Consider the following 55,421-nt stretch of genomic DNA (forward strand, 5'->3'; position numbering starts at 1 on the left):
GTGGTGGCGGCCTTCATTGCCTTCTTCGTGATCCGTTATGCGCAGAAGCCGGCCGATCACGACCATCCTTTCGGCCATCACAAGGCGGAATATCTCTCGGCCGTGACCGAGGGCGTGATGATCGTCGTCGCCGCGCTGCTGATCGTTCAGGAGGCGGTCGGCCATCTCGCCGACCCGCGCATGCTCGCCGCACCGGTGCTCGGCCTTGCGATCAACTTTGCCGCCGGCGTCGTCAATGCCGTCTGGGCGCAGCTGTTGATCCGTACCGGGCGGAAGCATCGCTCTGCGGCTTTGACGGCGGATGGGCAGCACATCATGTCGGACGTGCTGACTTCCGTCGGCGTTCTTGTTGGCCTGCTTCTGGCGCTCGCCACCGGATATGCGATCTTCGACCCCGTCCTCGCCATTCTCGTGGCGCTCAACATCCTCTATCAGGGCTGGAAGGTGATCTCGCAATCGATCGGCGGCCTGATGGACCAGGCGGTCGATCAGCAGGAGGAGGAGGCGATCAAGCAGGCGATCGCCACCCATGCGGCCGGCTCGATCGGCGTGCATGACCTGAAGACCAGACGCGCCGGTTCGGTGACTTTCGTCGATTTTCATCTTGTCGTGCCGGCCAGGATGACGGTTCGCGAAGCGCATGATATTTGCGACCGCCTTGAAGATGCCATCCGCGCGGCGCATGCGGGCGCGACCATTGCCATTCATGTGGAGCCGGAAGGCGAAAAGGCCCATGGCATCCGCGTCAAAGTGATCAAGGAGGCATAATGCCCACGACAGACGTTTCCAGCCTTTCGATGCTGGGCCAGCAGACGGAAACCGCAAAGAGCCCCGAAGAGGCGGTTCTGGAAAAAGTGCCGGCCAGCCATGCCGGCACCGACTATGTCGTGCGTTTCACCGCACCGGAATTCACCTCGCTCTGCCCGATGACCGGACAGCCCGATTTCGCCCATATCGTCATCGATTACATCCCGAACGAATTTCTGGTGGAATCGAAGTCGCTGAAGCTGTTCCTGCATTCCTTCCGCAACCACGGTGCCTTCCACGAGGATTGCTCGATCTATATCGCCAAGCGCATCGTCGAGCTTCTGGACCCGAAATGGCTGCGCATCGGCGCCTACTGGTATCCGCGCGGCGGCATTCCGATCGACGTCTTCTGGCAGACCGGCAAGCCGCCGGAAGGCGTATGGCTGCCGGATCAGGGCGTTGCGACCTATCGCGGACGTGGGTGAGCCGCGGCCGGGTGCCGCCCGAGCGATCGATGGCTCCTCCTAGAACGCACTTGCGGAGGAACCGCAGGGCACTTTTCCTGGAATTGCTGTTAATCGATTGCGGCGGCGAACGCCCTGAAAGGGAGCGGCCGGGCAACGGTGCGGCGGTTCAATACCTCCCGTCACCCAGGCCCAGCCATCAGCCTCAAACGTCCATCGTGTCGTCGCCGGAATCATCCATGGAATCGTCGTTGTCGTCGTAATCGGCCTGCTGGATATTGTCGTTATCGTCGGCCTGGCTGTTGTCGCCGTAATAATTGTTGATGACGGTTTCCTCGACCGGGCCGCCGGCATTGCCGAACGGGTTGGCGCCGGCGAACGGCGAGCCCCAGCCGAGCGAGGACATGTGGTTGCCGAAGATGCCGGAGAGCGAGTTGGCAAGCAGCATGCCGCCGGCGACGCCGGCCGCCGTGCCGAGTGCGCCACGCAGGAAACTGCCGCCGGCGGAGGGCGCATAGGCCTGCTGGCTCCAGGGGCCGGAGGGCTGCTGCGCCATCTGGCGGCTATTGTCGTAGCCGCGAGGCTGCTCGTAGCCCTCTCTTGGAGCGCCACCCCACGGACCGGGGGCGGGTGCCGGCTGCTGGGCCTGGGTGTTGCCGAAAATGGAGCTCAGGAAGCCGCCCTGTTCGGCCTGGCGGCGATCGCCTTCGCCCGCTTCGAGCTGGCGGACGCGCTCTTCAAGCTCCTTGATGTGGTTGGCGGCGGCCTCCAGGCCCTTTTCCTGCACGATGACGGCCTGTGCCAGATAGTAGGCGGCGGAGGGCTGCGCGCGGGTCGCTTCCGATATCAGCGCTTCGGCTTCCGGATCGCGCGGCGTAGCGCCTGCGGTGCGGACGCGATCGAAGAGGGCGGTCAGCAATTGGCGTTCTTCCGGTGACATGTCCTGTCTCCTCTAAAGTTCCGCGGCTTCGAGCTTCGGCGGGAGGGCCGCATAAGGCTGAGTTAGGAAGCGATTGGGGCATTTCAAAGCCTGGGCAACTTACATTTTCGTAAGTTCAGGCCTCCCTCAGCCAGACGCGCAGCGTGCCCAGAAGCTCGAAGCCGGTGCGCAGTGCCTCGTCCAGATCGTCGCCATGTTCGTAACCGACAAGCGGCTCTCGCGGATAGAGCGCGGCGGCCTGCGCAATCAGCCCGCGGCGAATGTCTTCGCCGCGCCCGCCTTCCGCAAACAGGTTGGAAAGCCCCACAGCGCCGGCGTGATGGTTGAGGATGCCGCCGCCGAGCGGCCTGCCGTTTTCGAAGGCGAGCAGGAAGGCGATTTCGGGGTCGGCGAGCAGGGGGTCGGCGAAGATCTTCTGCGTCACAGGCCCGTTCGCCTTTTCCCATTCCTGCTCCCAGCGTGAAAAATCGGCGGCGTTCCTCATGCGCTGCCAGGTGATCGGCGAGGGGGCGGAGACCGGATTGCGGATGCCGATCCATTCCGCTTCGAAAAGCATCCTGAAGCCGAGCGGCGCAAGATCAAGAGCGGCGTAGCTGTCCTTGACCGCCCAATCGCGCGTGTCGTCGTTGACAAGCGTCGCAATCGCTTCGGTCGTTTCGCCATCCGCCTCGGTCAGGGTCACGACATCGGGATAGAAGGGCGGCGTGCCGCGGCGGTGGAACCAGACCGTCGCCGTGAATTCACCGGGCAAACCCAGCGCCTTGCAGACGGCGTCGCACCAGAAAGCATTGTTGCGCACCGCCGCACGCAGGAGAGAGGAGGTCATTTTGCGTTCTCCCGGTCTTTTCTCAGGATGCGATCATATCGTCCGTTTGTCATAAGAATATCTTCACCGCTTCCTGCTTCCTCTTTTTCCCGCATTGTTTTACGCATTGAGTCGCACTATCTGCGAGGAACCGCATTGGACGTGAGAGAGGTTCGAATGAACGACGAAGAAGAACAGGACGACAAGACGAAGGAACTGCCGCTCGGCAAGGAAACGGAGGCGAACCTTTTCAAGTCGCGTTCGATCTTCATCTATGGGCCGATCACGCAGGAACTGGCGCAGAAGGTCTGCACCCAGCTCGTCGCGCTTGCCGCCGCCAATGACGACGATATCCGCATCTACGTCAATTCGCCCGGCGGCCACGTCGAGTCTGGCGATTCCATCCACGACATGATCAAGTTCATCAAGCCGAAGGTCTGGATGATCGGCACGGGCTGGGTCGCCTCGGCCGGCGCGCTCATCTATGCCGCCGCTCCGAAGGAACGCCGCATCTGCCTGCCGAACACCCGCTTCCTGCTGCACCAGCCCTCCGGCGGCACGCGCGGCATGGCTTCGGATATCGAGATCCAGGCACGCGAAATCATCAAGATGAACGAGCGCCTGATCAAGATCTTCTCGAAGGCCACCGGCCAGTCGGAAGAAAAGATCGCCAAGGACATCGATCGCGACTACTGGCTGTCGGCAGATGACGCCGTTACCTACGGCCTCGTCTCGCGCATCGTCACGTCGCAGAGCGAAATCTGATCTTTCGCCGATAAGGACCAGGTCCACGCCCCGTCTGTCAGCTGCAGGCGGGGCGTTTCCATATCTGCCGACGTAGCGCCCGTGCAATCCTTGGGGGATTGCCGGCTCAGCGAACATTTCCGGCGGCAATCCGGCTTGCGCGCTTCCGGCTTATGCTGCTCCATGCGCACTCTTCGCAGCCGGAGTCGCATCATGCTCAAGGACTTTTCCGTTCAAAGCCTCTTTATGGGCCTATTGACGGCTTTTGTCGGGTTCACCAGTTCTTTTGCCGTCGTGCTGCACGGGCTGCAGGCAGTCGGCGCCACCGATGCGCAGGCCGCTTCGGGGCTGATGGCGCTGTCGGTCTCCATGGGGCTTTGTGCCATCGTGCTCAGCGCCGTTACGCGCCTGCCGGTCAGCATCGCCTGGTCGACGCCGGGGGCGGCGCTGCTGGCGAGCATCGGCACGATCGATGGCGGTTTCAACGCGGCTGTCGGGGCCTTCATCCTCTGCGGCCTGCTGATCGTCATTGCCGGGCTGTTCAAGCCGCTCGGGCGGGCGGTGGCCGCCATCCCGGCGCCGCTTGCCAATGCCATGCTCTCAGGCGTTCTGCTCGGCCTCTGCTTTGCCCCGGTCAAGGCGATTGCCTTCAATCCGCTGCTTGGTCTGCCGATTATTCTGACCTGGATCGTGGTTGGCGCCTTCAAGCGGCTCTGGGCAGTGCCGGCGGCCCTGGTTGCCTTCGCGCTGGTGCTCGCCTTCGGCGTCGATATTCCGGAAGGTGCGCTTGCCTCGCTCAAGCAGTCGCTGGTGCCGGTTATCGGCATTGTCCACCCGGTCTTCAATCTTGCCGGTTTTGTATCGATCGCCCTGCCGCTCTTCATCGTGACGATGGCCTCGCAGAATATTCCCGGCATCGCGGTGCTGAAGGTCAATCACTATGATCCGAAGCCTGGGCCGCTCTTTGCCGTGACCGGCGTCTTCTCGCTGCTGGCGGCCCCTTTCGGCGGACATGCGGTCAATCTCGCGGCGATCACGGCGGCGATGTGCGCCGGGCAGGACGCACATGCCGATCCCTCGCGGCGCTATTGGGCAGCGCTGATTTCGGGCGTGGGTTATGTCGTCCTCGGTTTGCTTGCGGGGGCGGTGACTGCCTTTGTCGCATTGGCGCCGCCCATCCTGATCGAAGCCGTGGCCGGTCTTGCACTTGTCGGCGCATTCTCGGGTTCGGCGATGGCGGCGTTCCAGGCGCCGGAATCGCGCGAGGCGGCGGCGATCACTTTCCTCGTGACGGCATCGGGCGTTTCCTTCGGCGGCATTTCCGGCGCTTTCTGGGGGCTGGTCGCGGGTGGGCTGATGCTCGCTCTGTCCCGGATCGTGCAGGCGAGGAAAATATAGGCGAGGGGTTGCCGGAATTTCCGGCGGAGGCTATAAGCGCGGTCATGAAGAACACAGGCGCACGGATTTCCGAGACGATTGCACGCGGCCGCACGGCCCTGCGTGACAATACGCGCGCCCTTACCTCGCTTCTTCTCCTCGGCCTTACGCGCGGTTGCCGGGTCCTTTGAGGAGCGCCCGGCGGCCGAAAGCCCGCCCGGCCATCGCTCCTCGCGACTCACTTTCAAAATTGACCAAACGACCGATCAAAGGTCCGCATTTGCTGTCGCCAAGCCAGATATGATCGGCTAAGAGGCGGGGCAAATGCCGGGACGAGGAGACAAGACTATGGACACGAACACCAGCCGATCCTCCGCAGGCGCCAAGGGCATGCCCGACGCCGCCGTCAAATACCGGCCCTATCCGCAGGTGAATATTCCTGACCGCACCTGGCCGACCAAGACCATCACCAAGGCGCCGATCTGGTGCTCCGTCGACCTGCGCGACGGCAACCAGGCGCTCGTCGATCCGATGGGCCATGACCGCAAGGCGCGCATGTTCCACCTGCTCTTGGAAATGGGCTTCAAGGAAATCGAGATCGGTTTCCCGTCGGCCTCGCAGACCGATTTCGATTTTGCCCGCTGGTGCGTGGAAGAGGGCAACGTGCCCGACGACGTATCGTTGCAGGTGCTGGTGCAGTGCCGCCCCGAGCTGATCACGCGCACCTTCGAGGCATTGCAGGGCGCCAACCGGCCGATCGTGCATTTCTACAATTCCACCAGCGAACTGCAGCGCCGCGTGGTCTTCGGCAAGGATGTGCAGGGCATCAAGCAGATCGCTGTCGATGCCGCCAAGATGATTACCGACATGGCGGCCAAGGCCGGCGGCGGCTACCGTTTCGAATATTCGCCGGAAAGCTTTACCGGCACCGAGCTGGATGTGGCGCTGGAAATCTGCAATGCCGTCATCGAGGTCGTAAAGCCGACGCCCGACAACAAGCTCATCATCAACCTGCCCTCGACCGTCGAAATGGCGACGCCGAACGTCTATGCCGACCAGATCGAATGGATGTGCCGCAACCTCGACAACAGGGAAAACCTGATCATCTCGCTGCATCCGCATAATGACCGCGGCACCGGTATTGCCGCGGCCGAGCTGGCGCTGCTGGCAGGCGCCGACCGTGTCGAAGGCACGCTCTTCGGCAATGGCGAGCGCACCGGCAATGTCGATGTCGTCACCATGGCGCTCAACATGTTCACGCAGGGCGTCGATCCGGAAATCGACTGCTCCAACATCGAGCGCATCAAGGAAGTGTTCGAATATTCCAACCAGATGGCGATCGCCGAGCGTCACCCCTATGTGGGCGAACTGGTCTATACGGCTTTCTCCGGCTCGCATCAGGACGCGATCAACAAGGGCATGAAGGCGGCGCAGGTCGCCAACCATCCGGTCTGGGAAGTGCCCTACCTGCCGATCGACCCGCGCGATGTCGGCCGTTCCTACGAGGCGATCATCCGCATCAATTCGCAGTCGGGCAAGGGCGGCATCGCCTATATCCTGCAGCAGGATTACGGGCTCAACCTGCCGCGCAACCTGCAGGTCGAATTCCGCGAGGACATCCAGCGCATCACCGACGAAGAGGGCAAGGAGCTTCCCTCCAAGCGTATCCACGACCGTTTCATCGAGCGTTACGTGACCCAGCCGGGCGCCCGCCTCAAGTTCGTCGACCACCACACCTATCCCGATACGGAGCACAAGGGGCAGCGGATCGTGGCGGCCGAGATTACCGACAGGGGCGAGATCAAGCGTATCGAAGGCCGCGGCAACGGCCCGATCGACGGCTTCATCAATGCGCTGTCGCACTATCTCGGCATCGAGATGTCGGTCGAGGATTATTCGGAGCACTCGCTGCAGCACGGCTCGAATGCCGCCGCCATCTCCTATGTCGAGACATCCTATCCGGGCGGAAAGCTTTTCGGTGCGGGCATCAACACCAACATCGTCGCCGCATCGCTCGAAGCGATCGTGTCGGCTGCCAACCGCGTGCTCGAGGTGAAGGCCGGCAAGGCCTGAACATTCTGATCAGGCCGCGATCGCCTCGGGGTGGCGCGGCCTGACAATGCAATCGGCGAGTTCATCGAGCTCGCCCTGTGCTTGCGCGTGGTTTTGTCCCCACCGGCAGAGAGCAAGGAGGATCGGTTCCAGCCCGAGCCCGAGTTCGGTTGCCGTATACTCCACCCGTGCCGGCACTTCCGCAAAGATTTCCCGGCGTATGAGCCCGTGCTCTTCCATCTCCCGCAATTGCTGGATCAGCACCTTCTGGGTGATCTCGGGCATCATGCGCTTGAGCTGCGAAAGCCGCTTCGGTCCTGAGAAGACATGATAGAGGATCACGGGCTTCCATCGCCCGGAAATGACCTTCAAGGCCCGTTCCACAGGCAGTCTTGGCAATCTTTTCATGGGCTCGGGCATGGTCACCTCCTGGTGGGTATGGCACTGATATGTGTGTATTTTGATCCGTAAATCGAGTGCTACAGCCTGCTTCACGCCATCAAACGTGAGGTCTGTCATGAAACTCGTCCAGTTCCGCCGCTTCGGTCCGCCTGACGTTCTCGAAACCGTAGAAGTGCCGATCCCGAAGCCCGGGCGCGGAGAGGTGCTTGTGCGTGTCCATGCCGCCGGCGTCAATTTCTTCGAGGTTCTGATGCGGGCGGATCGTTATGCCGTCTCTCCGCCGTTGCCTGCCTTTCCCGGTGTGGAAGTGGCTGGAATCGTGGAGGAACTGGGGACGGATACCGATCCGTCGCTGATTGGCGCACGCGTCGCCGTGCCGCTCTTTGCAATCGGGCGTGGCTTCGGCGGATATGCGGAATATGTGGCTGCGGAAGCCGCAGCGGCAATGCGTCTGCCGGATGGCCTTTCCTTTGCGGATGCGACGGCGCTAATGGTGCAGGGCCTGACGGCGCTGCACATGGTGCGTCGCAGCCCGCCGAAGGAAAAAGTGGTGCTTGTCAATGCTGCCGCCGGTGGGGTTGGGTCTCTGTTGCTGCAGCTCGCCAGGTTCGAGGGGGCAGGCATGGTCATTGCCGCAGCCGGCAGTGAAGCGAAGCGGCAGTCCGCGCTCTCACTCGGCGCCGACCTCGCCGTCGATTACACCGCCGCAGAGTGGGCGGGCGCTGTCAGGGCGAGGACTGGAGGGCAGGGAGCCGATGTCATCTACGAGACGGTCGGCGGTGAGATCGCGCGGGCGTCTGCGGCTGCACTTGCTCCCGCCGGCGAAATGCTGTTTGCGGCTATGGGCCGGTTCTCGCTGGAGCTTTCCGCGATTCGCTCGATGCTGGATATCAACCAGTCGCTGAAGGGCTTTTCACTCCTGCCGCTGATTGCGGCGGACAGATGGAGAGCTGATCTCGGCATCCTCTTCGATCTTGCCGCATCGGGCGCGCTGAAAATCGTGCATGGCGGCCGGTTTTCGCTTGATGAGGCCGCAAGGGCACATCGTGCGCTCGAGGAGCGGCGGGTCAGCGGAAAAGTCGTTCTGGTGCCCTGACCGTCAGATGGCGGCGGCGATTTCCATGGCGAGCTGGCCGAGCGTGGCTTCGGCGGAGGGGCCGGCCAGTACATAGGACGTGCCCGCATTGTGCCAGGTCACGAGGCCGATCTCGTCACGGATCGTCTCCTTGAAGTCCTCCGTTTCCGGGGGCTGCGCATCCTTGCGGAAACAGATCGAGATAATGTCACCATCGGTATTGGAATAAACGAGCTGGCCGACGGGGCGGTTGTCGCCAAGGATCACGCGGGCGCCCTGGAAGGTCCAGGATTCGGCGGAAAGATCCGGCACGCGGAACGGAACGCCGATTGCGGTCGTCAGCCAGGAGGAAATTTCTTCGGCCTGCGAGGCCGGCACCTCGACAAGATGACGCGGCTGGCGCACGAGCAGCCGCTGGAAGGCCGTGACGTCCCCCAGCCAGTCATTGGTGTTGACCTGCGGGCTCGCTGCGACCGGCGCGGCCTCGTCCGCATCAGGTGCATTGCCGATGAAATAGCCGATGCCACCGCCGACGACGAAGAGAATGAGGGCGGCCGCAAGCGCCTGGCGGCCGTTCGGCGCGAGCTTGAGCTGCGGGCGCGCGTTGCGCTGGGCGATCGGCGTCTTCGGCGGTTGCGTGCTCTTGATGGAACGGACAAGTGCCAGCGGAACGGGCTCTTTCAGCATGTCGTCCAGCTTGCGCCGGCCGAAATCGACGCCGTGGCGCAGTTTGTCGTAGATCTTGCGGGCGTTTTCGTCCGTTGCCAGCCGGCTTTCCAGTTCCAGCTTCTGTTCCGGCGTGGTTTCGCCGTCGAGGAGGGCGGCGAGCTGGGCTTCGAGCGGCTGTTTTTTGAAATCGAGCAAATCAGTCAGTACCTGTGGACGGGCGGATTGTGGCCGGACAATGCGGCGAAATGGAGTCGCGCCGTCGCAAGCTGACCGGCAATGTTGCCGATGGCGATGCCCATGATTTCGGAGGCCTGCTGGTAGCTGTGGCCTTCCACGTCGATCAGCAGGAAGATGCTGGCGACGCCCTCGGGCATTTCAGCGAGCATGCGGTGCAGGGCGTCGGTATCGACGGCAGCCGTGCGGTCGCGAATGGCGTCGCGGATATCGGTCACGTTGCCTCGGGCCACCGGACGCGGCTTGCGCTTGCGGCTGTCTTCCGCCCATTGCTGGCGGGCCAGCGTATAGATCCAGCTTTCCAGCCGGCCTTCGCCGTTCCACTGATTGCCCCTGGAAATGGCGCGCAGACAGACCGCCTGAACCAGTTCGTCGGCCGCAGCCGTCTCTCCCGCGAGCGTGATGGCAAAGCGGCGGAGGCGGGGCAGGAGACCGACGAGATCACGCCGGATATCGGTGGTGGCTGCGGGTTGGCGCATGGTCTTTCCAAGAAGCATTCACATTGGCCGAAATTCATAGCTGCTTCGTATGCACCCCGGCCATGCAGGCGGCTTTTATGGAGCAAGTCGCCTGTATTTCGCAAGCGCGGGGTTCAATTCATCCATCCCTTCCCAGGGGATTTCCGCACCATATCCCGCGGAGCTTGTCTCAATATGTCCTGTAGCCGTTCAGGCTCTGCAGCAGAGCGCGATAGGCCCAGGTATTTTCGCCGCCGCGATCGCGGATCTCGACGAGCTGGACGCGGGCGCCCTGAATGTCGCCCTGCTCGGCAAGCGCCATGCCCATGTAGGAGCGGGCGAGGATGTAATTCTCGTCCTGCTGCAGGGCCTTCCTGTAGTAGGACATGCCGAGTTCCATGCGGCCGGCCTTGCGATTGGCGTAACCGAGATAGTTCAGGATGCGCGGATCGTTCTGGTTCCTGGCGAGATTGAGCACCGTGATGGCGTTCTCGTACTGACCGGCATAGGCGAATTCGCGGGCGAAATTGAAGAGATCGTCATCGTTGAAGCTCTGCTTCTTCGGGTCGACGCATTCCTTCTTCTTTGCATCCCACACCTTGCCCTTGGTGCAGGTCTTGGTCGTCTGGGTTTTCTGCGGCGGGGAGGTGTCGTCATTCCCGCCTCCGACCGCGAAGGCGGACGTAGCCAGACCGAGAGCAAAGACGGAAACAAGCGAAAGTCTGCACAGTCGATGAAGAGAAGAAGTCATCGGGCGTACTCCGTTTTGAAGCGCTGCGGTTGCTGAATTGTACGCCGACGCCTAAAAATACCAAGAGCCCCGCGGGCCTTTATTGCTGATGCCGGCGAGGCTGGCGAACGCTCTTCACATAGTGATTCAACGACTGCCGGAATTGATTCCGAAACCGCCGCTAAAGTGCGAAAATATCTGCGCTTTCCCGTTTCATGCCATCGCCTGTGTCATTGATGCTGAAACGTTCGCCCTTCACTTCCCAGGCACCGGGAGAACCGGAAATGGAGAAGAGATTGTAAGCGGCGGGAGGCTTGATGCCGCCCGGTCCCTGCGAGGCCGAGGCGATGCCGACGACCGGCACCGGGCCAGTCTGTCCGCGCAGCCAGTGGAGGGTGTTGAGATGAGTATGGCCGTGCAGCACGAGTTCGGCTCCGCCGGTCGAAACGACGGCGGCGAAACGGCGGATGCCGATCATGCGCTTGTAGAAAGAGGTCGCGCCGCGGATCGGCGGATGGTGGATCATGACGACGCGGAAAAGGCCGGCTTCGCCGGCCGCGCGCAGCATGTTGACCGTCTCGCGGGCCTGGCGCGCGCCGAAAAAGCCGGAGGCCGCAAAAGGCGGCGTGGCGACGGCGGTCGAGCAGCCGACGATTGCGACCTTGTCGCGGATGCGAAGGTAGGGGAAAATGTGCCGGTCTTCCTCCCATTCCGGCGGAGCAAGGTCGCCGCGCACGTAATCGTACCAGGCGCGCATCGACTTCTCGTAGGCGCCCGGCACATAGGCGTCATGGTTGCCGGGTACGACCGAGGTGGCGGCGGGATCGCCGAGTTCGTGCAGCCAGGCTGCGGCCGTGCGGATCTCGATGCCGCTTGCGAGGTTGACGAGGTCGCCGGTCACGGCCAGATGATCGGCCTTATGGGAGCGGATATCGTCCAGCAGCAGATCGAGCGTGCTGCCGAAAAGATGCTTGCGCCGGTTGCGGTGCCAGTTCACAAAGCCCGTAATGCGTTTTGAGAAAAGTTCGTGAATGGAAAGGCGGGGCAGGGGTCCGAGATGGACGTCTGAGATATGCGCGAGCTTGAACATGCAACGACACATAGACCAGCTTATTTACAATTCAAACACATCCGCGCGATGAGAACCTGAAAGAACCCATGGCAGACAAACAAAGATGGCCCCTTCACACGAAAGTGTTGTTGCGGTTGCTGCATGTGTATTTTTCCCTCGTGCGCGGTATGACGATCGGGGTCCGGGCAGCCTGTTTCGACGGGCAGGGACGCCTCTTTCTCGTTCGGCACGGCTATACCGGCGGCTGGCACATGCCGGGCGGCGGGCTGGAGCGCAACGAGACGGCAGAGGAAGCGCTGATCAAGGAATTGCGGGAGGAGGGCAATCTCAGGATCGTCGGCAAGCCGCAGCTCTTTCACGTCTATTTCAACACCAATATCACCCGGCGCGACCATGTGGTCTTCTACCGCGCTATCGTGGAACAGACAGCGCCGCGGCCACCCGACTGGGAAATCGCCGAGAGCGGCTTCTTCGAGATCGACAATCTGCCGGCGGAGACGACCGAAGCGACGCTGCGAAGGCTGGCCGAACTCCGCGGCGAGGCGGAGCCGGCACATTACTGGTGAGGCTCAGGCGGCAGCTGCGAGCTTATCGCGGCCGTGCGGCCGGTCGAGATCGAGCGCCGGACCGACGGGTACGATGCCCGTCGGGTTGATGGTCTTGTGGCTGCGGTAATAGTGCTCCTTCATGTGGCGCAGGTTTACCGTCTCGGCGACGCCCGGCGTCTGGTAGAGGTCACGCAGGTAGCCCGGCAGATTGCGGTAGTCCTCGATGCGGCGGATGTTGCATTTGAAGTGACCGACATAGACCGGGTCGAAACGCACCAGCGTGGTGAAGAGCCGCCAGTCGGCCTCGGTCTGGCGATCGCCGAAAAGGTAACGGCCCTTGGCCAGACGCTCATCGAGCATGTCCAGCGTTTCGAAGAGCTTGACGACATTTTCCTCGTAGGCCGATTGCGTGGTGGCAAAGCCTGCCTTGTAGACACCGTTGTTGACGGTGTCATAGACGACGTCGTTCAGCGCATCGATGCCGGCCCGCAGCTCTTCCGGGTAGTAATCCGCCGTCGAGCCCGTCAGGTGGTTGAAGGCGCTGTTGAACATGCGGATGATTTCAGCCGACTCGTTGTTGACGATCGTGTTCGTCTTCTTGTCCCACAGCACGGGAACGGTCACGCGGCCGGAATAGTGCGGATCGGCCTTCACATAGATTTCCCAGAGAAACCCGGAGCCGAAGAGCTGGTCGCCGGTGGCGCCGTCGCCGACTTTGAACTCCCAGCCGTTTTCCACCATCAGCGGATCGACGACCGAAACCGAGATCAGCTCTTCGAGCTTCTTCAGCTTGCGGAAGATCAGCGTGCGATGCGCCCAGGGGCAGGCGAGAGAGACATAGAGGTGATAGCGGCCGGCTTCTGCCTTGAAGCCGCCTTTGCCGCTCGGGCCGGCCTCGCCGTCGGCCGTGATCCAGTTGCGGAACTGCGAGGGCTGGCGCTTGAAATGGCCCTTCGTTTCCTTCGTGTCGTACCAGACGTCATGCCAGACGCCATCCACCAGCATGCCCATGCTTTTTACCTCTGAAATTGATCGTTGCCGCATAGATATCGCAGGACGAGACTTTTTGCAGGCGGGCAAAGATTGAACACTGCGTCTCGGTCGGGTCATTCCCGGCCGAATTTTTGCGATGGACGGCGGAAATTTTTCCTGCTATCCGCCTTCCTCACAAAATTCTGGAATCCTGCTTGATGTCTATTCTCAGAGGCCTGCGACGACGCTGATGCTCCCGAACGCCTGACGGCGTGTTCGCGAACCCATATATCTGCGTCTATCCGGTCTCTGTTCCCATGCTCATGTACAAGCACGATCTCGTCTACCTCACCGAGGATGCGTCTCACGACGCCGCTATCGAACTCATCAACGAAGAAGCATTCGGCCCCGGCCGGCACACGCGTGCCGCGGCACGTATCCGCGAGCAGGGTCCGCACGACCTTTCGCTCTCCTTCATCTGTGCCGATGACGGCGAGACGATCGCTTCGGTCAGGATGACGCCGGTTCTGGCGGGAACGGTGAAGGGCCATCTGCTCGGACCGCTCGCCGTGCGGCCATCGCACAAGAGCAGGGGCATCGGCCGGGAACTGGTGCGCATCGCGGTCGAGGCCGCCAGACGCAAGGGTTCGGAAGCCGTCATCCTCGTCGGCGATCCACCCTATTACTGCCCGCTCGGCTTCGAAAAGGTCGCCTATGGCGCCCTGACGTTTCCCGGCCCCGTCGATCCGGGCCGCGTGCTTGTCGTGCCGATCGCGGAAGATGCCCATGCGCGGCTGAAGGGCAAGATCGCCTGGCGGAAATGATCACAATATCTTCCTGAGAAAAGTCCGCGTCCGCCCTTCCGGGAAATCCGGCAATTCGCCGAAGACCTCATAACCCTGGCGCTGGTAGGCGCTGAGCGCGTGCGGATTGAACGTATCGATCCAGGCGCCGCGGCAGCCGCGGGCGGCGGCTTCCTCCTCCGCCTTCGCAAGGATCTTGCCGGCCATGCCGCTGCCGCGCAGCATGTCGGGAATGTAGAGCATCTGGACGAAGAGCCAGCCCCATGCGGTAAAGCCGGACAGGCCGCCGGAGACCTTTCCGTCGGTATCGCGGATCAGCACGGCAAGCGGCTGGCGTTCGGACGGACCGACATCGGCCGTGTTGAAAGCCGTCAGGCCATCGGTGATGACGGCGAGCTCTTCCGGCGAGGGGGAGGCGGTGAGCTCGAACTCAGGCATCGTCAGCGTCCTTCACGCCACCACATGGCGCCGAAGGCAAGCAGCAGGATGCCGACACCGGCGAAGCCCGCAAAGAGGGGCAAGGTGTTGATGCCCTTCAATACAGTCTCATTGGTCATGCGGATCGCCATGCGGTCGGTGTCGGCCACGCGCACCTGGCCGCGCACCGGCAGGATCGGCGGAACCGAGATGGCGCCCGCGCTGTTGACGACACGGGTGACAAGCCCGCGGGTCTTGTCGGTGATGGGCTTCAGTGCCGATGTCGTCGAAATCATCGCCTTGAACTCCGGAGCATCGACGGCGCCGACATGGGCAAGCGTCGTCAGGTCGCCGTTGCGGATTTCGAAGAGGCCGATTTCGTCCATGCGCTTTTCGGCCTTGTAGAGGCCGGGCTCGGTCTGCGTCAGCGGCAGGTTCTCGATCTTGCCCGAGGGATAGCGCACGACTGCGTCGCCCGGTGCGTCGCCGATGGTCTGGCGGGTGATTTCCAGCGTGCGGCCGGAGGTGCGCGCCGTCAGGGCCTCTTCCTCCAGCGCCGGCTCCTTCATCAGCCAGTGGGCGATGCGGCGATAGAGCGATACATGCGGGCCGCCACCTTCAAAGCCGCGCGCCCAGAGCCAGCCCTGATCGGAGAGCAGCATGGCGACACGGCCCTGGCCGGCACGGTTCAATACCAGCAGCGGATGGTTATCGGCGCCGACCATGACCGTCTGGCCCTGCGGCCGGTCGACATCGACGCTGCGGAACCAGCGGCCCCAATGCGGCGGTTCGTCGCCGGAGCCGTCCAGCCCGCGGGTGACGGGGTGTTTGCGGCCCTGTTCGGAAAGACGGGGATAAAAGGCCTGCTCGATCATCCGGCCGGTCGGCTCCGCCGGCAGCACGGAGGCGAGCGGCGTCATGGCGATCGATTCCGGGCTTGCATGTTCGGGACCGGCGGCGATCAGCAGCGCGCCGCCATTTTCCACATATTGCGCGATGTTGTCGTAGTAGAGCATCGGCAGCACGTTGGCGCGGTCCTGATAGCGGTCGAAGATGATCAGGTCGAAATCCTTGATCTTGTCGACGAAGAGCTCTCGGGTGGGGAAGGCGATCAGCGACAGCTCGTTGATCGGCGTGCCGTCCTGTTTTTCCGGTGGCCGCAGGATGGTGAAATGCACGAGATCGACGGAGGCGTCGGACTTCAGGAGATTGCGCCAGGCGCGCTCGCCGGCATGCGGCTCGCCAGAGACCAGAAGGACGCGCAGGTTCTGGCGGATGCCGTCGATGATGTGCACGGCGCGGTTATTGGCATCTGTCACTTCGCCGGAAATGCCGGCGACGGAAAATTCCAGCACGTTCGGGCCGCCGCGCGTCACCTTGAAGGAGAAGGGCGTATCCTGGCCGGGTGTCGCCTGCAGGGAGGCGATCTCGTCGCCGTTCAGGCGCACCGTAACATTTGCCAGGCCGCCGGGGCTCGGGCCGTCGTCGAAGACGCGCAGGACGAGCTGCTGCTCTTCGTTGACGATGCCGAAGCGGGGCGCCTTGATAACCTCGATGCGGCGGTCGAACTCGTTCGGCTTGCCGGTGATAAGGCCATGGATCGGCGCGTCGAAGCCGAGCGCCTGATTGACGCCGGGCACATCATGCACCTCGCCGTCCGTCAGCATGATCGCGCCGCCGACGCGCGAGGGCGGTACATCGGCGATCGAAGCGGACAGGGCCTCGAAGAGGCGGGTCGAGGGCATGTCGGAATTGCGATCTTCGTTCACGTCGACGAAACGCGGCTCGATCTGCGGGAAACGCGAAAGCTGCGTTTTCAGCGAGGCAAGCGCCTCGTCCGTCATCGTCATGCGGTCGGCCGTCTGCTGGCTCTGGCTGCGGTCGACGATGACGGGGACGATGGTCGAAAGCTGGTCGCGGTCTTCCTGCAGCAGGACCGGGTTGGCGAGTGCCGCGAGCAGGGCGAGCGCTGCGAGCGTGCGCACCCACGCGCCGCGGATGCCGCGCCAGATCGCGAAGGCGGCAATCAGAAGCACGATGCCGGTCAGTACCGTGAGATAGGGCCAGGGCAGGAAGGGCGAATAATCGAGGGTCATGTCACTGCCCCAGCCGTTCGAGCAGGTCGGGCACGTGGACCTGGTCCGTCTTGTAGTTGCCGGTCAGCATGTACATCATGATGTTGACACCGGCGCGGAAGGCATATTCGCGCTGCGTTTCGTCCGGCGGCACGGTCGGCAGCAGCGGCGTGTCATTGTCGTCAACGGCCCAGGCGCCGGCAAAATCGTTTGCGGTGATCAGGATCGGCGAGACGCCGTCTGCGGCGGCGGCCGGCCTGTTGGCGTTGTTCTGGTTCTGGCTGCCTTGACGCGCCTCGATCCAGAGCGGGCTGCCGGCGTAGCGGCCGGGGAAGCTGGACAGCAGATAGAAGGACTTGGTCAGCACATGGTCGTGCGGGACGGGTTCCAGCGGCGGAATATCCAGATTGGCGAGGATCTGCTGCAGGCGCTGGCCGTTGGCGGTCGTGTCGCTGCCGCCTTCGAGCGAGTCGATCTGGTCGCGCGTATCGAAAAGCACCGTTCCGCCATTGCGCATATAGGCGTCGATACGGCTGATGGCGGCGTTGGACGGCATCGGGGCGGCTGCCGAAATCGGCCAGTAGATGATCGGGTAGAAAGAGAGCTCGTCCTTGTTGAGGTCGAGGCCGACGGGCGGGGCCGGCTCCAGCGTCGTGCGGTAGGTCAGGAACCTCGTGAGGCCGTTGAGCCCCTCTTCGGAAATATCGTCCACATCCTGCTCGCCGGTCACGACATAGGCGAGATGGGTATTGTCCAGCCGCTGCATGATGATGTCGTCACCGGGCTGGGTATCGTCGGCATGCAGGAGGTCCGGCCGCAGCATGAGGCCCGCCGAAAGCGCAATGGCGATCGTTGCCAGGGTGCGGGCGCGCGGCCGCATCCGGGAGAAGGCGCCGTTCATGAAGAGCACGATCAGGCTGTCGGCCAGCAACAGCAGGAAGGCGACGAAGAAGAGCAGCGGCTTGGCCGACCAGCTTTCGCCGCCGACGAGGCCGGCGCGCACGACATTGACGCCAGTCATGTCGAGCCGCTTCAATTCGGCATTGTCGGGCAGGACGTTCAGCGCCGCAAAGCCGTCTTCGGAGCCGTAAAGGCCCGGCGGATTGTCGAAATTGGCAACGGGTGCGGCCTTGGCGTTCGGGATCAGCGGACGGGCATTGCCGGTCTCGGTGATGAGAGTGCCCTTGGCCGTCAGCATGCGGAAGGGCGGCAGGGTTTCGGCAACGCGCACACTGCCCGACGATTCCGATGTCACACCGCCGGAACGCGAGATCTGGACGAGGTGGCGCAGCATTTCGACGAAGGTACCCGAGATCGGCAGGTTCGACCAGGTTGCTTCGGCGCTCACATGGAAGAGCACGATCTGGCCGGCATTCATCCTGTTCATGGTCACGAGCGGCGTGCCGTCGGCAAGGCTGGCCCAGGTGCGCTCGGCAAGATCGGGCGTCGGTTCCGCCAGGACCTGACGGTTGATCGTCACGTCGGTCGGGCGCGGAATGCCGGCAAAGGGGCCGAAGGCCGGGAAATCGGCGAGCGCCTGCGGCTCGCTCCACGACAGGCTGCCGCCAAGCGCACGTTCGCCCTGGCGCAGGATGACCGGGATCAGCGGATCGTCGGCCGGTGCGGCGGCAAGGCGCGGGCCGGCAAAGCGCAACAACATGCCGCCATTCGATATCCAGCGCTGCAAGGGCGCGTAGGTATCCTCCGGCAGGCGGCCGATATCGGCCATGATGATGACCGAGGGGTTGTTGGCGAGCAGCTTCGGGATGGCGACAGAAAGATTGGCATCGGTCGGCCGCACGAGATCCGCATAGGGCTCGAGCGCCCGCTGGATGTAGTAGAGCGGGGACAGAAGCGGCTGGAACTCGTCGCCGCTTTCGCCCGACAGAAGCACGACCCTGCGGCGCTTGAAAGCGTCGTCGAGCAGATGCACCGCGCCTGCCGTGGCGCCGGTATTGATGCTGACGCGGGCAAAATCGTTGCGCATCTCGAAGGGGGCGGAAATGCCGGCATTGACGGCTGTCTGGCCCGGCGCGAAATCGGCCCTGCCGGTGGCGATCACGCGGCCCTGGGCGTCCTGCGCGTTGAGCGGGACGGAGGCTGCACCGCTGGAGCCGAGGCGGGTCACTTTGACCGTCATCGCATCCGCCGTATTGGCGGCGCCCGAGATTGCGATCGTCTGGGCCGCATCGCCTTCGATCACGCGCAGTTCGGCGGGCTGGAGGTCGGAGAGCTGGCGGACGATGCCGTCGGTATCGCTGCTGGCCGCGCCGTCGGTCAGGAAGGCAAGCGTGCCGGGGCGGGTGCCGTCGAGTGCTGCACGCAGGGCCTCGAAGGCCCGCTGGCGATCCGGCACGAGCGGCTTGGGTTCGGCGGCGCGCAGCTTTTCGCGGGCGGCCGAGGCTGTGCCGGGTGTGGCGTCGTTGCTCGGATCGGCGCTAAAGGCGATCGAGACGATGGCGCCTGCGGATTCGGCATCGTCGATCAGCGCGTCCGCCGTCTGAACGCGGCGCTCCCAATCGGGGGCCGAAGCCCAGCTATTGTCGATGAAGAGAACGAGCGGGCCGCCGGACGCGAGCGAACTCGTGCGCGGATTGAAGACAGGATCGGCGATCGCCAGGATGACGGCGGCCGCAAGCAGCATGCGCAGCAGCGTCAGCCACCAGGGGCTTTGCGCCGGCGTTTCCTCGCGTTTCAGCACGGTCGCGAGGATTTTCAGCGGCGGGAAGACCTCCGCCTGCGGGCGCGGCGGGGTGAGCCGCAGCAGCCACCAGATGACGGGAAGGGCAATCAGCGCGCCGAGGATGGCGGGATAGGCGAAAGCGAAGGGAAGCGCGCTCAAAACTGTCCTCCATGCGTTGCCTTTGCCGGCATGCCGGAAAGATACATATGGACGGCGACCAGCGCTTCGGAGGCGAGATGATCGGTGCGGTGGCTGACGAAGGTCCAGCCGAGATGGCGCAGCGACTGGCCGAGACTTTCGCGCCGGGCAAGATAGGCGTTGCGATAGTCTTCGCGCAGTGCCTCGGCCCGGCCGGAGGTCAGCCTTTCGCCGGTTTCCGGGTCGGTGAATTCGGTGCGGCCGTTATAGGGGAAGATTTCCTCGGCCGGATCGGCGATCTCGACCACATGGCCGCGCAGCCCGCGACGGGCAAGCGGGCCGAGGCGGGCCATGATGGCAGAGGCGTCATCGAGAAAATCACCGATGAGGATGAGATCGCTCCAGCCGCGCACCATTACGGTTTCGGGCAGGCCACCGGTGAGCGGCGTATGCATCAGGGCGGCTGCGAGCCTTTCGGCCGCGTTGCGGGCGGAGATCGGCTCCATCACGCCGGGGCAGCCGATGCGCTCGCCGGAGCGGGCGAGGATTTCGGCAAGCGCCAGCATGACGACCAGCGCCCGGCTTTCCTTCGACACGCTGCCATAGCTCGACTTGTACATCATCGAGGGCGACATGTCGGCCCAGAGCCAGATCGTGTGGGCGGCTTCCCATTCGCGGTCGCGCACATAGGTATGGTCGTCGCGGGCGGAGCGGCGCCAGTCGATGCGCGAGAGGCTCTCGCCCTCGCTATAGGGACGGAACTGCCAGAAATTCTCGCCGATGCCGCGCTTGCGGCGGCCGTGCCAGCCGGCAATGACGGTGTTGGCGATGCGCCTGGCTTCGACCAGGCAATCCGGCACGAGGGCAGCCCGCTGCCTTGCGCGGGAAAGGGCATCATTGCCTGACGTCGGGTTGACGATCTGTCCGATGGATGCCACGCGCTGCGCTTCCTTATCCCTTTGCCTGCCTGACCAGTCCGGCGATCACGTCGCGTACCGACATGCCCTCGGCGCGGGCGGCGAAGGTCAATGCCATGCGGTGCTCCAGAACCGGTTCGGCCAGCGCGTAGATATCGTCGAGCGAGGGCGCCAGACGGCCTTCGTAGAGGGCGCGGGCGCGGGCGCAGAGCATCATCGCCTGGCCGGCGCGCGGGCCGGGACCCCAGGCGACATGCTTGTCCGTGGAGGCGTTGCCCTGGCCGGGACGGGCGGAGCGCACCAGCGAAAGAATGGCATCGACGACAGTATCGCTGACCGGCATCTGGCGCACGAGCGTCTGGATTTCCGACAGGCGCGCGGCATCGATGACCGGCTGGGGCCTGGCTTCGGTCAGGCCCGTGGTTTCCAGCAGGATCTGGCGCTCGGCGGCAAGCTCGGGATAGTGGACGTCGACCTGCAGCAGGAAGCGGTCGAGCTGGGCTTCGGGAAGCGGATAGGTGCCTTCCTGCTCCAGCGGGTTCTGTGTCGCCAGAACGTGGAAGGGCGAGGGCAGGTCAAAATGCTGGCCGGCAATGGTGATATGATATTCCTGCATCGCCTGCAGAAGCGCCGACTGGGTGCGCGGGGAGGCGCGGTTGATTTCGTCGGCCATCAGAAGCTGGGCAAAGACCGGACCCTTGACGAAGCGGAAAGAGCGGCGGCCGCTTTCGTCCTGGTCCATGACTTCGGAGCCGAGAATATCCGATGGCATCAGGTCGGGGGTGAACTGGATGCGGTTGGCGGCAAGGCCGAGAACTTCGCCGAGCGTCGTCACCAGCCTTGTCTTGGCGAGGCCGGGAACACCGACGAGCAGGGCATGACCACCGGAGAGAACGGCGAGAAGCGTGTTTTCAACCACGCTTTCCTGACCGAAGATAACCTTGGAGACTTCCGCACGGATGGCGGCGATATCGGATAGCGCTCTTTCTGCGGCGGCGACAATCGCCTGTTCATCGAGGCTGGCTTCGGTCTTGATCATACCCATGGGCATCTCCAACGGCTGAAATCATTCGGCTGCGAATCGTCTGACTTTAATAGGCGTGCCTCATACCCGATACAGTTATGAAGATGTTGCGGGCTGACAAGTTTGTTTCAAATGACTATCTCGTGACTTGATTTTGTTAAGAGCAAACCGGGACGGAAGAATGGCAGCCGAGGAAATGAAGCAGATGGCGGATGCAGCGGGGCTTGCCGCGCTGATTTCGCGCGCTTCCGAGGCGAAATCCGGCAAAAAACGCGGATTGCCGCCTGTCGAAAAGTGGAATCCGCCCTTTTGCGGCGATATCGACATGGAAATCCGGGCGGACGGCACATGGTTCTACATGGGCACGCCGATCGGCCGGATGCCTTTGGTCCAGCTCTTTTCCACCGTTTTGCGCAGGGACGACGACGGCAGGACCTATCTCGTAACTCCTGTGGAAAAGGTCGGCATCCGGGTCGTCGACGCGCCCTTTGTGGCCGTCGAGATGAATGCCAGCACGCGGGACGGGCACCAGGTTCTGACCTTCCGCACCAATGTCGGCGATGTCATAGAGGCCGGCAGAGATCATCCGCTGCGCTTTCCCGATCACGGGAAGGACAGCGAACTGAAGCCCTACCTGCATGTGCGGGGCCGGCTTGAAGCCCTGGTGTCACGCGCCGTGATGTACGAACTGGTCGAACTCGGCGAGGTGGCCGCGATCGCCGGCCGCGACATGTTCGTCATCCGTTCGGGCGGCGAGACGTTTCCGATCATGCCGGCCGACGAATTGGAAGCAGCTTCCCGATGAGTGACGCGATCAGCACGTCCTATCCGCCGTTTTCGGCAGCCGAGTTCCGCCGCCGCGCGCTCCACCAGGTCGGTGCGCCCGTCGATCACGCCTGGCGCGACCATGGCGATCATGTGCTCAATCCCGATATCGTGGCTTTCGTCGAGACGCTGAAATTGCGGGACGCGGCGGTGCTGGTGCCGGTGGTCGACGACGGCGACGAGGCCAAGGTGATCTTCACCCAGCGGACATCGACGCTGCGCAAGCATTCCGGCCAGATCGCCTTTCCGGGCGGCTCGATCGATCCCGACGACCTGTCTGCGGAAATGGCGGCGATCCGCGAAACCGAAGAGGAAATCGGACTTGCCGGCCAGTTCGTGGAAACGGTCGGGCGGCTGCCGAATTACCTCTCGTCCACGGGCTTTCGCATTACGCCGGTTCTCGGTGTCGTGCGGCGCGGGTTTTCGCTGCAGCTCAATCCGGTCGAAGTGGACGACGTGTTCGAAGTGCCGCTTTCCTTCCTGATGAACCCCGCCAACCATACGCGCGACAAGCGCATGGTCGATGGCATCGACCGGCATTTCTACCGCATGCCCTATGAAACGCGGATGATCTGGGGCATCACCGCCGGCATCGTCCGCACGCTCTACGAAAGGCTCTATGCATGACCTCAGTCGCCGACCAGGCATGGTTTCAGGACCCGGCGCTCGGCCGGGTTTTTGCGCTGCTCAACGCCGATGGCGGGGAGGGGCGCGTGGTGGGCGGCGCCGTGCGCAACAGCCTGATGGGGCTTGCGGTCGCCGATATCGATATCGCCACGACGCTTCTGCCCGACGCGGTGACAGAACGGGCGGCGGCGGCCGGCATCAAGGCGGTCCCGACAGGCATCGACCATGGCACCGTGACCCTCGTCATCGACGGCAGGCCCTTCGAGGTGACGACGCTGCGCACCGACGTGGAGACGGACGGGCGCCGCGCCAAGGTTGCCTTCAGCACGGACTGGCAGACCGATGCGGAACGGCGCGATCTCACCATCAATGCGCTCTATGCCGATGCCAGCGGCGAGGTGATCGATCTGGTCGGCGGGCTTGGCGATATCGAGAAGCGCAACATCCGCTTTATCGGCGATGCGGCGACGCGGATCGCTGAAGATTATCTGCGCATCCTGCGCTTCTTCCGTTTCTTTGCCTGGTACGGTTCCGGCCGGCCCGATGCGGAAGGGCTGAAAGCGTCGTCGGCAGCAAGGTCGAAGCTGAAGACATTGTCGGCCGAACGGGTCTGGTCCGAACTGCGCAAGCTGCTTGCCGCCGATGATCCCGGCCGGGCGCTGCTATGGATGCGGCAAGTCGCGGTGCTCACGGAAATCCTGCCGGAAACGGAAAAATGGGGCATCGACGCAATTCCGGCGCTCGTCGCCACCGAGAAGGCGCTCGGCTGGGCGCCCGATCCCCTGCTGCGGCTCGCGGCCATCGTCCCGCCGGATGCGGCGCGGCTCGAGGCGCTTGCGGCGCGCCTGAAGCTTTCGAATGCGGAAGCGGCCTATTTCAAGGCCTGGGCCAAGGCAGCACCGGTCAATGACGAGATTTCGACGGCCGGGTTCGAGCGGCTGCTTTATCGAAACGGCACCGAGGGCATCGTCGTGCGGCTGAAGCTGGCGCTCGGTGTCGCGCGGGGCAAGGCAGAGGGCGGCAGCTTCGACGAGATGAGCCGTTCGGCGCGGCTTTCGAAGCTTCTGGACCATGCGCGCCTCTGGAAGAAGCCGCAGTTTCCGCTGAACGGCGCCGATGTGATGGCCGCAGGCATACCGGCCGGCCCGAAGGTCGGCGAAATCCTGTCGACCCTGGAAAACCAGTGGGTGGAAGAGAATTTCGTCTCCGACCGGGCGGCGTTGCTCGCCCGGCTTACGGAGATTGCAGGTTGAAATCAGGCCGCGTTCGCTTCGTCGCGGATGCGGGCCTTGATATTGTCCACCATGTTTTCGCGAATGATCGTTTCGCCGTGGGCAGTCCTCATATGTTCGACGGCGCGGCGAACGACTTCAGCGTCGTTGTCGGCTCTGGTGTGCCAATCGCATCCGGGAACGAGCGTACCGCATTCGAAAAGTCGCATGGTCTTCTCCTGTCTCTGAAATGCAAAACCATCGCGCTTTCGCGCGATTGAGGAATGTGCGGCAATGGAGAAGGTTCCGGGGAGAAAGCTTCGGCCGACCTGGATGTCGGCCGAAAGGCTCTGTTTACTGGTGGGGCATTGCCCAGGCCAGGTAAGTGTCCGAAAGCTGGGCAGGCCTGTTGCTGTTGGCAGCACCTGTTGCCTGCTCTTGAAGTTCTTCCGGAGTCTTGCCGCCCGCAAGCTGCAATTTAACCTGCTCGACAAAGCATGAGAGCGGCAGATCGGAGCCGCTTTTCGCTCTCAAGCCTTCGGCGATGCGCGTTAGAAACTCGGGCGCCTCGATCGCGCGGGACGTTTCCTGGATATCTGCAGAAGCAGGCGAGCCGCTTTGTACCGTCATGACAATCCTCCTCCGATTGTAACGCACAGGTTCTGATTTAGGACGCACTCAGTTCTGATGAAGGCCTTTCAACGCGATTTTACCGGAATAGTGTTTCAAATTTATCAGCAGGCTCTCGCGGCTCAGGGCCAGCGCACGACAGGCGGCAGGGAAGAGAGAATGGATTCGACATTGCCGCCGGTTTTCAGGCCGAAGATCGTCCCACGGTCATAGAGCAGATTAAACTCGACATAGCGGCCACGGCGAATCAATTGTTCGTCACGGTCTGCCTCGGTCCACTCCTTGTTGAAGTTCGAGCGGACGATCTTCGGATAGACCATGGAAAAGGCCCGGCCGACATCGCGCGTGAAGGCGAAATCGGCATTCCAGCCGCCGGCCTCCTCGCTGGAATGCAGCCAGTCGTAGAAGATGCCGCCGACGCCGCGCGCCTCGTTGCGATGCTTGAGGAAGAAATAGTCGTCGCACCATTTCTTGTAGGCATCGTAATCGGCGACCGCATGGTTGCGGCAGGTGATTTCCATGGCCTTGTGGAAGAGCTGCGTATCCTCGTCCTCCTGCGTGCGGCGGCGGTCGAGCACCGGGGTCAGGTCGGCGCCGCCGCCGAACCAGCGGCTGGTGGTGACGACCATGCGGGTGTTCATGTGAACGGCAGGCACGTTGGGATTGACGGGGTGGGCGATCAGCGAAATGCCTGACGCCCAGAAGCGCGGATCCTCGGCGGCGCCGGGGATCTGCCTGCGGAAATCCGGTGCGAATTCGCCGAAGACGGTGGAGGTGTGCACGCCGACTTTCTCGAAAACGCGGCCCTCCATCATCGACATGCGGCCACCGCCGCCGGCTCCGTTGTCCCGCGACCAGTCCTTGGCGACGAAACGGCCGGGCTCCTGATCGGAGAGGGGGCCTTCGAGTTCATCCTCCAGCGCCTCGAAGGACGCGCAGATCGTGTCGCGCAACCCTTCGAACCATGTTCGGGCGGCGGTCTTCTTGTCCTCGATGTCTTCGGGCAGGCCGATCGGCAGTTCCGGTCTTTCCATGCGATTCGCTCTTTCCTGATTGCGCTTCTGGTTTAGCAGGTGCAGCACTTGCCCGCCAGCAGAGGCAAGCACCTGCAAGATTCGACTCGCAAAGGGGGAATTTCGATACTACCTTTTCGTTCAGAGGTAGGTTTTATGGCAAAAATTCCGGGGCCTCCGCCCTTCGAAGGCTTGAAGCGCAGGATCGCAAGGCATCGGGCAGAAGCGTCCGCCCGGGAGAGGGATCATTTCGTCCGCGAAACGTACCGGATGGGACTTATCGAGGCCCGCGCCAAGGCGCGCGAATGGTTCGACGAATATCCGAACGCCGCCTATTGGACCGAGGTGGAAAGCTGGCGCCAGCTGGAAGGCGACCAGATCGAATTCACCATGCGCCGCCTGCCGTCCGCCGACTGAGCCTATTCCGCCGCCTTGCGCAGGCGGCTTTCGATCAGCAGGCCGCTTTCGTCCATGATCGGATGCGCGACCGAAACGATGTGCGCGTTGATGCGCTTCAGGTCGCGCAGCATGTCGAGATGGAGCGAACTCGTCTGCAGGCTGTCGGCGCGCCCGTCGCGCAGGCGCTCCAGATGCCGCTCGGCCGACTGCTTTTCCATGCGGCGCACTTCGACCTTCACTTCCATCATCTGTCTGGCGAGGTTGAAGTCGCGGGTGACGAAGATCGTCTGGGCCACGCGCAGGTTGTCGATCGTCAGGTCAAACAGCCGGCGCAATTCCCTGTAGCCGTCCTCGGAAAATTTCAGGCCGAGCGAGACCTTCTTGCCGACCTGTTCCAGCAGGCCCTTTTCGATGATGTCGCCGATATGCTCGAGATTGATGGCGTAGTCGATGATGACGATGGAACGGCGCGCGTTCTCGTCGCTGAGACCGCTGCGGCCGAGCTTGGAGAGATAGATCTTGACCTCCTGCTGCAGCAGATCGACCCGCTTTTCGAGCGCGGGGATTTCGGCGAGCTTGGACATGTCGTTGTGTTCGAAGGCGTCCGAGGCGCGCAGCAGCATGCGTTCGATCAGATCGCCGACGCCGAGCACCTCGCGCGTTGCGCTGGCAAGGGCCACGACAGGGGTCGACAGTTCGTGCATGTCGAGAAATTTGGGACTCTGGTCCGGCTGCGCGTCATCGGGCACGAGGCGGGCGGTCAGGGCGGCCAACATCCGCGAAAAGGGCCAGGCTACGGCAGCAAGAAGGAGGTTGAAGATCAGGTGCGCATCGACCGGCAGCTTGGCCGGGCCGAAGGGCAGCATTTCGAGCAGCGGCGCCGCATAGCCGGCGAGGGGCAGCGCGACCAGGCAGCCGGCGGCGCGGATGATGAGATTGCCGAGCGTCACCCGCTTTGCCGAAGCCGGACCGGAGAGCGTGGCCACGACCGGCGGGATCGCGCCGCCGAGATTGGCGCCGAGCACGAGAACGATGATCAGTTCCGGCGATACGATGCCGGTCGAGGCAAGCGACAGGATCAGGACGACGACGGCAAGGCTCGACGACGAAACGAAGGCGAGTGCCGCAGAGAAGGCCAGGGCGACGGGCCAGGCATCGCTGAGCAGGCCGATGAACGCAGCCAGCGCCGGCGACGTGCGCATGGGTTCCGTCGCGTTGCTGAGCAGATGCAGGGAGAGCAGCATCAGGCCGATGCCGATCAGGGCGGCGCCGCCGCCATGGCGCGTGGTCGATTTTCCGCGATAAAGCACGATGCCGCCGAGGATGAGCAGCGGCGACAGCCATTCGATGCCGGTCGCGACGATCCAGGCGGTGACGGCGGTTCCGACATTTGCGCCGAGCAGCACGATCTGCGCCATGCGCGGCTTGATGAGATCGCGCTCCACGAAAGAGGCTGTCATCAGGGCCGTCGCCGTCGAACTCTGCAGGGCGACGGTGGCGAGAAAACCCGACAGGATGGATCGAGGCCCGGTTGCCGTGCCTGTCGCAAGTCCGGTCCGCAGGCGCGCGCCGAAGGCGCGTGTGACGCCGTCCTTGACCTGGGCCAGGCCGAAGAGCAGAAGCGCAATCGCGCCGAAGAGATTGATCATGACGATCGTGGATTCCATGGCCCCGGTCTTGTTCTTCTTCTTGAGAAGGTCTTCTCGCCCCCCGCGTTTCCGCAGTCGAGCAAATCATTGGAATCTCGCTGCTTACGCAGGTTTATTGATTGCCTGGCTAATTAATATAGGCGCTTTTGCGTCGATTCAAAGCGCGGTTTGCGACATATGGGCCGCCAGGGATCGGCATCGGCGCCGGTTCACGACCAGGCGGTCTGGCGCATGGCTTCGCCCGTTATCATCGCGGCGGAGACGGCAAGGTTGATCGAGCGCTGGCCTTCCACCATGGGAATCAGGATGCGGCCGTCGGCGCGTTCATGCACGTGGTCGGGCGCGCCGGCGCTTTCGCGGCCGAAGAGCAGGATATCGTCGGGACGGAAGGCGAAATCCGTGTAGCGCTGCGCTGCTTTCGTGGTGGCGAGGACCAGGCGGCGGCCGGTCCCCGCGCGCCATTCCTCGAAACGGTCCCAATTGACGTGGCGGGTGAGGGCTGCTGCGGCCAGATAGTCCATGCCCGCGCGCTTCAGGTTCCGGTCGGAAATGTCGAAGCCGGCGGGCTCGATGATATCGACCGCAAAACCCAGGCAGGCGGCAAGCCGCAGGATCGTGCCGGTATTGCCCGGAATATCGGGCTGGTAGAGCGCCAGTCTGAGGTCTGCCATGGGAAGTTGTCCGTTGCCGTGATGGGAAAATGGCCTATCCGAACTGTGATTTTGAAGCAACAAGGCGCTTTTTGACCGTTCAAGCATCATTTTCCCGTAAGGCGGGGCTGGAAATTTAGGCATTTTCGCGTTATCGGTGCATGTCTTCAATCGCCAACAGGGAGCGCCGACATGGATACATTTGTGCTGATGCGCCTCCCGCCCGTGATGCCACGCTTGGCGACCTGGCGCGTATAAGGCGCTTTTCTTTTCCCCATTGCCCATTTGATTCATTGCGCGGCCGCCACGGCCTCGCCCCTTGAGCCTCCGGTTCCCATATGAGCTTGCATGCGCCCTTGCGGGTGCGAAGCCGGGGCCGGGATGCGGAAGTTCCGGAGCGATTTTCATGTTTGGCTGGTTCGAACAGCGACTTAACCCCTTTCCGAGCGCGGAGCCGGTTGCTCCCCCGAAGGGTCTTTTTGCCTTCTGCTGGCACTACACCAAGCCTGCCGCGGGATGGCTTGCGCTCATGGCCTTTCTGACGGCCCTGATCGCCGTCGGCGAAGTGGCGCTTTTTCAGTTTCTCGGCGATATCGTCGACTGGCTGACGAATGCCGACCGCGCGACCTTCCTGCAGAACGAGGGTCACAAGCTCATCTGGATGGGTGCCCTGGTGCTGATCGGCCTGCCGCTCGTCGCCGGTCTCGATTCGCTCATCATGCACCAGATGATGCTCGGCAATTATCCGATGATCGCGCGCTGGCAGATGCACCGCTTCCTGCTGCGCCACAGCATGTCCTTCTTCGCCAACGAGTTTGCCGGACGCGTTGCCACCAAGGTCATGCAGACATCGCTTGCGGTGCGCGAAACGGTCATGAAGATCCTCGACGTTTTCGTCTATGTCGTGACCTATTTCCTGTCGATGATCGTCATCATCGCGGCCGCCGACTGGCGGCTGATGCTGCCGATCCTCGCGTGGCTCGGCGTCTATATCGGCATCGTCGCCTATTTCGTGCCGCGGCTTCGCAAGATCGCGGCACAGCAGGCGGATGCGCGCTCGCTGATGACGGGCCGCGTGGTGGACAGTTACACGAACATTGCCACCGTGAAGCTGTTTTCCCATGCGGGGCGCGAAGAGATCTATGCCAAGGAGAGCATGGACGGCTTCCTGGATACGGTGCACCAGCAGATGCGCAAGGTGACGCTGTTCCATATGAGCGTCTACATGAACAATTGCGTCTCGCTGTTCATCATCTCCAGCCTGTCGATCTGGCTCTGGCTGAACGGCACGATCTCGGTCGGCGCGATTTCCATCGCCATCGGCCTTGCCATGCGCGTCAACGGCATGTCGCAGTGGATCATGTGGGAGGTCTCGGCCCTCTTCGAGAACATCGGCACCGTCTATGACGGCATGGAGATGATGTCGAAGCAGCACGATATCGTCGACAAGCCGGGTGCGCCGCAGCTCACAGCGAAGAAAGGTGCGATCCACTACGAACGCATCGGCTTCCACTACGGCAAGGGCAAGGGCGTCATCGACAACCTGTCGCTCGATATCAGGGCGGGCGAGAAGGTCGGCCTCGTCGGCCGCTCGGGTGCCGGCAAGACGACGCTGATGAACCTGCTTCTGCGTTTCTACGATCTGGAGGCGGGGCGCATCACCATCGACGGGCAGGATATTGCCGAAGTGTCGCAGGACAGCCTTCGTGCGCTGATCGGCGTTGTGACGCAGGATACGTCGCTCCTGCATCGCTCGATCCGCGACAATATCGCCTATGGGCGTCCGGAGGCGAGCGATGAGGACGTGATCGAGGCGGCAAGGCGGGCAAATGCCTGGGAGTTCATCGAAGGGCTTGTCGACATGCAGGGCCGCAAGGGGCTCGACGCACAGGTGGGCGAGCGCGGCGTGAAGCTTTCCGGCGGCCAGCGCCAGCGCATCGCCATCGCCCGCGTCTTCCTGAAGGACGCGCCGATCCTGGTCCTCGACGAGGCAACCTCGGCGCTCGATTCCGAAGTGGAGGCGGCGATCCAGGAAAACCTCTTCGCGCTGATGGAAGGCAAGACCGTCATCGCGATCGCCCACCGCCTGTCGACGCTGACGGAGATGGACCGGCTGATCGTGCTCGACAAGGGCCGCATCATCGAAAGCGGCACGCATGGCGAGCTGGTGAGCCACGGCGGCATCTATGCCGACCTGTGGAACCGCCAGTCCGGTGGCTTCCTCGCCGACCACGAGGAAGAGGCGGAAGTCGCAGCCGAGTAAGAAACAGCCCTTCCCGCATAAGTGGGAAGGGCCTGTCTTTCAGCCGGTTGAAAAGATGATCTGCCGTTCAGATCGTGCGCACCCGATCGGCGCAGAGGCTGTCGGCCCAGTCGATGACGCGATGATGCTCCACCACGATGATCGAATTCGACGCGAGCGATTGCAGCGTGAAGATGCGCTGGCGCTCTTCCCGTTCGATCCAGCTTGCGATTGCTTCCGTCACGATGCTGTCGCGCGGCACGTCCAGCGCGTCCGCCAGGGCATCGAGCTTTTCCGCAAGGGGAAGCGGAAGATGCGCATTGAGCGTTTTCGTTTCCATATCTGCGGTCTCCGGTAAGACGCGATCATGGCATGAGATTGTGGCCGCTTCCACCCGTATCAATGCAGATGACGCCGATATTACCGTTCATTACGAAAATATAAGGTTGCGGCTGGCCTATATTCTCTTTGCCGCAATTCTGAACGGGCCTATATCGCGGTGATGCTGCTCACTCCGATCCTTCGCCTGTTCGAAACCTGGATAGATCCTTTCCGCGCCCGCGACAATCTTCAGCCGCCGCGCAATACGTTCGGATTCATCTGGTTCTATATCGGCCAGGCCAGATGGCCGTTCCTCGCCATGCTGGTGCTCGGCGGCATGTCGGCGGCGATCGAGGCCGCGCTCTTCTGGTTCGTCGGGCGGCTCGTCGACATTCTCAGCACGATCAAGCCCGGCGCCGGCTGGAGCACGCTTCTGGCCGCCCACGGCGGCGAGCTTTTCGGCATGCTGGCGCTGATCGGCATCGTTCGTTTCGTCGTCGCCTTCCTGATCGCGCTGATCGACCAGCAGGTCATCACGCCGGGTTTCTACAACCTGGCGCGCTGGCAGTCCTATCTGCATGTGTCGCGCCAGTCGCTTGCCTTCTTCCAGAGCGATTTTTCCGGCCGCATCGTCACCAAGGTCTGGTCGGCGGGGCAGGCGACGGGCGATCTTGTCACGTCGCTGATGGAAAGCGTGTGGTTCGTCGGCATCTATGCCGTCACGACGCTGGTTCTGGTCGGGCAGCTCGATTTCTCGCTGGCGGCGGTGGTTCTGTTCTGGCTGGCGGCTTTCAGCGTGCTTGCCCGCTATTTCGTGCCGCGCATTCGCTTCCATTCGCGCGAGACCGCGGAAGCCGCCTCGCTGCTCAACGGCCGTATCGTCGATGCCTACAGCAATATCCAGACGCTGAAGCTCTTCGCGCGCGACGAGGAGAGCGACCGCTACATGCTCGACGGCTTCAACGCCTATCAGGACACGGTGCTGCAGTTTACCCGCTTCATCACCGGGGTGCGCGCGTCCATGGCGCTGCTGTCGGGCCTGATGATCGTCACCATGGCCGGCATCAGCGTCGATCTGTGGCTGCGCGGGCTGATCAGTTCGGGCGGGGTTGCCTTTTCGCTGACGCTGGTTCTGAGGCTGAACTTCCTGCTCGGCCGACTGATGACGCAGTTCAACGGCATCATGCGCAATCTCGGCACCATCCAGAATGCGGCCGAGCTGATTTCCCAGCCGCTGCATCTCGTCAACCGTCCCGATGCCGGGGAACTCGTCATCAAGCAGCCGGGGATCCGCTTCGAGAACGTTTCCTTCCACTACGGCAAGGAGAATGCGGTCATCGACAATTTCTCGCTGACGATCCGCCCCGGCGAAAAGGTCGGCATCATCGGCCGCTCGGGTGCGGGCAAGTCGACGCTCGTGAATATTCTTCTGCGTCTCTACGATCTCGAAGGCGGGCGCATCCTCATCGACGGGCAGGATATTGCCGGTGTGACGCAGGAATCGCTGCGCATGCAGATCGGCATGGTCAGCCAGGATACCTCGCTGCTGCACCGGTCCGTGCGCGACAATATTCTGTTCGGCCGGCCCGATGCCGGCGAGGAGCGTCTTTTCGAAGCCGCCAGACGCGCCGAGGCGCTCGACTTCATCGAGCGGCTGCGGGACCAGCAGGGGCGGACGGGTTTCGACGCGCATGTCGGCGAACGCGGCGTCAAGCTTTCAGGCGGGCAGCGCCAGCGCATCGCCATTGCGCGCGTCATGCTCAAGGACGCGCCGATCCTCGTTCTCGACGAGGCGACGTCGGCGCTCGATTCGGAAGTGGAAGAGGCGATCCAGTCGAACCTCAACCGCGTGATGGAAGGCAAGACGGTGCTGGCAATCGCCCACCGGCTTTCGACGATCGCCGCACTCGACAGGCTTGTCGTGGTCGATCGCGGCAGGATTATCGAGGAAGGCACGCATGATGCGCTTCTGAGGCAGGGCGGGCTCTATGCCGAACTCTGGGCACGCCAGTCCGGCGGCTTCCTGGCATCCGGGGACGAGCAAACGCGCTCAGTATTCGCGAACGAAATCGCTGATTAGGCCGTAGTGGTTCGAGCCGAAACTGTCCTCCAGCCGGCTCGTGGAGCGGATGAGCAGCGGCGGCCTTGCAAAAATGTGGTCGATGCTAATGCCGAACGGCCCGGCGACGACCGGCCAGGTCGTCGGTTCGGGAAAGGCCGTGGTGAGCCCGGTGCCGCGCAACAGTTCCTGGATCGTCGGCGCCAGGATCGAGGAATTGAAATCCCCGGCAACGACCAGCGCGCCCGTATGGCTCTGCATGGCGGTTTTCAGATCGACCAGCTCTTCGTTCTGAAAATCGTCGAAATAGGGCTTGGTGAGGTGCGTGAACAAGAAATCGACCGGCGTTCCGTCGAAATCGATCGATGCCGACACGAGCCGCCGCTTCCAGAGATTGCCGAGATCCTGAATTTCATAGTGAGCGAACGGACGTTTCGACAGGATCAGCGTATCGCAGACCTCGATCGTGTCGCAGCCGATGCGATAGGGATAGATCTGCTGCAGCCGCGGCAGCTGCGGGAAGATCGGCACGGCCTCCATGAGATCGACGACGTCGGCACCCGATGCCAGCACGGCATCGGCGATCTTTTCGTTGTTGATCCAGTTGTCGATCTCGACGTTGAAGGACATGAGGCGGAAAAGCCGGGGGGCATCCTGCTGCGGCGTCCTGCCGACGAATTCGCGCAGCATGATGACGCCGTGGATATTCAGGAAGGTCGCCACGGCCAGCATCAGGAAGCCATACCAGTGCCGCTTGAAAAACAGGGCGACGACCGCACCGGCGGCGCAGATGAGGCTCAGATGGATCTGGAAGCTGTAGACGAAGGACAGCAGCCAGAAACCGGTGACGTAACGGAGCGAAACGAGGGCCAGGACGATGGTGATGAGGACGCTCAATACGCAGAAAACGGTATGCCTCATCGGCGCAAATCCAGATTCGTATGGCAAACTCAGCAGCGCCTAACACGACCCCTTCTTTGTTGCAACGCAACCAACTTGCAAGTCAGTGATTGCCTTAAAAAATTCACTGAAATTTCCCGCGACATTGTGCCCCCATCCCCTTGTCAAGGCTGGACATAATTTGCGATCAAGCATAGAACGCGCCGGATTGGTGGGGAATCTATGGCCGAAATATGTTCTGATAGATTCGCCGCCTCTGGAGGGGCAGGGCGGAATTCCGCGACAATTGCGCAGAGGATGGTTAAGCCGTGAGCGAACACGTAACGACAAGCGAGGCCTCAGAGCCCACTCGCCGTGATTTTCTTTATCTCACCACCGGCATGGCTGGTGCGGTCGGGGCCGTTGCGGTTGCCTGGCCGTTCATCGATCAGATGCGTCCGGACGCGTCGACGCTGGCGCTGGCTTCCATCGAGGTCGATGTGGCGAGCCTCGAGCCCGGCATGTCGCTGACCGTCAAGTGGCGCGGCAAGCCGATCTTCATCCGCAACCGCACGCCCGAAGAAGTGCAGGCCGCAGCCGACGTTCAGCTGTCGGAACTCAAGGATCCGATCGCGCGCAACGCAAACCTTCCTGCCGACGCCCCGGCAACGGGCGCCGACCGTTCGGGCGGTCAGGGCAAGGAAAACTGGATCGTCATGATCGGTACCTGCACCCATCTCGGCTGCGTCCCGCTCGGTCAGGCAGGCGAGTACAATGGTTGGTTCTGTCCCTGCCATGGCTCGGTCTACGACACGGCCGGCCGCATCCGCAAAGGTCCGGCGCCGCAGAACCTGGCGATCCCGACCTTTTCATTCGTGTCCGACACCAAGATCAAGATCGGTTGAGGGGAGACTGATTTATGAGTGGCCATTCCAGCTACGAACCATCAACCGGCCTGGAAAAGTGGGTCGATGCGCGCCTTCCGCTGCCGCGCATGGTCTATGACAGCTTCGTCGCCTACCCGGTTCCGCGGAACCTGAACTACGCCTATACGTTCGGTGCCATGCTCGCGGTCATGCTGATCGTGCAGATCCTGACGGGTGTTACGCTCGCCATGCACTATGCCGCCGACACCACGATCGCCTTCAACTCCGTTGAAAAGATCATGCGCGACGTCAACCATGGCTGGCTGTTGCGCTACCTGCATGCCAACGGCGCTTCCTTCTTCTTCGTCGCCGTCTACCTGCATATCGCCCGTGGCCTTTACTACGGCTCCTACAAGGCGCCGCGCGAAATCCTCTGGATCCTCGGCGTCGTCATCTACCTGCTGATGATGGCAACCGGCTTCATGGGCTACGTTCTGCCCTGGGGCCAGATGTCCTTCTGGGGTGCGACCGTCATCACCGGCTTCTTCTCGGCCTTCCCGCTGGTCGGCGAATGGGTTCAGCAGTTCCTGCTCGGCGGCTTCGCTGTCGACCAGCCGACGCTCAACCGCTTCTTCTCGCTGCATTACCTGCTGCCCTTCATGATTGCCGGCGTCGTCGTGCTGCATATCTGGGCTCTGCACGTCACCGGCCAGACGAACCCGACCGGCGTCGAGGTGAAGACCAAGACGGATACGGTTCGTTTCACGCCTTACGCAACGCTCAAGGATGCGCTCGGCGTCTCGGTCTTCCTGATCGTCTATGCCTATTTCGTCTTCTACCTGCCGAACTATCTCGGCCATGCCGACAACTACATTCCGGCCGATCCGCTGAAGACCCCGGCCCATATCGTTCCGGAATGGTACTTCCTGCCGTTCTACGCGATGCTGCGCTCGATCACCTTCAATGTCGGCCCGATCGACTCCAAACTCGGCGGCGTTCTGGTCATGTTCGGCGCCATCATCGTGCTGTTCTTCCTGCCCTGGCTTGATACGTCGAAGGTCCGCTCCGCGGTCTACCGTCCGTGGTTCAAGCTGTTCTACTGGCTGTTCGTGATCAACGCGATCATCCTCGGCTGGCTCGGTTCGCAGCCTGCCGAAGGTGTCTACGTCATGATCTCGCAGTTCTGCACGCTTCTCTACTTTGCCTTCTTCCTGGTTGCGATGCCGGTTCTCGGTCTGGTGGAAACACCGCGCCGTATCCCGAATTCGATCACCGAAGCGGTGCTCGAAAAGCGCAACAAGACGGCAGCGGCCAAGACCGCTGCGGCGGCCAAGGCCTGAGCAAGCGGACGGGAAGGATAGAAATATGAAAAAGCTTGTTGCAAGCATTCTCTCGCTCGCTGTCGCGGCTGGCCTTGGCGGCATGGCTCTTGCTCAGGAGGCGGCGGCTCCGGCCGCCCATCACGAGGAAAGCGCCACCCCGCACTACCCGCTGAAGGAGCCCAAGGAGATCGACTGGACCTTTGCCGGCCCGTTCGGCCACTATGACAAGGGTCAGCTGCAGCGCGGCCTGAAGGTCTATACGGAAGTCTGTTCCGCCTGCCACTCGATGAGCCTCGTGCCCTTCCGCATGCTGGGCGAGCTCGGCTATTCGGACGCGCAGGTCAAGGCTTTCGCCGCCAATTACGAAGTCCAGGACGGCCCGGACGCCAACGGCGAAATGTTCACCCGCAAGGCGGTTCCGTCCGACCACTTCCCGTCGCCTTATCCGAATGCGGAAGCGGCAGCTGCTGCCAACAACGGTGCGGCGCCGCCGGACATGTCGCTGCTTGCCAAGGCACGCGAAGTCGAGCGCGGTTTCCCGCAGTTCGTCTTCGACATTTTCACCCAGTACCAGGAAAGCGGCCCGGACTATATCTACTCGCTGCTGACCGGCTATGAGGAGCCGCCGGCCGGCTTCCAGGTTCCGGCTGGCGCGCACTATAACCCGTATTTCCACGCCGCCGCTGCCTTCGCTATGCCGAAGCCGCTCTCCGACGACCAGGTCACCTATGACGACGGTTCGCCGCAGACGGTCGATCAGTATGCCAAGGACGTTTCCTCGTTCCTGATGTGGGCTTCCGAGCCGCATCTGGAAGAGCGCAAGCGCACCGGCTTCATGGTTATGGTCTTCCTGCTGATCTTCACCGTGCTGATCTACCTGACCAAGCGCTCGGTCTATTCGCGGATCGACCACTAAGCGATCTTTCATTGCTTCGGAAAGGCGGCTTCACGGCCGCCTTTTTTATTTGGTTTGATCCGGCGCAATTGATAGTGTGCCGGGGTTTCATGCCCCTCGCAGATACGGATTTTCGATGAACAATACGCTTTCGGAGCTTGCGGCCAGCATCCGCTCCATTCCGGATTACCCCAAGCCCGGCATCATCTTTCGCGACATCACGACGCTGCTCGGCAATCCGCGCGCCTTCCGCCGCGCGGTGGACGAGCTCGTGCAGCCCTATGCCGGCCTGAAGATCGACAAGATTGCCGGCATGGAGGCGCGGGGCTTCATCCTCGGTGGCGCGGTTGCGCATCAGCTTTCGTCGGGCTTTGTGCCGATCCGCAAGAAGGGCAAACTGCCGCATGACACGGTGCGCATAGCCTATAGCCTGGAATATGGCGTGGACGAGATGGAGATGCACCGCGATGCCGTCCAGCCGGGCGAGAAGGTGATCCTCGTCGACGATCTGATCGCCACGGGCGGTACGGCTGTCGGCGCAACGCAGCTTCTGCGCCAGATCGGCGCGGAAGTGGTCGGCGCCTGCTTCGTCATCGACCTGCCGGATCTCGGCGGCCGCAGGAAGCTGGAGGATCTTGGCGTCGATGTGCACACGCTGGTGGAATTTTCCGGCCACTGACGATCGTCGTTCGGGGCAAGTGCGGCGGCATCGCCGCAGCGCCGGCTATTCGAATTCCAGCACCGTGCTTTCGAAGCGGATGACCGCAATAGCGTCCTGATTGACGCCTTCGCAGTGGATGGTGTTGAGATGCCAGCCCGGCCGCGATGCAAGCGGCCGGCCGGAGAGAAAGGTCACGGAATAGCTGACCGTCTCATCGACAAAGACCGGCTTCAGCCATTGCAGCTTCTGGAAACCGGGTGAGGGGCCGAGGTTCGGCGGCTCCAGCCCCTCGCTCTTCAGCCGGCCAATCTCCGCCATCCAGTATCTGAGGAAACATTGCATCCAGGCGGCCGTCGTGTGCCAGCCGGAGGCGCAGAGCGCGCCGAACATGGTGTTCCTGGCCGCATCCTTGTCGGTATGGAAGCGCTGCGGATCGTATTTGCGGGCGAAGCGGAGGATCCTTTCCTCGGTGAAGAGGTAGGAGCCGATCTCGGTCCTGTCGCCTGTCTCGTAAAGTTCGGTCATTCTCATGCGCCGGCCTCCGGGCTATTGCGCATCCCGAAGATCACGGAATTTTCCGTCAGGCAGACCAGTTCGCCGCGCTGGTTTTCCACCTCATGGCGGAATTTGACGATGCCGAGGCCGGGCCGCGAGCGCATCGCGCGCGCCTCCAGCACGGTCGAATGGCCCGACAGCGTGTCGCCGGCGAGCACGGGCTTGCGCCACTCCATGAAATCGACGCCGGGAGCGCCCTCGCAGAGGGAGTTGAGCACGTAGCTGTCGGCCATCATGCGCATGAACATCGCCGACGTGTGCCAACCGGAGGCGGCAAGTCCGCCGAGGATGCTGGCGCGCCCGGCTTCTTCGTCCAGATGCATGGGCTGCGGGTCGAATTCCCTGGCAAATTCGATGATTTCGGGTGCCGTCACCGCCTTCGGGCCGAGCGGGAAGCGCCGGCCGGGCTGGAAATCTTCATAAGCGAGCTTTTCTGCAGGCATCGCCATCTCCCATCATAGGCAGGGTTCTCTGCTTACAATAGCATCCGCGCGGGCTCAATGATTCCATAGGGCAATTGCATGGGGGCGGTGGCATGGCTGAATTGAGATCGATACTGGACGAGGCGGCGCGCGAGGGGCTGATTACCGCGGAGGCCGGGGCGCGGCTCGTGCCGTTCCTGGAAGCGCGGGGCGTGATCGTCGAGGTGCGTGCCGGCGCGCTCGCCGATGCCGCCTGGTCGGATACGGAGACGCCGCGCTTCGTGCGCGGCTTCCACGACGTGCTGATTACCATCGGCATCCTGATTGCGCTTGCCGGCCTCTGGGGGCTCGCCTCGCTTTATGCGGTTCTGCCGGCGATCCTGGTTCTGGCGGAAATCCTCGTGAAACGTCAGCGCCTGGCCCTGCCGGCCGTGGTGCTGACGCTGGCGGCCTTTGCCTGGACCTTCCGGATGATGCTGTCGGTCTTTCCGTCCAATGCCGATCTGTGGCTGACCGGTGACGGCATCGATACGTTCATCGTCTCCTTCCCCGTCATCATGGGGCTTTTCTATCTGCGCTACCGTGTACCGCTTGCGCTTGCGCTCGCGATCTTCTCCGGCCTCGCCCTTGTGCTTGCGCTCGTCTTCCGCCTGCTGCAATGGGCGAGCGGCGACGATGCCTTTATTCTCAACCACCCGACGCTCGTGTCGGTCATCCTGTTTGCCTGCGCTGTCGGCCTGTTCGCCGCCGCGCTCGGCTTCGATCTCAGCGACAGGTTCCGCCGCACGACGCGATCGGATGTCGCCTTCTGGCTCCATCTCGTGGCGGCACCGGCCCTGCTTTACAGCATCCGGGCCTTGCTTTCGCTCGACGGCGGCTGGCTGGATATCATGGATGCAAACTCGTTCAAGACGCCTGTCGTCGTTGCCATCGTCGCGCTCCTGATGCTGATCGGCCTGGTTATCGACCGGCGCGCTTTCGTGACGTCGGGCCTGCTGACGCTGGGACTGGCGATCTACGGAATCTTCCGGCAGGGGAGCGCGACCGTCGACACCTACATATTCGGGACGCTTGTTGTCGTCGGCGTGATCGTGCTTGTCATCGGTACGGGCTGGATGCCGCTCCGGCGCATCGTGCTGCGCGCCTTGCCCTCGGGCATGGTGGAGCGGCTGCCGCCCGGTTGAGCGGCAGCCTTCGTTTTTGTCTGGCGCATGTCGTCATCGCAAAACCGCTGCACGTTTTTGCGCGGCATGCTTGTGCGTCAGGTGTTGAAGCGGAAGTGGATGACGTCGCCGTCCTGGACGACATATTCCTTGCCTTCGTCGCGCGCCTTGCCGGCCTCCTTGGCGCCGACTTCGCCGCCGAACTGGATATAATCGTCATAGGCGATGGTATTGGCGCGGATGAAACCGCGTTCGAAATCCGAGTGGATCACACCGGCCGCCTGCGGCGCCTTGGTGCCGCGCTCGATCGTCCAGGCACGCGTTTCCTTCGGCCCGACCGTGAAATAGGTGATGAGGTTCAGCAGCTTGTAGCCGGCGCGGATCAGGCGGTCGAGACCGGCTTCGTCGAGGCCGAGGGCCGAAAGGAATTCCTTGGCTTCCTCGTCCGGAAGCTGGGCGACCTCGGCCTCGATCGCAGCCGAGATGGTGACGGTTTCCGCACCCTGTTCTCTCGCCATGGCGGCGACGGCTTCGGTGTATTTGTTGCCGGTTGCGGCATCGCTTTCCGCGACGTTGCAGACGTAGAGGACCGGATGCGAGGTCAAGAGGTTCAGGCCCTTGAGGATGCGGGTCTCTTCGGCATCGAGCCTGGACAGCAGCGTGCGGACGGGCTTGCCGTCCTGCAGCAGTTTCAGCGAGGCTTCCATGACCGGCAGCATGGCCATGGATTCCTTGTCCTTGCCGGTGGCGCGCTTGCGGGTCTGCTCGGTGCGGCGTTCCAGGCTGTCGAGGTCGGCGAGCATCAGCTCGGTCTCGATCGTATCGGCGTCGGCGACCGGGTCGATGCGGCCTTCGACATGGGTAATGTCGCCGTCTTCGAAGCAGCGCAGCACATGCACGATGGCATCGACTTCGCGGATATTGGCGAGAAACTGGTTGCCGAGACCTTCACCCTTCGAGGCGCCGCGCACGAGGCCGGCAATGTCGACGAAGTTGATGCGGGTCGGAATGATTTCCTTCGACTTGGCGACATTGGCAAGCGTCTGCATGCGCGCGTCGGGAACGGCCACTTCGCCGGTGTTCGGTTCGATCGTGCAGAAGGGATAGTTCGCCGCCTGTGCCGCCGCCGTCTTGGTGAGCGCATTGAAGAGGGTCGATTTGCCCACATTCGGCAGACCGACGATACCGCATTTGAAGCCCATGGCTGAAACCTGCTGTTTAGAATTCCTTGGCCGTGGCTATGGGATAAAGGAGGGGAGCGGTCAAGTCTTGGAGCGCTTTTCTCGCCGCTCCCTTGCCGTCGCAGCCGCGTGGCACTATTCTTGCCGTGGCGGGATTTGCCTGATACCGGGTGTCGAAATTCTGCAATCGAAAAAGCTTAGTCAGATCCAAACCCCTTCCCATGTCATCAACGGGCGGATTTCCGATGGTTGACAACGACATTGCCTTAAAACCCAAGACCAGAACGAAGCCCAAGCTGGACAGGCCGAAGCTTTACAAGGTCATTCTCGTCAACGACGACTACACGCCGCGCGAATTCGTCATCGTCGTGCTGAAGGCTGTCTTCCGCATGAGCGAGGATGCCGGCTACCGCGTGATGATGACGGCCCACAAGCTCGGCTCCTGCGTGGTCGTGGTCTGCACCAAGGATATCGCGGAGACAAAGGCCAAGGAGGCCATCGACCTTGCCAAGGAGATGGGCTTTCCGCTGATGTTCACCACCGAGCCCGAGGAATAGGGTCGGCCACGGGTTCTAGGCAGGCCGGCGGATCTGATAGCCGGTCTTGTCCTGCAGGAAACCGCAACTCTCATAGAAGCGATGCGTGGCCGGGTCCTTCGAGCCCGTCAGCAGCATGACCTTGTAGCAGCCGGCCTTCCAGGCTTGCTCGATCGCATGGCCGATGAGCTTGCCGGCATAACCCTGCCGGCGGTGTTGGCCATGGGTGACGACATTTTCAATGAGCGCATAGGAGGCGCCGTTGCGCGTCAGGTTGGGGACGACGACCAGCGTCACGGTCGCGGCTGCCGCCTTGCCGGCAAAGCCGATGAAAACCGTCATGCCGGGCTGGGCCAGAACGGCCGAGAAGCGTTCCTGCGCCACCTCGGCTGCGAGGACCGGGTCGGTAGAGTTGAGATACCGGTAGAGGCCGAGCAGGCCCTCGAGGTCGGCGGAGGTTGCCGGCCGAACGGCGAAGGCGTCGCTTTCCGCCACGCTCACTCCCCCTTGTTGCCGAACATCTTCTTCAGCATTTCGGCCATGGGGCCGGTTGCCGGAAGTTTCTGCTGGCTATGGTTGCGCGCCTGGTGAATGTGGGACTTTGCCGCGGGCTTCTTTTCCGGTTTCGGCTTTTCCTCTTCCGGCTTGCCGCCGAGCGCCAGCGCGATCTTGTTCATCAGCTGGGAATCCTCGTTGCGCACCAGCATCTCGGCATTGTCGGCGAGCGTGTCGAGCAGCGGCTCCAGCCAGGCCTGGTCCGCCTTGGCGAAGTCACCGAGCACATGGTTGTGCACCAGATCCTTGACGCCGGGATGGCCGATGCCAAGGCGCAGGCGGCGGTATTCCCTGCCGCAATGGGCGTCGAGCGACTTGATGCCGTTGTGGCCGCCGTGCCCGCCGCCCGTCTTCAGCCGCGCCTTGCCGGCCGGCAGGTCGAGTTCGTCGTAGATCGCCACGAGGTCGGAAGGCTGCAGCTTGTAGAAGCGCATGGCCTCGCCGACCGCTTCGCCCGACAGGTTCATGAAGGTCTGCGGCTTGATCAGCAGCACCTTCTCACCGGCCAGCTCACCTTCCGATATCTCCGCCTTGAACTTCTTCGACCAGGGCGAAAAGCTGTGGCGACGATGGATGGCATCCACCGCCATGAAGCCGATATTGTGCCGGTTGCCGGCATATTTCGCGCCGGGATTGCCGAGACCCGCGATGATCAGCATGGCCTGTCTTCCTTGCAAGAGCTGTTGGCGTTCACCACCGCGAAACGCCGTCAAAGTCAAGGGGCAATGGCGGGCGTGAACGGCAGGCGCCCGATCATTTCAGCAGATGCAGCCCGTATTTCAGGAAGATCTGCTTCTGTTCGCCGCTGGCGATCAGCCTGTCCAGCGAGGCCTGCATGCGGGCGAGAAGATCGTCCGGGAAGTTCTTTTCGCAGGCAATGCCCATCGGCTGGGAGGAGAGCACAGTCACCATTTTCAGCGGCTGGTCGGCCTTCAGCTTGTCGAAATAGAGTTCGGAAATCGGCATCATGTCAATGCGGCCGCCGAGCAGCTTGCGCAGCGTCGCGTTGAAATCGCTGGCGACGTCGAGCTTGGTGAAGCCCTTCTCCTTCAGCGTCACCTCGGTATAGTCGTCGCGCTGCGTGCCGACGACGTATTTCTTCGCCTCTTCGAGATTGCCGGCGGAGACGTCCGAATCCTGGCGGGCGATCAGGATGTTGCGGTCGACGAGAAGCGGCTCGACCCATTTGAACAGGCTGTCGCGCGCCGCGTTATGGGCGGTTGCGAATACGCAGGTCATCGGCGTGGAGCGGGCAAGGCTGAAGGCGCGCGCCCAGGGCATCACGTCGATCGTGTAACCGACGCCGATATCGGCCATGATCTTTTCGACCTGCTCGACGGTCGCGCCTTTGATGAGCTTGCCGTCGCGGTAGTTGAAAGGCGCGTATTCCTCAGTGACGAAGGTTATCGTCTGGGCGGAGGCAGGCGTGGCAAAAGAGGGTAGGGCAAGAAGTGCAAGAAGCAGCAGCCTTTTCATCGCGATACCTCCCGTATCTCGTCAGTTCATGAAGCGCGCGCCACGTTCGGCGGTGAGTTGCTCAATTCTTCGATCAGCCTGGCGGCATTCTGCGGACGGTGGAACAGGTAGCCCTGGCCGTAGTCGAGGCCCATCTGGTGCAGCGTTCCGCACTCTTCCTCCGTCTCGATGCCTTCGGCAATGACGGTGCAGTTCATCTTGTGCGACAGCGTGGTGATGCCTTCGATCAGCATGCGGCTCTTCTGGCGCACGTCATCGTCGGCATCGTTGATGGCGCGGGTGAAGGACTGGTCGATCTTGATGATATCGACCGGGAAGCGGTTGAGATAGCTCAGCGAGGAATAGCCGGTGCCGAAATCGTCAAGCGCGATGCGGCAGCCGAAGCGGCGCAGTTCCGTCACGATCGTGCGGATCTGCGGGTTGTCGTGCATCAGCACGGCTTCCGTGATCTCCACGACGATCCGGTCCGGCAGGATGCCGTGACGGCCGAGAATGGCGGCGAGGCGGGCGGCGAGCGCCGGCTCGAACTGCAGCGGCGAGAAATTGACGGCGAGATAGGTGTCCTGCATGCCGGGCAGGCGGGAGATCTTTGCCAGGTTGGCGATCGCCTTTTCCATGATGACATTGCCGACGCGGACGATCCTGGCGGTCTCCTCGGCCACGCTGATGATCTCGGCCGGCGGCATGAGGCCCTTCTGCGGATGGTTGAGGCGCATCAGCGCCTCGAAACCGGCAATGCCGCGGCCGTTCAGGTTGACGATCGGCTGCAGATAGGCCTCGAACCAGTCGTCGGCGAGACCGGCTTCGATATTGGCTTCGATCTCGGCACGACGGCGGGCGTGATCGAGCATGCTGTTGTCGAAAATCTGGGCACCGTTCTTGCCGTCGCGCTTCTTGGCATACATGGCCATGTCGGACTTCTGCAGCAGCTCGGCTGCGGTCGCGGCGTGGCGAGGATAGATGGCGATCCCGACGGAGGCGCTGAGATGCATGTCGGGGCCGAAGGGCGTCTCGAAGATCGAAGCGATCTGGTCGCACATGGCGCGGGCGCGCTTCTCGGCATTCTTGGCCGGCAGCAGGATGGCAAATTCGTCGCCGCCGAGGCGGGCCGCCTCGTCGGAGGGCGCAAGCAGCGTCTTCAGCCGCTCCACGAGCTCGATGAGGGCGGCGTCGCCCGCGGCGTGGCCCATATTGTCGTTGATCCACTTGAAGCGGTCGAGATCGATGAAGAGGCAGGCGAGTTCCTGGTCGGCGGCATCGGCGGCCGCGATCTTGCTGTCGAGCACGGCTTCGAAACCCTGGCGGTTCAGCAGGCCGGTCAGATGATCCGATATCGCCTGGCGATGGTTGCGGTCCTCGGAGGCCTTCAGTTCCGTCACGTCGGTCATGACGGAGAGCGACTGGCCCTCCTGTCCTTGCGTCGTGAGCGCCGTCTCCATGATGAGGACGTCCATGATGCGGCCGTCCATGCAGATGAACTTGACGGTGACCTCACCGGTGCCGTTCTCGCGCTGGCTCTTGCGCTTGACGAACTTGTCACGGGTGAAGGAGGTGACGAGATCGGAGAAGTTCCGGCCGATGACGGCTGCGCGGTGATAACCGGTCGCCAGCAGCCAGTAATCGCTGACGGCCGTGATGCGGTCTTCCTCGTCAAGCGAGAAAAGCATGGCGGGCGTCAGGTTGTAGATGTCGGTGGTGCGGCGATGGGCGAGCTTCAGCTCGGTTTCCTCGTTTTCGAGCTTCGTCTGCATTTCGTTGAAGCTCTGGGCGAGGCGGCCCATCTCGTCGTTCGACTGCCAGTCGACATGGTGGCGCGAGCCGAGCTGGCGGGTCGCCTCGATCGCAGCCGTCAGGCGCATCAGCGGCTGGATGACGAAGATGCGGTTGCCGATGAGCGCGGTCGCAAAAACGGCCAGCACCGCGAAAATGAAGATGGAGATGAAGACGACCTCTTCCTGCTTCAGGCCGGAAAACAGGCCGAGCGCCGGATAGAAGACGGAAATGCTGCCGAGGTTCTTCGGACCGTCGACGGTGTTGTAGATGATGGCGCGGGAAACCTGAACCAGCTTGCCGTCGAAGGAGCGCGGAATGGTCGACTGGCTGACGTCGAGCTGGCCCGACTGATCGCGGACTTCCACCTTGACGATGGCGCCCTGCGAAACGACCGTCGCGCTGATCTGGGTGACGCTGTCGGCATCGAGATCCCAAAGCGGCTTGGCGAGCGCCTGGGCATTGGCGACAAGAAGAACGGAAATATGGTCGCGTATTTCCTTGTCGGCCCGTTCGGAGGAAAGGAAAAGAAAAAGAACAAAAAGGGGAGCTACAAAAACAAGCAGCGCGCCGCAAACAATCGCAAAAAATCTGTTCTCAACGGAATTATTCATGGTTCCGTTTGCTCCACGGGGGTCGGAATATTCTGCGGTCACGCAGCAGGGCGGGAACTTCGCAACCAGCCGGAGCATGCTTCCATGAATGTGTTAAATGTTGCTGAAATGAGCCTTTTTCGGCAATGAAAAAGCCCGCCTTCCTCACGGAAAACGGGCTTATGCTTTACAAATTGGTAGAAGCGATCAGGCTTCCGCATCACCTTCGGCAGCGGTCTCGTCGATGCCGGCAGCCGGAGCAACGATCGTGGCGATGGTGAAGTCGCGATCGGCGATGACGGGCGTGACACCCTTCGGCAGCGTGACTTCCGAAATGTGAATGCTGTCGCCGATCTTGTGGCCGGAGAGATCAACCGTGAAGAATTCCGGGATCGCGTCGGCCGGGCAGTGAACTTCGACTTCGTGACGAACGATGTTCAGAACGCCGCCGACCTTGAGGCCCGGGGACTTTTCTTCGTTGACGAAGTGAACCGGGATTTCAACCGTAACCTGGGTGTTGCCGGATACGCGCAGGAAATCGACGTGCATCGTGAAGTCGCGGACCGGATCGAGCTGGTAGTCCTTCGGCAGAACCTTGTACTTCTTGCCGTCGACGTCGATGGTCGCAACGGTGGTCATGAAGCCACCGGCATGAATGCGCTTCGTCACCTCATTGGTGTTGATAGCGATGGAAATGGGGGCCTGCTTGTCACCATAGATGACAGCGGGAATAAAGCCGTTGCGGCGGAGTTCACGGGCGGACCCCTTACCAACCCGTTCGCGCGCCTCGGCCTTGAGCTCGTACGTTTCGTGGCTCATGGCTAGTCCTTTCGAGGTTATTTGGAGAGTCCGCAGCGGGCCTGAAGCCTTGTGCCAGCGGACCGGAGGCGGGCAAAGCCCATCCTCATCCGCGTTGCCTCCAAGGGTGTCTACGCGGACGCGTGGCCTATAATATAAGTGTCACGCAAACGCAAGCGGTGACGGGCCTGCCGGGATCAGCAATGCCCCTGGCGGTATCGGCCCGGCGGCGCCTCGCCGCTCTTACATCCGAAAGGCCGCAAGATACAATCCCTGGTATTTTGCGGCCGGTTGCAAAAACCGCTGATAAGCCTTCGTTGGTTGGCCGTTAATCACAGAGTCGAACAGAAGGTTCCACTTTACCTGCAAAGGCCCCGGATTATCCGTTCCTTAACGCGGCCAGACCGATGTCGGGCCTGAAAAGAACGGGTTTTCTCATGTTTGCGATCGTATACTGCCTGACATACCAACACGACTGGACACTGGTTCTTCTGGCTGGCGCCCTCTGCCTCGCATCCAATCTCGGAACGATCCTGTTCCTCAGAAGCGCCGGCAGGTCAAAAGGCATGCCGCGCTGGATCTGGCTTTGCGTGGCCGGGGCAGCAGGCGGTTTCGGCATCTGGTCGACGCATTTCGTCGCCATGCTTGCCTACGATCCGGGCATTGTCGTCGGTTATGGTCGCGATCCGACGCTGATTTCGCTCGGCGCGGCCTTTGCCTCCACCTTCGTGGCCGGCCTTGCCGCCGTATCGCTTCCGCCTTCCCAGTCCAATATTGCCGCGGGCCTGGCTTTCGGCGTTGGCGTTGCCGCCATGCATTTCATCGGCATGGCCGGCTTGCAGGTTCCCGGAACCATCGTCTGGGATCAGCGTCTCGTCGTCGTTGCGCTGGTCATCTCGGTCGCCATGGCGATCTGGGGATATACGCTCACACGGAACTGGAAGGGAACGAACCGGAGCATTCTTGCTGCGGCGTCGGTGCTGTCGCTCGGCATCGTGCTGATGCATTTCACCGCGATGGGGGCGCTGACGATTGTCGAGGGCGGGCCGGAGGCGATCGAACCGCAGGCGCTTTCGAAGTCGGTGCTTCTCGTGACCATTCTCGTCGTGTCGATTTCGATGCTTGCCTCGGGCATGTCGGCATCCATCATTGCCTTTCGCGCCGCCAAGCAGGCGAGCGCAAGCGAGACCAGGTTCGAACTGCTGCTGCAGGGCGTGACGGACTACGCCATCTACATGCTTGACCCCGCAGGGGTCGTCACCAACTGGAACGTGGGGGCAGAACGCGCGAAGGGCTATAGCGCCGCCGATATCGTCGGGCAGAATTTCGCCCGGTTCTACTCCGAGGAGGACCAGCGCAACGGCCTTCCGCAGCGCGCGCTCGAAGCCGCTCTCGCCAACGGCCGGCACGAGGCGGAGGGGATGCGCTTTCGCAAGGACGGATCCTCGTTCTGGGCGCATGTCGTCATCCAGCCCGTGTATGACGATGGTCGCCTCATCGGCTATGTGAAGATTACCCGCGATATTACGCAAGCCAAGATCGACGGCGACCGTATCAAGGAAGTATCGAGGAACCTCGATCTGGCACTGGAGAACATGAGCCAGGGCATTTCGATGTTCGACCGCAACGAGCGGCTGATCCTGGCAAACGCCCGGTATAGCCAGCTCTTCGGCTTCCCCGAGAATTTCATTCGCCCGGGTCTTGCCTATTACGAGATCGTTCGCAACGGCTATCAGATCGCCTTCGGCGACGGAGAGGCCGCAGAGGCGAGGGCGACCGACCATTATCGCAGGCACATGGCGACGATGCGCTCCGGCCAGAAGACGCTGGTGCATCAGACGACGGGCGGACGGTCAATTCTGGCGACGTTCAACGTTCTGGCCGATGGCGGCTGGGTCACGACGTTCGAAGACATTACCGAACGGCTGGCGCGCGAAGAGAAGATCGCGTTCATGGCCAAGCACGATGCTTTGACCGGCCTGCCGAACCGTCCCACCTTCAACGACTATCTCTCGCATCAGCTGACGATTGCCAAGAGGCTGTCGGCCAAGGTTGCGGTGATCGGCATCGATCTCGATAAGTTCAAGGAAATCAACGACCAGATGGGCCATGTCGCCGGCGATTTCGTGTTGAGCACATTGGCCGCGCGGTTGAACGGCATCCTGCGCGACGAGGAGCTCGTCGCCCGGCTCGGCGGCGATGAGTTCGCGGCCATCAAGCGCTTCGGCGACCGGGCAGAGCTTGACGATTTCGTTGCCCGGCTGGAGGCCGCGCTTACGGAAAAGATGGAATTCGAGGAGCACCACATCGTCCCAGGTGCCAGCGTCGGCGTCGCGCTTTACCCCGATGCCGGCGAAGATGCCGAAACCCTGCTCGCAAATGCCGATCTGGCCATGTACCGCGCAAAACACGAGGTCGGGCACAATGTCTGCTTCTACGACGAGTCCATGGACGAAGTATCGCGCGACAGGAGAAGGCTGGCGCGCGACCTTTGGGCGGCGATCGAACGCGACCAGATGTACCTTCACTATCAGGTGCAGAAATCGGTCGCGACCGGCAAGACGACCGGCTACGAAGTGCTGCTCAGGTGGAACCATCCCGAACGCGGAAACATACCGCCCGCCGATTTCATTCCGATCGCCGAGGAATGCGGCGCGATCGTCCCGATCGGAGAATGGGTGCTTCGCGAGGCGTGCAGGGAGGCGGTCAGCTGGAAGGACGACGTCAAGATCGCCGTCAATATTTCGCCCATCCAGATCGCCCATGCAAATATCGCCGAGCTGGTGCGCTCGGTCCTTGAGGAAACCGGCCTGCCGGCATCGCGGCTCGAACTGGAGATCACGGAGTCGTCGATCATCGTCGACAAGAGCAAGGCGCTGGTTGCCATGCGTGCGCTCAAGCAGCAGGGCGTTGCGATCGCCATCGACGATTTCGGCACCGGCTATTCGTCGCTCGAAACCCTTCGCTCGTTCCCCTTCGACAAGATCAAGCTCGATCGCAGCTTCATGAACGAAGTCGAGACCAGCCAGCAAGCAAAGGCGGTCATCCGGTCGATCCTGGCGCTGGGGCGCGGCCTGTCGATCCCCGTGCTGGCAGAAGGCGTGGAAACGCTGAGCCAGCTCGAGCTGCTGACATCCGAAGGCTGCGACGAGGCCCAGGGCTACTACTTCGGCCGTCCGGCACGAATGGAAAAACAGGCGGCTGCGCTCAACACTGCGGCTTGACACCGGAAGCTATCCGATCTTCCTATGGCCGCATCAAAAGCGGCTGAGGAGAGTACGGATGCGTCTCAAACTTGTCACGACGACGAGCCTTGTCGCCCTATCGCTGTTCGGGGCAGCGCAGGGGGCGGAGATCAATCAGGATGGGGCGAACAAGCTTCGCGACGACCTGACGAACGTGTTGCCTGACGAACTTGCAAAGAGCGGTTTCGTAACCGTCAACCCGGCAGGTAGCCGCTACGAGATCATATATGATTTTGCCAAGCTGCTCAGCAAGATCGACACGACCAAGGTCGTGGTGAACGGCCTGACCCCATGGTCGGTTTTTGCCACGCCGCTCGACAGCGGTCTGTGGAACCTCGAAAGCAATAACAGCTTCAATATTTCCGGCAGCTTGAAGGGACCGGATGACAAGGCCACGGATTTTACCTATTCGATAGCCTCGATGGTCTATGACGGCGTTTTCGATCCTGCGATCGCTTATTTACGCTCCGGCAATTTCAAGGCCACCGACATCCGTCTCACGTCAAAGTCCGATATGGACCAGGTCGACGTGACGTTTGCGGGCATGGACTATCGGCTCGATTCGACCGACAGCGCCAGTGGCAACGGTCGTCTCGATTTCAAGACCAATGGCTCGCTTTCCGCGCTGTCGGAGACGGTCACCAACCCGTCGATGCCACCGGTCAACATCAAGGCGGATTCGATAGACGTCAACGCCGATGTCGCCAGCCTGCCGGCGAAGGAAATCCGCGATATCGTATTCTTCATCCTGGAGCATATGGACGAGAAGGAACTGAGCAAGGAGGATGGCGAAAAGCTGAAATCGGTGCTCAAGGCATCCTTCCCGCTATTTTCCTCGCTCAATGAATCGATCACCGCCAACAACCTGACGGTCGGTACTGCCGCGGGTAATGGCGGCGCTAAGGCCTTCGGCTATAATTTCTCGATCGCCGGGCCGAGCGACACCGTCCGGTTTGCCTTCGGCATGAACGCCGCAGAGGTGACGCTCGATAGCCCTGTCGTGCCGGCGAGCTACCACGCCTTCCTGCCGAAGAGCATCGATATGCAGATCGCCGTGCCCGACATGGATTTTGCCGCTTTCAGCGACGAGTTCATGAAGATCGATTTCTCGGCCGGCAGCAATTCGGAGGAAAGCGGCAAGCAGGCGGCCGAAAAGCTTTTCCATGACGGCATTCTCGTCGTCGACTTGCCGAAGTTTACCGCGGTCTCGGATGTCTACGATATCGACGTCACCGGCAGGCTGCAGGGGCGCGTCGATACGCAGAAGGACTATTCGCTCCAAGCTTCGGTCCTGGCGCGCGATCTCGACAAGTCGATCGCCGCCATCCAGGAACTCGCCAAGAGCGATCCGAACCTCCAGCAGGTCTCCTTCGGCATGATGATGGCCAAGGGCTTTGCCAAGACCGATCCGGATGGCCGCTCGCGTTGGGATATCAGCGTTGCCGGCGACGGGTCCGTGGCGATCAACGGCCAACAGATCAAGGGGCCGGATGCCGCAGAACCGGATCAGGGGCAGGCTCAGCCACAATAAACACCCGGGATTGCAAGCTGCAGTGAAAGCCGGCTTCGGGCCGGCTTTTTTCATCCCGCATCAAGGGTTTTGCCAAGACCAGCCGTTTAGACGGCGGGTTGGAACGGGCTATCGTTTTGAACGAAGATGGCGCTGTGACCGTCAATAGCCAACCGCTGGCGGGGCAGCACAGTGCGGATCAGCAACAAACGGCAGCGAACGGCTGCTCAAAAATCAAAAAGCGCCGGTCGAATGCCGGCTCCTTTTTAGTCGAAGAGGCTCGAGACCGATTCTTCCTGGGCCGTGCGGCTGATGGCTTCGCCAATCAGCGGGGCGGTCGTCACGACGCGGATGTTGTGGGCCGAAAGGACGGCCGTGGTCGGCTGGATCGAATCCGTGATGACGAGTTCGCGCAGCTTGGAGGAGGTGACGCGGGTGACGGCGCCGCCGGAGAGAACGCCGTGGGTGATGTAGGCGGTCACGCTGGACGCGCCCTTGGCGAGCATCGCGTCGGCCGCGTTGCAGAGCGTGCCGCCGGAATCGACGATATCGTCGATCAGCAGGCAGTCCTTGCCGGTGACGTCGCCGATGATGTTCATGACTTCGGATTCACCCGGCCGATCGCGACGCTTGTCGACGATGGCCAGAAGACAGTCCAGCCGTTTGGCAAGCGCGCGGGCGCGCACCACGCCGCCGACGTCGGGCGAGACGACCATGACGTTGCTGAGGTCGTAGTGGCTCTTGATGTCGCGCGTCAGAACGGGCAGGGCGAACAGGTTGTCCGTGGGTATGTCGAAGAAGCCCTGAATCTGGCCGGCGTGGAGATCGAGCGTCATGACGCGGTCGGCGCCGGCTTCGGTGATCAGGTTTGCGACCAGCTTGGCGGAGATCGGCGTGCGGCCGGAGGCGCGGCGATCCTGGCGGGCATAGCCGAAATAGGGGAGCACGGCCGTGATGCGGCGGGCCGACGAGCGACGCATGGCGTCGATCATGATCAGCAGTTCCATCAGATGGTCGTTGGCAGGAAAGGAGGTCGGCTGTACGAGAAAGACGTCCTCGCCGCGCACGTTTTCCTGGATTTCGACGAAGATTTCCTGGTCGGCAAACCTTCGGACACTGGCTTTCCCTAAGGGAACATTGAGATAGTTGCAGATCGCTTCGGCGAGTTGCCGGTTCGAATTGCCTGCGAAAACCTTCATCTTGGTCCGCCTGTTATGCGCTGATAGCCGCGCTTTTTAGCCAGCTTCCCGCTGAATGCAAGGGCTAAGGCGTCACATACTTTTATATTTATAAAAAGCTTGTGACTAACCGCCCTGGCTCTGCCGCCAGGATGTGAACTCGCTGATCGTCTTGGAGGCGATCTGCTGCATGACCGAGGCGGGCACGCCAGCCCAGGGATCGGTGGCGGCCGTCGGCACGCTTTCCTGTCCCTGAATGCGGTGCAGCCGGGCGCCGGCATTGTCAAGCACGTCCCAGACATAGACCACGGTGACTTTCCCCGCGTCGCCGAAAGCGGAGAGGTAGCCTTTGAGGATATAGTCGCTGCTGGTATCGTTCGAGCTCTTGATTGCCAGGCCATGCGCGCGGGCTTCCGCGCCAAGCTGGCGCGACAGCGGGGTGACGGCCTGGACCGGCGCGCCGATGATCGGCAGGAACCGCACCGTGTTGCCGCGTGCCGAGGTCGAAGAGGAGACGGAAGGATCAAGGGCCGCCGTCTGCGTCTGCTGCTGCGGCGCCGTCGCCTGTTCGGCGGCGGAGGGCGGGGGCAGGGCCTGGCCTTCGATCGGCCCGGAAGCGGCGGGTGAAGAGCCGTCGCGGGCGATTGCATCGGCCTGAGCCTGCATCGTCGTCGGCGGGGCGCCGGTGCCGGGCCGGTAGGCCTGTGCCGAATAGTTGGGCTGGGTCGGGGAACTCTGTTCGCTAAAGGCCGGCGTATAGCCGTTGCGGCGAGGGGCTGCCGGGAATGTCTGCTGCGGTTCTCCGGCCATGCGTTCGGCTTCGCTCTGCGTGACCGGGGTAGACGAACGATTGACGGAAGAATCGCCGATCTCCATGGGCGGCGTGAGCGTCAACGCGTCGGTCGTGTTGCAGGCAGAAAGCAAGGCAAGGCAGATCAGGAGCGTGGGCGCAGTCGCAACTCGCGTCATCCCTCGGTTCGTCCTTCCCACATTCGCATCAGCCCCGTGCGAATTTATGCGGGTGGGGGGACCCGTCTGTCAATTCCGGATTCTTGCCAGTGATGTCAGCGCCCTAAGCGCCGATGAAGTCCAGGGAGTGCCGCGAAAGCGCGCGCGGGGCTTCACCGGTCGTCAGATAGGTCTGGCCGAGGGTCATGGCCGTGCCCGTGTCGGAATCGGCGATGATCATGTGCACGAAGAGCGACATGCCGGGCTCGATCGGCTGCGGATTGCCGGCATGGAACATCTGGTGCTCCATCCAGGAGGGCGAGAAACGGGCGCCGAGCGAATAGCCGCAGGCATTCAGGCGATGGCGGGCGAGGCCGCGCTCGTCCATGATCCTGGCGTGCATGTCGAAGACGTCGCCGAAAGTGTGGCCGGGCTTCAGCACGGTCTCGATCGCCTGGATCGTTTCCAGGCAGGCATTGTAGAGTTCGCGGTGGCGATGCGTCGGCTCACCGACGACGATCGTGCGCATCATGGCGGCATGATAATGCGCGTAAGCGCCGGCCCATTCGAGCGTCAGCTGGTCGTTGGCGTCAAGCTTGCGGCGGCCGGCCTTGTAGCGGCAGAGCAGGGCGTCCGCGCCCGAGCCGATGATGAACTCGTTGGCCGGATAGTCGCCGCCGCCGGTGAAGATCGCGCCCTGCATGGCGGCGAGGATTTCGGCTTCGTCGGCGCCGGGGCCGGTCAGGCGGATCGCTGCGTCCAGCGCGTCGTCCGCCAGAACGGCGGCACGTTCGACATAGGCGATTTCGGTCGGGCTCTTGACGAGGCGCAGGCGGCTGACGAGGTAGGAGGCGTCGACGAGCTGGCCGAAGGTCGTCAGTTGCGCGTCGAGCAGCCGGGCGACGCGGCCCGTCATGCCATGCGTGTCGTATTCGACGCCGATGCGGGCGCCGAGCAGGTCCATTTCGACGAGCAGGTTCTTGAGGTCCATCGTCGGATCGGCATTGACGCGATCGACCCAGACATGGATATCCTCGATGACCGATGTGTGCCGGGCCTGACGCAGGTCGGCCGAGCGGGTAATCAGCGCCATGGTGCCGTCGGCCTTGACCACCAGGGTCTGGAAGAAGCAATAGCCGAACGTATCGTAGCCGGTCAGCCAGTACATGCTCTCCTGCGCAAAAAGCAGCAGCGCGTCGAGCTTTTCTTCCTTCATCTTGTCGGTCAGGCGGGTCAGCCGGCTTGCGAATTCAGCCCGTTCGAAGTGAAGTGCCATGCTGCTTACGTCTCCCTGATGCTGATCGCCGAAATCTGGCGGCCGTAATCCGGCTCCTTTTTATGTGTGGTCCGGCGATAGGAAAAAAAGCGCTCGCTGTCGGGATAGGTGCAAATGCCGAGACTTTCGGCGCGCACTCCGGCGTCTTTCAGCCGCCGGACGGTCAGTCCCTGCAGGTCGAACATGGCGTGGCCTGCCGACGGCGAGGGGATGAAGTAGCGTTCGTAGGCAGGGTCGTAGGCAAGGAAACGTTCGACGAATTCCGGGCCGACCTCATAGTTCGCCTGGCTGATCGAGGGGCCAAGGCAGGCGACGATATTGTTCCTGTCGGCGCCAAGGGCCACCATGGCGTCGATGGTGTTTTCGAGCACGCCGGTCAGCGCGCCCTTCCAGCCGGCGTGGGCGGCGCCGATGACGCGGTTTTGCGGGTCGGCAAATAGGATCGGGCCGCAATCGGCCGCCAGCACGCCAAGCGCGATGCCGGGGGTTGCCGTGACCATGGCGTCGGCCTGCGGCCTGTCGCCGTTATAGTGCCTGCCGATGGTGACGACATCGGGGGAGTGGACTTGATGGACGGTCGCCAGCCGCTCGACCGGCAGATCGAACCAGGCGGCGACGCG

53 protein-coding genes and 1 pseudogene (2 of these 54 running past the window's edge) are annotated in these 55,421 nt (G+C 62.4%); 22 read left to right on the forward strand and 32 right to left on the reverse strand.

The genetic code is table 11. The features are described from left to right. Both emfA and queF read left to right on the forward strand, forming a co-directional pair. Window positions 1-768 carry the 3' portion of a CDF family cation efflux transporter EmfA gene (gene emfA / locus ACU8HS_RS15635; protein WP_112563290.1) on the forward strand. The gene continues 147 nt to the left of window position 1, outside the view, so only the last 768 of its 915 coding nucleotides appear in the window; its start codon lies beyond the left edge, outside the window; the stop codon is at window positions 766-768. Then, a complete protein-coding gene (gene queF / locus ACU8HS_RS15640; protein WP_112563288.1) occupies window positions 768-1,232 on the forward strand; it encodes a preQ(1) synthase in 465 nt (154 codons plus the stop codon). Before emfA ends, queF begins: the two co-directional genes overlap by 1 nt. Window positions 1,233-1,416: 184 nt before the next feature. On the opposite strand, the gene ACU8HS_RS15645 is transcribed toward queF, so the two are convergent. Further along, window positions 1,417-2,151, reverse strand: a complete 735-nt coding sequence (locus tag ACU8HS_RS15645) for a DUF2076 domain-containing protein (RefSeq protein ID WP_447014668.1) — start codon at window positions 2,149-2,151, stop codon at window positions 1,417-1,419. Between the two features lie 115 nt (window positions 2,152-2,266). Further along, on the reverse strand, window positions 2,267-2,977 hold the full coding sequence (locus tag ACU8HS_RS15650; protein WP_112563284.1) for a hypothetical protein: 711 nt from the start codon (window positions 2,975-2,977) through the stop codon (window positions 2,267-2,269). A 156-nt stretch (window positions 2,978-3,133) separates the two neighbouring features. On the opposite strand from ACU8HS_RS15650, the gene ACU8HS_RS15655 reads away from it, so the two are divergent. The 3 genes from ACU8HS_RS15655 to leuA all read left to right on the forward strand — a co-directional run bounded on the left by ACU8HS_RS15655 (window position 3,134) and on the right by leuA (window position 7,150). Further along, a complete protein-coding gene (locus ACU8HS_RS15655; RefSeq protein WP_112563282.1) occupies window positions 3,134-3,721 on the forward strand; it encodes an ATP-dependent Clp protease proteolytic subunit in 588 nt (195 codons plus the stop codon). Between the two features lie 162 nt (window positions 3,722-3,883). Continuing rightward, window positions 3,884-5,098: a benzoate/H(+) symporter BenE family transporter gene (locus ACU8HS_RS15660; protein WP_447014669.1), complete on the forward strand. Its 1,215-nt coding sequence runs from the start codon at window positions 3,884-3,886 to the stop codon at window positions 5,096-5,098. 327 nt (window positions 5,099-5,425) lie between these two features. Continuing rightward, window positions 5,426-7,150, forward strand: coding sequence for a 2-isopropylmalate synthase (gene leuA / locus ACU8HS_RS15665; RefSeq protein WP_112563276.1), 1,725 nt, complete (start codon window positions 5,426-5,428; stop codon window positions 7,148-7,150). A gap of 9 nt (window positions 7,151-7,159) precedes the next feature. On the opposite strand, the gene ACU8HS_RS15670 is transcribed toward leuA, so the two are convergent. After that, a complete protein-coding gene (locus tag ACU8HS_RS15670) occupies window positions 7,160-7,549 on the reverse strand; it encodes a winged helix-turn-helix transcriptional regulator (protein ID WP_112563406.1) in 390 nt (129 codons plus the stop codon). A 97-nt stretch (window positions 7,550-7,646) separates the two neighbouring features. On the opposite strand from ACU8HS_RS15670, the gene ACU8HS_RS15675 reads away from it, so the two are divergent. Continuing rightward, a complete protein-coding gene (locus tag ACU8HS_RS15675; RefSeq protein ID WP_113412145.1) occupies window positions 7,647-8,627 on the forward strand; it encodes a zinc-binding dehydrogenase in 981 nt (326 codons plus the stop codon). A 3-nt stretch (window positions 8,628-8,630) separates the two neighbouring features. Here ACU8HS_RS15675 and ACU8HS_RS15680 read toward each other — a convergent pair whose 3' ends face one another. From ACU8HS_RS15680 to ACU8HS_RS15695, 4 genes are all read right to left on the reverse strand, one after another. Next, window positions 8,631-9,470 (reverse strand): anti-sigma factor family protein, encoded by an 840-nt coding sequence (locus tag ACU8HS_RS15680; protein ID WP_112756000.1) that lies wholly within the window; start codon window positions 9,468-9,470, stop codon window positions 8,631-8,633. Between the two features lie 5 nt (window positions 9,471-9,475). Further along, on the reverse strand, window positions 9,476-9,988 hold the full coding sequence (locus tag ACU8HS_RS15685) for an RNA polymerase sigma factor (RefSeq protein ID WP_112703951.1): 513 nt from the start codon (window positions 9,986-9,988) through the stop codon (window positions 9,476-9,478). A gap of 169 nt (window positions 9,989-10,157) precedes the next feature. Further along, the gene (locus tag ACU8HS_RS15690; protein WP_112756002.1) at window positions 10,158-10,718 is read right to left on the reverse strand and encodes a hypothetical protein; all 561 of its coding nucleotides are present in this window, start codon (window positions 10,716-10,718) and stop codon (window positions 10,158-10,160) included. Window positions 10,719-10,878: 160 nt separating this feature from the next. Further along, complete coding sequence (locus ACU8HS_RS15695; protein WP_447014670.1) at window positions 10,879-11,787, reverse strand: metallophosphoesterase family protein; 909 nt, start codon at window positions 11,785-11,787, stop codon at window positions 10,879-10,881. Between the two features lie 68 nt (window positions 11,788-11,855). Here ACU8HS_RS15695 and ACU8HS_RS15700 point away from each other — a divergent pair, with 68 nt between their 5' ends. Next, window positions 11,856-12,335, forward strand: a complete 480-nt coding sequence (locus tag ACU8HS_RS15700; protein WP_112703949.1) for an NUDIX domain-containing protein — start codon at window positions 11,856-11,858, stop codon at window positions 12,333-12,335. 3 nt (window positions 12,336-12,338) lie between these two features. Here ACU8HS_RS15700 and ACU8HS_RS15705 read toward each other — a convergent pair whose 3' ends face one another. Further along, complete coding sequence (locus ACU8HS_RS15705) at window positions 12,339-13,328, reverse strand: glutathione S-transferase family protein (RefSeq protein WP_447014671.1); 990 nt, start codon at window positions 13,326-13,328, stop codon at window positions 12,339-12,341. 211 nt (window positions 13,329-13,539) lie between these two features. On the opposite strand from ACU8HS_RS15705, the pseudogene ACU8HS_RS15710 reads away from it, so the two are divergent. Then, window positions 13,540-14,113 (forward strand): annotated as a pseudogene (locus ACU8HS_RS15710) (GNAT family N-acetyltransferase). On the opposite strand, the gene ACU8HS_RS15715 reads toward ACU8HS_RS15710, so the two are convergent. The 5 genes from ACU8HS_RS15715 to ACU8HS_RS15735 are packed head-to-tail and all read right to left on the reverse strand — an operon-like array spanning window position 14,114 to window position 21,367. Further along, window positions 14,114-14,530: a GNAT family N-acetyltransferase gene (locus ACU8HS_RS15715; RefSeq protein WP_112563260.1), complete on the reverse strand. Its 417-nt coding sequence runs from the start codon at window positions 14,528-14,530 to the stop codon at window positions 14,114-14,116. A 2-nt stretch (window positions 14,531-14,532) separates the two neighbouring features. Further along, on the reverse strand, window positions 14,533-16,605 hold the full coding sequence (locus tag ACU8HS_RS15720; RefSeq protein WP_447014672.1) for a hypothetical protein: 2,073 nt from the start codon (window positions 16,603-16,605) through the stop codon (window positions 14,533-14,535). A 1-nt stretch (window position 16,606) separates the two neighbouring features. Further along, a complete protein-coding gene (locus ACU8HS_RS15725; protein WP_113496901.1) occupies window positions 16,607-19,426 on the reverse strand; it encodes a DUF4159 domain-containing protein in 2,820 nt (939 codons plus the stop codon). After that, complete coding sequence (locus tag ACU8HS_RS15730) at window positions 19,423-20,343, reverse strand: DUF58 domain-containing protein (RefSeq protein ID WP_112703945.1); 921 nt, start codon at window positions 20,341-20,343, stop codon at window positions 19,423-19,425. Before ACU8HS_RS15730 ends, ACU8HS_RS15725 begins: the two co-directional genes overlap by 4 nt. A 13-nt stretch (window positions 20,344-20,356) precedes the next feature. After that, window positions 20,357-21,367: an AAA family ATPase gene (locus ACU8HS_RS15735; protein ID WP_112703944.1), complete on the reverse strand. Its 1,011-nt coding sequence runs from the start codon at window positions 21,365-21,367 to the stop codon at window positions 20,357-20,359. A 160-nt stretch (window positions 21,368-21,527) separates the two neighbouring features. Between ACU8HS_RS15735 and ACU8HS_RS15740 the strand changes: the two genes are divergently transcribed. Genes ACU8HS_RS15740 through ACU8HS_RS15750 form a run of 3 tightly spaced genes read left to right on the forward strand, consistent with a single transcriptional unit; the run spans window position 21,528 to window position 24,051 of the window. Continuing rightward, complete coding sequence (locus ACU8HS_RS15740) at window positions 21,528-22,151, forward strand: DUF1285 domain-containing protein (protein WP_112563250.1); 624 nt, start codon at window positions 21,528-21,530, stop codon at window positions 22,149-22,151. Then, window positions 22,148-22,798 (forward strand): CoA pyrophosphatase, encoded by a 651-nt coding sequence (locus ACU8HS_RS15745; protein WP_447014673.1) that lies wholly within the window; start codon window positions 22,148-22,150, stop codon window positions 22,796-22,798. The genes ACU8HS_RS15740 and ACU8HS_RS15745 overlap by 4 nt, the downstream gene beginning before the upstream one ends. Beyond that, the gene (locus ACU8HS_RS15750) at window positions 22,795-24,051 is read left to right on the forward strand and encodes a CCA tRNA nucleotidyltransferase (RefSeq protein WP_112563246.1); all 1,257 of its coding nucleotides are present in this window, start codon (window positions 22,795-22,797) and stop codon (window positions 24,049-24,051) included. The genes ACU8HS_RS15745 and ACU8HS_RS15750 overlap by 4 nt, the downstream gene beginning before the upstream one ends. A 2-nt stretch (window positions 24,052-24,053) precedes the next feature. On the opposite strand, the gene ACU8HS_RS15755 is transcribed toward ACU8HS_RS15750, so the two are convergent. From ACU8HS_RS15755 to hemF, 3 genes are all read right to left on the reverse strand, one after another. Continuing rightward, window positions 24,054-24,239: a DUF1059 domain-containing protein gene (locus ACU8HS_RS15755; protein ID WP_112563244.1), complete on the reverse strand. Its 186-nt coding sequence runs from the start codon at window positions 24,237-24,239 to the stop codon at window positions 24,054-24,056. A gap of 124 nt (window positions 24,240-24,363) precedes the next feature. After that, window positions 24,364-24,639 carry a hypothetical protein gene (locus ACU8HS_RS15760; protein WP_112563242.1) on the reverse strand — a complete coding sequence of 92 codons (276 nt, stop codon included), beginning with the start codon at window positions 24,637-24,639 and terminating at the stop codon, window positions 24,364-24,366. Window positions 24,640-24,761: 122 nt separating this feature from the next. Further along, window positions 24,762-25,673 (reverse strand): oxygen-dependent coproporphyrinogen oxidase, encoded by a 912-nt coding sequence (gene hemF / locus ACU8HS_RS15765; RefSeq protein ID WP_447014674.1) that lies wholly within the window; start codon window positions 25,671-25,673, stop codon window positions 24,762-24,764. A 135-nt stretch (window positions 25,674-25,808) separates the two neighbouring features. Here hemF and ACU8HS_RS15770 point away from each other — a divergent pair, with 135 nt between their 5' ends. Next, window positions 25,809-26,069 carry a hypothetical protein gene (locus tag ACU8HS_RS15770; RefSeq protein ID WP_447014675.1) on the forward strand — a complete coding sequence of 87 codons (261 nt, stop codon included), beginning with the start codon at window positions 25,809-25,811 and terminating at the stop codon, window positions 26,067-26,069. Window positions 26,070-26,071: 2 nt separating this feature from the next. Here the strand turns inward: ACU8HS_RS15770 and ACU8HS_RS15775 are convergent, their stop codons facing one another. Together ACU8HS_RS15775 and ACU8HS_RS15780 are read right to left on the reverse strand one after the other, a co-directional pair. Beyond that, window positions 26,072-27,718, reverse strand: coding sequence for a Na/Pi cotransporter family protein (locus ACU8HS_RS15775; RefSeq protein WP_447014676.1), 1,647 nt, complete (start codon window positions 27,716-27,718; stop codon window positions 26,072-26,074). 191 nt (window positions 27,719-27,909) lie between these two features. After that, entirely contained in the window at window positions 27,910-28,371 is a 462-nt protein-coding gene (locus ACU8HS_RS15780) for a tRNA (cytidine(34)-2'-O)-methyltransferase (protein ID WP_377311536.1), read from the reverse strand. A gap of 385 nt (window positions 28,372-28,756) precedes the next feature. Here ACU8HS_RS15780 and ACU8HS_RS15785 point away from each other — a divergent pair, with 385 nt between their 5' ends. After that, a complete protein-coding gene (locus ACU8HS_RS15785; RefSeq protein ID WP_112563232.1) occupies window positions 28,757-30,613 on the forward strand; it encodes an ABC transporter ATP-binding protein in 1,857 nt (618 codons plus the stop codon). Between the two features lie 67 nt (window positions 30,614-30,680). Here ACU8HS_RS15785 and ACU8HS_RS15790 read toward each other — a convergent pair whose 3' ends face one another. After that, entirely contained in the window at window positions 30,681-30,932 is a 252-nt protein-coding gene (locus tag ACU8HS_RS15790; protein WP_112563230.1) for a CopG family ribbon-helix-helix protein, read from the reverse strand. Window positions 30,933-31,094: 162 nt separating this feature from the next. On the opposite strand from ACU8HS_RS15790, the gene ACU8HS_RS15795 reads away from it, so the two are divergent. Then, a complete protein-coding gene (locus ACU8HS_RS15795) occupies window positions 31,095-32,993 on the forward strand; it encodes an ABC transporter ATP-binding protein (RefSeq protein ID WP_447015912.1) in 1,899 nt (632 codons plus the stop codon). Here ACU8HS_RS15795 and ACU8HS_RS15800 read toward each other — a convergent pair. Then, window positions 32,964-33,893 (reverse strand): endonuclease/exonuclease/phosphatase family protein, encoded by a 930-nt coding sequence (locus ACU8HS_RS15800; RefSeq protein WP_112572507.1) that lies wholly within the window; start codon window positions 33,891-33,893, stop codon window positions 32,964-32,966. The two genes, ACU8HS_RS15795 and ACU8HS_RS15800, sit on opposite strands and share 30 nt — an antisense overlap. 287 nt (window positions 33,894-34,180) lie before the next feature. Between ACU8HS_RS15800 and petA the strand changes: the two genes are divergently transcribed. The 4 genes from petA (at window position 34,181) to ACU8HS_RS15820 (ending at window position 37,613) form a co-directional block, all read left to right on the forward strand. Further along, window positions 34,181-34,756 carry a ubiquinol-cytochrome c reductase iron-sulfur subunit gene (petA, locus tag ACU8HS_RS15805; RefSeq protein WP_112572509.1) on the forward strand — a complete coding sequence of 192 codons (576 nt, stop codon included), beginning with the start codon at window positions 34,181-34,183 and terminating at the stop codon, window positions 34,754-34,756. Between the two features lie 14 nt (window positions 34,757-34,770). After that, a complete protein-coding gene (locus ACU8HS_RS15810) occupies window positions 34,771-36,057 on the forward strand; it encodes a cytochrome b (RefSeq protein WP_112572511.1) in 1,287 nt (428 codons plus the stop codon). 25 nt (window positions 36,058-36,082) lie between these two features. Then, window positions 36,083-36,955 carry a cytochrome c1 gene (locus ACU8HS_RS15815; RefSeq protein ID WP_112572513.1) on the forward strand — a complete coding sequence of 291 codons (873 nt, stop codon included), beginning with the start codon at window positions 36,083-36,085 and terminating at the stop codon, window positions 36,953-36,955. Between the two features lie 115 nt (window positions 36,956-37,070). Next, window positions 37,071-37,613, forward strand: a complete 543-nt coding sequence (locus tag ACU8HS_RS15820) for an adenine phosphoribosyltransferase (RefSeq protein ID WP_112572515.1) — start codon at window positions 37,071-37,073, stop codon at window positions 37,611-37,613. Window positions 37,614-37,658: 45 nt separating this feature from the next. On the opposite strand, the gene ACU8HS_RS15825 is transcribed toward ACU8HS_RS15820, so the two are convergent. Together ACU8HS_RS15825 and ACU8HS_RS15830 are read right to left on the reverse strand one after the other, a co-directional pair. Next, complete coding sequence (locus tag ACU8HS_RS15825; RefSeq protein ID WP_112572517.1) at window positions 37,659-38,126, reverse strand: MaoC/PaaZ C-terminal domain-containing protein; 468 nt, start codon at window positions 38,124-38,126, stop codon at window positions 37,659-37,661. Next, window positions 38,123-38,593, reverse strand: coding sequence for a MaoC family dehydratase (locus tag ACU8HS_RS15830; RefSeq protein ID WP_112572519.1), 471 nt, complete (start codon window positions 38,591-38,593; stop codon window positions 38,123-38,125). Before ACU8HS_RS15830 ends, ACU8HS_RS15825 begins: the two co-directional genes overlap by 4 nt. A 92-nt stretch (window positions 38,594-38,685) precedes the next feature. Here ACU8HS_RS15830 and ACU8HS_RS15835 point away from each other — a divergent pair, with 92 nt between their 5' ends. Then, window positions 38,686-39,756, forward strand: a complete 1,071-nt coding sequence (locus ACU8HS_RS15835; RefSeq protein ID WP_447014677.1) for a hypothetical protein — start codon at window positions 38,686-38,688, stop codon at window positions 39,754-39,756. A 77-nt stretch (window positions 39,757-39,833) separates the two neighbouring features. On the opposite strand, the gene ychF is transcribed toward ACU8HS_RS15835, so the two are convergent. Further along, complete coding sequence (gene ychF, locus ACU8HS_RS15840; RefSeq protein WP_112759138.1) at window positions 39,834-40,937, reverse strand: redox-regulated ATPase YchF; 1,104 nt, start codon at window positions 40,935-40,937, stop codon at window positions 39,834-39,836. 224 nt (window positions 40,938-41,161) lie between these two features. Here ychF and clpS point away from each other — a divergent pair, with 224 nt between their 5' ends. Then, complete coding sequence (clpS, locus tag ACU8HS_RS15845; protein ID WP_112757023.1) at window positions 41,162-41,473, forward strand: ATP-dependent Clp protease adapter ClpS; 312 nt, start codon at window positions 41,162-41,164, stop codon at window positions 41,471-41,473. A gap of 15 nt (window positions 41,474-41,488) precedes the next feature. Here clpS and ACU8HS_RS15850 read toward each other — a convergent pair whose 3' ends face one another. The 5 genes from ACU8HS_RS15850 to ACU8HS_RS15870 all read right to left on the reverse strand — a co-directional run bounded on the left by ACU8HS_RS15850 (window position 41,489) and on the right by ACU8HS_RS15870 (window position 46,665). Beyond that, entirely contained in the window at window positions 41,489-41,947 is a 459-nt protein-coding gene (locus ACU8HS_RS15850; RefSeq protein ID WP_447014678.1) for an N-acetyltransferase family protein, read from the reverse strand. Between the two features lie 2 nt (window positions 41,948-41,949). Further along, window positions 41,950-42,666, reverse strand: coding sequence for an aminoacyl-tRNA hydrolase (gene pth, locus ACU8HS_RS15855; protein WP_112572531.1), 717 nt, complete (start codon window positions 42,664-42,666; stop codon window positions 41,950-41,952). A 94-nt stretch (window positions 42,667-42,760) separates the two neighbouring features. Continuing rightward, window positions 42,761-43,483 (reverse strand): substrate-binding periplasmic protein, encoded by a 723-nt coding sequence (locus tag ACU8HS_RS15860; protein ID WP_447014679.1) that lies wholly within the window; start codon window positions 43,481-43,483, stop codon window positions 42,761-42,763. A 26-nt stretch (window positions 43,484-43,509) separates the two neighbouring features. After that, the gene (locus ACU8HS_RS15865) at window positions 43,510-45,867 is read right to left on the reverse strand and encodes an EAL domain-containing protein (RefSeq protein WP_447014680.1); all 2,358 of its coding nucleotides are present in this window, start codon (window positions 45,865-45,867) and stop codon (window positions 43,510-43,512) included. 186 nt (window positions 45,868-46,053) lie between these two features. Continuing rightward, window positions 46,054-46,665 carry a 50S ribosomal protein L25/general stress protein Ctc gene (locus ACU8HS_RS15870; protein WP_447014681.1) on the reverse strand — a complete coding sequence of 204 codons (612 nt, stop codon included), beginning with the start codon at window positions 46,663-46,665 and terminating at the stop codon, window positions 46,054-46,056. 416 nt (window positions 46,666-47,081) lie between these two features. Here ACU8HS_RS15870 and ACU8HS_RS15875 point away from each other — a divergent pair, with 416 nt between their 5' ends. Next, entirely contained in the window at window positions 47,082-49,868 is a 2,787-nt protein-coding gene (locus tag ACU8HS_RS15875) for a bifunctional diguanylate cyclase/phosphodiesterase (RefSeq protein ID WP_447014682.1), read from the forward strand. Between the two features lie 58 nt (window positions 49,869-49,926). Next, window positions 49,927-51,420, forward strand: a complete 1,494-nt coding sequence (locus ACU8HS_RS15880) for a hypothetical protein (RefSeq protein WP_447014683.1) — start codon at window positions 49,927-49,929, stop codon at window positions 51,418-51,420. 245 nt (window positions 51,421-51,665) lie between these two features. On the opposite strand, the gene ACU8HS_RS15885 is transcribed toward ACU8HS_RS15880, so the two are convergent. From ACU8HS_RS15885 to pgeF, 4 genes are all read right to left on the reverse strand, one after another. Further along, on the reverse strand, window positions 51,666-52,598 hold the full coding sequence (locus ACU8HS_RS15885; protein ID WP_112572543.1) for a ribose-phosphate pyrophosphokinase: 933 nt from the start codon (window positions 52,596-52,598) through the stop codon (window positions 51,666-51,668). Between the two features lie 105 nt (window positions 52,599-52,703). Further along, window positions 52,704-53,546 (reverse strand): hypothetical protein, encoded by an 843-nt coding sequence (locus tag ACU8HS_RS15890; protein ID WP_447014684.1) that lies wholly within the window; start codon window positions 53,544-53,546, stop codon window positions 52,704-52,706. A 103-nt stretch (window positions 53,547-53,649) separates the two neighbouring features. After that, on the reverse strand, window positions 53,650-54,801 hold the full coding sequence (locus ACU8HS_RS15895; RefSeq protein ID WP_447014685.1) for a M24 family metallopeptidase: 1,152 nt from the start codon (window positions 54,799-54,801) through the stop codon (window positions 53,650-53,652). 5 nt (window positions 54,802-54,806) lie between these two features. Further along, window positions 54,807-55,421, reverse strand: partial view of a peptidoglycan editing factor PgeF gene (gene pgeF / locus ACU8HS_RS15900; protein WP_447014686.1) — the 3' portion only. 180 nt of this gene lie beyond the right edge of the window; only the last 615 of its 795 coding nucleotides appear in the window; its start codon lies off the right edge, out of view; its stop codon occupies window positions 54,807-54,809.

Source organism: Rhizobium sp. KDH_Rht_773_N, assembly GCF_052946295.1.

What these genes read in the sequence shown, in the direction of transcription:
- queF (WP_112563288.1), top strand. Translation starts at nt 768, where the DNA reads ATGCCCACGACAGACGTTTCCAGCCTTTCGATGCTGGGCCAGCAGACG.
- ACU8HS_RS15645 (WP_447014668.1), bottom strand. Translation starts at nt 2,151, where the DNA reads ATGTCACCGGAAGAACGCCAATTGCTGACCGCCCTCTTCGATCGCGTC.
- ACU8HS_RS15650 (WP_112563284.1), bottom strand. Translation starts at nt 2,977, where the DNA reads ATGACCTCCTCTCTCCTGCGTGCGGCGGTGCGCAACAATGCTTTCTGG.
- ACU8HS_RS15655 (WP_112563282.1), top strand. Translation starts at nt 3,134, where the DNA reads ATGAACGACGAAGAAGAACAGGACGACAAGACGAAGGAACTGCCGCTC.
- ACU8HS_RS15660 (WP_447014669.1), top strand. Translation starts at nt 3,884, where the DNA reads ATGCGCACTCTTCGCAGCCGGAGTCGCATCATGCTCAAGGACTTTTCC.
- leuA (WP_112563276.1), top strand. Translation starts at nt 5,426, where the DNA reads ATGGACACGAACACCAGCCGATCCTCCGCAGGCGCCAAGGGCATGCCC.
- ACU8HS_RS15670 (WP_112563406.1), bottom strand. Translation starts at nt 7,549, where the DNA reads ATGCCCGAGCCCATGAAAAGATTGCCAAGACTGCCTGTGGAACGGGCC.
- ACU8HS_RS15675 (WP_113412145.1), top strand. Translation starts at nt 7,647, where the DNA reads ATGAAACTCGTCCAGTTCCGCCGCTTCGGTCCGCCTGACGTTCTCGAA.
- ACU8HS_RS15685 (WP_112703951.1), bottom strand. Translation starts at nt 9,988, where the DNA reads ATGCGCCAACCCGCAGCCACCACCGATATCCGGCGTGATCTCGTCGGT.
- ACU8HS_RS15690 (WP_112756002.1), bottom strand. Translation starts at nt 10,718, where the DNA reads ATGACTTCTTCTCTTCATCGACTGTGCAGACTTTCGCTTGTTTCCGTC.
- ACU8HS_RS15695 (WP_447014670.1), bottom strand. Translation starts at nt 11,787, where the DNA reads ATGTTCAAGCTCGCGCATATCTCAGACGTCCATCTCGGACCCCTGCCC.
- ACU8HS_RS15700 (WP_112703949.1), top strand. Translation starts at nt 11,856, where the DNA reads ATGGCAGACAAACAAAGATGGCCCCTTCACACGAAAGTGTTGTTGCGG.
- ACU8HS_RS15705 (WP_447014671.1), bottom strand. Translation starts at nt 13,328, where the DNA reads ATGGGCATGCTGGTGGATGGCGTCTGGCATGACGTCTGGTACGACACG.
- ACU8HS_RS15715 (WP_112563260.1), bottom strand. Translation starts at nt 14,530, where the DNA reads ATGCCTGAGTTCGAGCTCACCGCCTCCCCCTCGCCGGAAGAGCTCGCC.
- ACU8HS_RS15720 (WP_447014672.1), bottom strand. Translation starts at nt 16,605, where the DNA reads ATGACCCTCGATTATTCGCCCTTCCTGCCCTGGCCCTATCTCACGGTA.
- ACU8HS_RS15735 (WP_112703944.1), bottom strand. Translation starts at nt 21,367, where the DNA reads ATGGGTATGATCAAGACCGAAGCCAGCCTCGATGAACAGGCGATTGTC.
- ACU8HS_RS15740 (WP_112563250.1), top strand. Translation starts at nt 21,528, where the DNA reads ATGGCAGCCGAGGAAATGAAGCAGATGGCGGATGCAGCGGGGCTTGCC.
- ACU8HS_RS15745 (WP_447014673.1), top strand. Translation starts at nt 22,148, where the DNA reads ATGAGTGACGCGATCAGCACGTCCTATCCGCCGTTTTCGGCAGCCGAG.
- ACU8HS_RS15750 (WP_112563246.1), top strand. Translation starts at nt 22,795, where the DNA reads ATGACCTCAGTCGCCGACCAGGCATGGTTTCAGGACCCGGCGCTCGGC.
- ACU8HS_RS15755 (WP_112563244.1), bottom strand. Translation starts at nt 24,239, where the DNA reads ATGCGACTTTTCGAATGCGGTACGCTCGTTCCCGGATGCGATTGGCAC.
- ACU8HS_RS15760 (WP_112563242.1), bottom strand. Translation starts at nt 24,639, where the DNA reads ATGACGGTACAAAGCGGCTCGCCTGCTTCTGCAGATATCCAGGAAACG.
- hemF (WP_447014674.1), bottom strand. Translation starts at nt 25,673, where the DNA reads ATGGAAAGACCGGAACTGCCGATCGGCCTGCCCGAAGACATCGAGGAC.
- ACU8HS_RS15770 (WP_447014675.1), top strand. Translation starts at nt 25,809, where the DNA reads ATGGCAAAAATTCCGGGGCCTCCGCCCTTCGAAGGCTTGAAGCGCAGG.
- ACU8HS_RS15775 (WP_447014676.1), bottom strand. Translation starts at nt 27,718, where the DNA reads ATGGAATCCACGATCGTCATGATCAATCTCTTCGGCGCGATTGCGCTT.
- ACU8HS_RS15780 (WP_377311536.1), bottom strand. Translation starts at nt 28,371, where the DNA reads ATGGCAGACCTCAGACTGGCGCTCTACCAGCCCGATATTCCGGGCAAT.
- ACU8HS_RS15785 (WP_112563232.1), top strand. Translation starts at nt 28,757, where the DNA reads ATGTTTGGCTGGTTCGAACAGCGACTTAACCCCTTTCCGAGCGCGGAG.
- ACU8HS_RS15790 (WP_112563230.1), bottom strand. Translation starts at nt 30,932, where the DNA reads ATGGAAACGAAAACGCTCAATGCGCATCTTCCGCTTCCCCTTGCGGAA.
- ACU8HS_RS15795 (WP_447015912.1), top strand. Translation starts at nt 31,095, where the DNA reads ATGCTGCTCACTCCGATCCTTCGCCTGTTCGAAACCTGGATAGATCCT.
- ACU8HS_RS15800 (WP_112572507.1), bottom strand. Translation starts at nt 33,893, where the DNA reads ATGAGGCATACCGTTTTCTGCGTATTGAGCGTCCTCATCACCATCGTC.
- ACU8HS_RS15810 (WP_112572511.1), top strand. Translation starts at nt 34,771, where the DNA reads ATGAGTGGCCATTCCAGCTACGAACCATCAACCGGCCTGGAAAAGTGG.
- ACU8HS_RS15815 (WP_112572513.1), top strand. Translation starts at nt 36,083, where the DNA reads ATGAAAAAGCTTGTTGCAAGCATTCTCTCGCTCGCTGTCGCGGCTGGC.
- ACU8HS_RS15820 (WP_112572515.1), top strand. Translation starts at nt 37,071, where the DNA reads ATGAACAATACGCTTTCGGAGCTTGCGGCCAGCATCCGCTCCATTCCG.
- ACU8HS_RS15825 (WP_112572517.1), bottom strand. Translation starts at nt 38,126, where the DNA reads ATGAGAATGACCGAACTTTACGAGACAGGCGACAGGACCGAGATCGGC.
- ACU8HS_RS15830 (WP_112572519.1), bottom strand. Translation starts at nt 38,593, where the DNA reads ATGCCTGCAGAAAAGCTCGCTTATGAAGATTTCCAGCCCGGCCGGCGC.
- ACU8HS_RS15835 (WP_447014677.1), top strand. Translation starts at nt 38,686, where the DNA reads ATGGCTGAATTGAGATCGATACTGGACGAGGCGGCGCGCGAGGGGCTG.
- ychF (WP_112759138.1), bottom strand. Translation starts at nt 40,937, where the DNA reads ATGGGCTTCAAATGCGGTATCGTCGGTCTGCCGAATGTGGGCAAATCG.
- clpS (WP_112757023.1), top strand. Translation starts at nt 41,162, where the DNA reads ATGGTTGACAACGACATTGCCTTAAAACCCAAGACCAGAACGAAGCCC.
- pth (WP_112572531.1), bottom strand. Translation starts at nt 42,666, where the DNA reads ATGCTGATCATCGCGGGTCTCGGCAATCCCGGCGCGAAATATGCCGGC.
- ACU8HS_RS15860 (WP_447014679.1), bottom strand. Translation starts at nt 43,483, where the DNA reads ATGAAAAGGCTGCTGCTTCTTGCACTTCTTGCCCTACCCTCTTTTGCC.
- ACU8HS_RS15865 (WP_447014680.1), bottom strand. Translation starts at nt 45,867, where the DNA reads ATGAATAATTCCGTTGAGAACAGATTTTTTGCGATTGTTTGCGGCGCG.
- ACU8HS_RS15870 (WP_447014681.1), bottom strand. Translation starts at nt 46,665, where the DNA reads ATGAGCCACGAAACGTACGAGCTCAAGGCCGAGGCGCGCGAACGGGTT.
- ACU8HS_RS15875 (WP_447014682.1), top strand. Translation starts at nt 47,082, where the DNA reads ATGTTTGCGATCGTATACTGCCTGACATACCAACACGACTGGACACTG.
- ACU8HS_RS15880 (WP_447014683.1), top strand. Translation starts at nt 49,927, where the DNA reads ATGCGTCTCAAACTTGTCACGACGACGAGCCTTGTCGCCCTATCGCTG.
- ACU8HS_RS15885 (WP_112572543.1), bottom strand. Translation starts at nt 52,598, where the DNA reads ATGAAGGTTTTCGCAGGCAATTCGAACCGGCAACTCGCCGAAGCGATC.
- ACU8HS_RS15890 (WP_447014684.1), bottom strand. Translation starts at nt 53,546, where the DNA reads ATGACGCGAGTTGCGACTGCGCCCACGCTCCTGATCTGCCTTGCCTTG.
- ACU8HS_RS15895 (WP_447014685.1), bottom strand. Translation starts at nt 54,801, where the DNA reads ATGGCACTTCACTTCGAACGGGCTGAATTCGCAAGCCGGCTGACCCGC.